Below are 57,671 nucleotides of genomic sequence, written 5' to 3'. Positions count from 1 at the left end.
GCAGGACATCGAAGAATTAGGACCAGGGGAAGTGGGTTTTTTATGTGCAGGCATAAAGGAGCTTAAAGATGCACGGGTGGGGGATACCATTACCTCCCCTGACCGGCCAACTGATAAGCCTTTTCCTGGATTTAAAAAAGTCAAACCCATGGTCTTTTGCGGTCTATACCCGGTTGAGTCATCCGAATATGAAATACTGAAAAGTGCTCTGGAAAGACTGCAATTAAATGATGCTGCGCTACAGTTTGAACCGGAGACATCACAGGCCCTGGGTTTTGGCTTTAGATGCGGCTTTTTAGGCCTTCTGCATATGGAAATCATCCAGGAAAGATTAGAGCGCGAATTCAAGGCCAATCTTATCGCTACCGCACCTTCTGTTGTCTATAAGGTCGAAGAGGTAGATGGCCGGGTTTTCGAAATTGATAATCCGTCCAAACTGCCCCCGCCCGAAAAAATTGCATCCATTTATGAACCCTTTGTCCGCCTGGAAATCCACGTACCAAACGAGTTTGTAGGCAATGTGCTGAAGTTGTGTGAGGAAAAAAGGGGTATCCAGAAGGACCTGCGCTATCTCACGTCAACCCGGGTAATTATCACTTATGAGTTGCCTTTTGCCGAGATCGTTTTTGACTTTTTTGACCGTCTGAAATCTGTCACCAGGGGCTTTGCCTCGTTAGATTACGAGGTCATTGACTTTAGACCTTCCAACCTGGTGAAACTGGATATCCTTATAAATGGCGAGCCTGTCGATGCCATGTCCTGTATTGTCCATCGCGACAGCGCTTACCATAAGGGCCGGGCACTGGCCCTGAGGTTAAAAAAAGTTATCCCCAGACAACTGTTTGAGGTGGTTATCCAGGCTGCAATTGGCAATAAAATTATTGCCCGGGAAAGGATAGCGCCCCTGCGCAAAAATGTTACCGCCAAATGTTATGGTGGTGATATAACGCGCAAAAGAAAACTATTAGAAAAGCAAAAAGAAGGAAAAAAACGCATGAAAAAAATGGGTAGTGTGGAAATCCCTCAAGAGGCTTTCCTGGCTGCCCTTAAAGTAGAGGAGTAAAGGATAAGATATGAACCCACGCTGGCAAAAAATACTTAAAGAATATGCTGAAGCCCTGATAGTGGCCTTGATCCTGGCCTTTTTTATTCGCTCATTTGTGGTCCAGGCCTTTAAGATTCCTTCCGGCTCAATGCTCCAAACATTACAGATTGGGGATCATCTCCTGGTAAACAGATTTATCTATGGTTTAAAAATACCATTCACAGACACATATATAGTTAAATTTTCTGATCCTAAATTTCAGGATATCATCGTTTTTGAATTTCCTGAGGATCCATCCAAGGACTTTATTAAAAGGGTCATTGGCGTGCCCGGAGATGTCATTGAGATCAGAAACAAGGAAGTCTGGCGTAATGGACAAAAGCTAAATGAACCCTATGTCCAGCACACTGATCCACGCATCATTCCCCACCGGGACAACTTTGGTCCCATTAAAGTCCCGGAAGGGAAGTATTTTGTCATGGGCGACAACCGGGATGAGTCTTACGATTCCAGGTTCTGGGGTTTTGTGGACCGGGATAAAATCCTGGGCAAAGCCTGGATCATCTACTGGTCCTGGGCCGGATTTAAACACGTCCGCTGGGACCGTATTGGACATTTGATTCACTAGCGCCTTCTAGTATCGAAGACAAAAGAAGTTAATAAAAGGGCGAGATTTCGGTTTACTCGCCCTTCTCCACACATATCCGCCCCCCTTTTTACCCTTTTGCCCCTTTACCTTTTCTTGGATTAATGCATAGAAGAAAAAAATGTTTGCAAAAATCAGCACGGCATCCCTTCTAGGAATTGATGCCTTTAAAGTGGAACTGGAAGTAGATTATTCCCGCTCAGGCATTCCAGCTTTTACCTTGGTCGGTCTGGCTGAAGGAGCAGTAAAAGAAAGCAAGGAACGGGTCTTTTCTGCCTTAAAAAACAGTGGATTTAAACTCCCCCCTGCAAGGATTACAATCAACCTGGCCCCTGCCAACATGCGTAAAGAAGGGAGCAGCTTTGATTTGCCCCTGGCACTAGGGCTTTTAGCTGCTACTGGAGTAATCCCCGCCAAGAGCCTTGAAGGCTTGTTTATGGCTGGAGAATTATCCTTGACTGGTGAACTAAGGCCCATAACCGGCGCCCTGCCTCTTGCCCTTAAGGCCAGGCAGGAACAAGCCAAAGCAGTAATCTTGCCCAAGGACAATGCTAAAGAAGCCGCCGTTGTCAAAGGTCTTGCTGTGTATGGACTGGAGAGTCTGGCCCAGACAATCCAACTGTTGTTAAACGAGCTTTCTCTGAGTCCTACTAAGTTTGATCTGGACAGTCTGTGGCAGCAAAGGCAGAGTTTTTTTATGGACTTCGCCGAAGTCAAAGGCCAGGATCATGCAAAGCGGGCCATTGAAATTGCGGCCGCTGGCGGACATAACATCCTTTTTATGGGTCCTCCGGGCAGTGGCAAAACCATGCTCGCCCAGCGAATCCCCACGGTCCTACCGCCACTGACCTTTGAAGAAGCCCTGGAAGTAACCAAGATTTATAGTGTCTCTGGCCAGCTTCCCAAAGGTCAGGCCATGATCGTTAACCGCTCATTCCGTTCTCCCCATCACACAATATCTGATGCCGGACTTATAGGTGGAGGTCATTATCCCCGGCCAGGGGAGGTCTCTCTGGCCCATCGAGGCGTACTTTTTTTAGATGAACTTCCTGAGTTTAAAAAACATGTTCTTGAGGTTCTACGCCAACCTTTAGAGGATGGACAGGTGACCATTGCCCGAGCAGCAATGTCTCTGGTCTATCCGGCGGATTTTATGCTTGTGGCGGCCATGAATCCCTGTCCCTGCGGCTACTTAGGTGATGACCAGCATCCGTGCACCTGCACTCCAACCCAGATTCAGCGTTACCATTCCCGCCTTTCCGGACCGTTGCTGGACCGTATCGACCTGCACATTGAAGTTCCGGCTGTACCTTACAAGGATCTTAAACAATCCAGGGGTTCAATGGATTCGGCTACCATGCGCAACAATATTCTTGACGCCCGGAAAATTCAGACCGACAGGTTTAAAGATCTGCCTTTTTTAACCAATAGCCAACTTTCTGGAAAGTGGCTAAATGAGTTTTGTCAGTTAACAGAAAAGGAACATAATTTTCTGGAGGTTGCCGTGAATAAATTAGGGCTTTCAGCCCGCTCCTATACCCGGATCTTACGCATCAGCCGATCCATTGCTGATCTGGCCGGGGAAAATAAAATAAATACTGCTCATCTCGCTGAGGCAATCAACTACCGTAGTCTGGACAGACAAGAACAGAGTTATTTTTGACCGTTTAAGAGTCTGTAGCCAAACCCCATTTTAACCGTTGATTGAAAATCTTGGTTTCTGAAATGCATTACAAACGGCTTTTTGTACCAGCATGAAAGAAACCAAGATGAAATAAACCTTGGAAATTAAATTGATTAAAGGTTCGGCCACAGGCTCTTCAATCAGTTCTATCTGCCTCTTTACTCAATCCAATCATCATCCTCTTCTATAGGTGTGAATCCTCGACGCATGGTATTTTCTGTAACACAACGGGGATCAAGAAATTGAATCAAATAATCAGGGCCGCCAGCTTTGGAACCTACACCAGACATCTTAAAGCCGCCAAAAGGCTGCCGCTCAACCAATGCGCCAGTAGTGCCCCGGTTAAGGTAAAGATTTCCCACCCTGAATTCTCGTCTGGCCTTCTCCAGATGTTCTGGACTACGGGAAAACACGCCACCGGTTAGAGCATACCGGGTAGAGTTGGCCCATTCAATGGCCTGATCAAAATTTTTGACCTTCATCACAGCAAGGACAGGTCCAAATATTTCTTCCTGAGCAATGCGATGTTCAGGAGTTATTCCTTCCACAATAGTTAAAGGCACATAGTAACCTTTGTCAGGAATATCATCCCGGCAAACTAATACCTTACCTTCTTTTTTGGCCAACTCAACATATTCCAGGATCTTTTTCTGAGCCGACTCGTCCACAACAGGGCCCATATAATTGGCTGGGTCTTCAGCAGGTCCGATTTTGATGGATTTGGCTGCCTCCACGAGACGATGCACAAATTTATCATAGACTGCTTCCAGAACAATTACCCGTGAGCAGGCAGAGCATTTCTGCCCCTGATAGCCAAAAGCAGAATAGATGATCTCCAAAACAGCCTCGTCCAAGTCAGCATCGTCATCGACAATAATGGCATTTTTACCACCCATTTCCGCAATAACCTTTTTTACCTGCTCCTGTCCCGGCTGTACCACAGAGGCTTTATTAACTATACGTAACCCCACTTCCACGGACCCGGTAAACGCAATCAAGCTGACATCAGGATGTTCAACCAGATAATCTCCAATGACCCTGCCCCGACCAGGCACAAAATTGAATACCCCTTCGGGAATACCAGCCTCCTTATAAATCTCGGCCAGAGTATAACCCACAACAGAAGACAATCCTGCCGGTTTGTATAACACACAATTACCTGTGACTATCGCTGCTGAAGTCATGCCGCAACTGATGGCCAGGGGAAAGTTCCAGGGAGCTATCACTGCAGCAATACCTTTTGGCTGGTAAAAGAGATGATTTATTTCTCCCGGTGCCCGTCCCATTCTCCGAGGGGAACCCAGGCGTATCATCTCCCGAGCATAATATTCCAGGAAATCTATGGCCTCAGCCACATCTGCATGAGCCTGATCCCATTGTTTACCTACCTCCAAGATCTGCCAGGCGGATAAACGAAAAATATTTTTCCGCGCAATATCAGCCGCCTTAAACAGATACTTGGCCCGTTCCTCAGCAGATAAATCTCGCCAGCCAGGCAGGGCCTGCTTGGCGGATGCAATGGCCCTATCAATCTCCTGTCTAGAGGCCTGGCAAACATATCCAATGACCTCATCCGGATTAGCCGGATTTACTGAAGGCAACTTATCTTCGGTAAAAACTTCTTCGTTGTTTATAATCAAGGGGTAAGTTTTTCCCAATTCTTTGCGCACTGAAGCAATGGCCTTGGGAAAGGCCTCACGTTCAGACTCTTTGGTAAAGTCCACAAAGGAGTGATTTTGAAAAGGTGGTACTTCAACGTCTGGCTTTGGCTTTGACTTTTTCCGGAGCTTTTCCTGGGCTGCCAACACTTCTGGATCTTCCAGCAAGCGGTCCATTTCCGCGCCTTCCACAAAACTCTGGCGCAAAAAGGATTCGTTGGCAGTATTTTCTAAGAGACGACGAACCAGATAGGCCATACCAGGCAAAAGCTCTCCATAAGGAGCATAAAGCCTGACTCGTTTAGCCACATTTAAGAGTCCTTTGCGTACTGGCTCAGCCATGCCATATAAGACCTGAAACTCATAGCGTTCTTCAGGGACACCCAAAGCAATGGCCATCTCCATTACAGCAGAAATGGAACGGATATTGTGCGAACCGCAGGCAAAATAACAAACATCGTGGTTTTCCAAAATTTTCAGGGCATGTCGCTCAAAGGCCGCATCAGTCTCTGGTTTTATGGTGTAAACCGGAATGTCCCATCCCCTTTGCTTGGCAATAACTGTCTCATAATCCCAATAGGCCCCTTTAACTAACCTAATAGAAATGGGCAGCCCCTCTGACCTGGCCCATGTCAATAATTCTTCCAAATCCCGGTCCGTATCTTTGAGATAGGATTGCAAGACCACGGCCAGCTGATCAAAGTCACGAAATTCAGGATCACTGCGCAGCCGCTTATATACTTCCAGCGTAATATCTTTAAATTTATACTGCTCCATATCAATGCACAGATGGGCTTGCATTGCCTTGGCCTTGGCTACAATAGGACGCAACCGGTCACAGATAGATTGGACAGAACCCTCAAAATCTGAAGGCCTGGCCTGAGAATAAAGAGCAGATGGTTTTATAGATACATTAATTTTAGGAGCATAACCCCAATCCAAATCACCTCCGCCTAATCCTTTCCACTTTTTACTCTCTTTGGCCAAAATTTCCATCAGCTCCAGATAACTTTGCTGGTACTGGACCCCCTCCTCCTCACTGACAGTAGCCTCTCCTAATATATCAACAGTAAAGGCAAAATTATCTTTCCTAAGTTTTTTTAAGGTCTTGGTTGCCTGTTTGGTATTCTCTCCAATAATGAACTGCTTGGCCATATTTTCGATATTGGCACGAATAGTCTTAGCCAAAACCTTTCCTGCCAAGCCCTTGCTCAAACCTGCCCCTTTGGCCCCCCACTTAAGCACTGGAGGGAGATCATGCTCATCAGCAGCAAAATATTCTTGTATGTGTCGGGTCAAAGATTCGGACCTGTTTAAATAGGGTAGAACATCCACAAAGCGAAACAACTGAACCTTAAAGTTCTCATTGCGCATGGCCCAATCCATGACCTTGCCAGTCCACCACCCCTTGTTAAAAATGGAGGGGGCTTCCCCGCTGATACTCTTGAAGAATTCCTTACCGCGCTCTCTGATTTTGGGATTGAGTGCTTTCTTGTCCATATCTCCCCCTTTTGGTTTTAATGAAGGTATACGGCTAAGTTAAAGAAATTCCATTATCTAGACCTTCTTTCCTGTAGTGCGGCAGGCAGGTTTTCTGTAACTTAGGATATATCTTCACTTTCCTGACTATTACCTTTTCTAGCTCCCTTTTTGCCTCCGGCTCTAGCCACATCAACGCGATCCAGATCCAGGGCCAAGCTTTCTTTAATGTCATTTAAGACCAGAGTCGTCCTGGTATCTTTAACCCCGGGAATAGCACCGAACTTTCTCAAAAGTTCTGTCAAAGCATCTGTATCAGACACCCTGGCCTTTAAGAGATAGTTATATTCCCCAGCAGTAAAATATACTTCCTGAACCTCTGAAATCTTGGCCAGTTCATAACCTATCTCCACCGATCCGACCCGTTCCTCAGTCTTAACCATGATCAACACAGTAAGAACCAATCCCAAGGCCTTGGGATTCAAACGCACTTCATATTTTTGGATAATTCCTTTACGCTCGAGCTTTCGCATCCGCTCCAAGATTCCTGAGGGAGCCATACCTACCCGTCGCGCAATTTCTGCGTTGGAAATCCGGGCATTTTTTTGGAGAATGTTCAATATTTTCTTATCAACTTCATCAATCATTCTGCTACCTCTCTTTTTTAGAAAATAAAATTCAAAAAAGAACAAAGTCAAGAATAATTTTTCTCCAATAACAAAAAAGCCCGCAAAAGCGGGCTACAACTTACAAAAATACAGTAAAACCACGACTTCATAGAGCCGATTATTCTTACAAACATCATAATGGGCCATTTGATTATCTCTAGGCTAGGCAGGACTGAAGACGTCGGGCTGCAGGCTGCATCCCTGGCTAAAAATAAATCTTTCTAACATCTTCAATATATTTCAACTAGTTATGCAGTCACTAAGACTGACTTTATAAGGATACAAAAAATTTGTTTAAAAAATAAACATTAATAAAGATTTTTAGAAAATTACCAACATGCAATTACCAACTTAACTGGACAGTGAATCAGCAGCTTCTAGAAATTGTTTATATCTCCTGTCATAGGGCGGGAAGTTAAAAAAGGCTGACCCGGAAACAAAAACATTGGCACCGAGCGCAACCAACTGCCCAACATTCTCAGGGCTTACCCCTCCATCCACCTGGATAAAGGTATCAGCCTGCGCTTCCCTGATCATTTGGGCCAATCTTTCTATCTTTTTTAGTGTAAAAGGAATAAATTTTTGCCCCCCGAAGCCAGGATTCACACTCATAATCAAAATCATATCCAATTGGGGGATTAAATATTCCACACAGGATAGAGGGGTAGCTGGGTTCAAGGCCACAGCACACTTTACCCCTCTTTTTGCAATTTCAGCCACTGTCCGCTCTAAGTGGATGGTGGCCTCAGCATGGACACAAATAAGGTCCGCCCCAGCAGACACAAACTCATCTACATACCGCTCCGGCCTGTCTATCATCAGGTGTACATCAAAAAAAAGCCTGGACCTCGAGCGTAGTTTTTTTATCACCGGCGGGCCAAAGGTAATATTGGGCACAAAAAGGCCATCCATAATATCCCAATGGACCCACTTTACACCTGCCTGCTCCAGGGCCACAAGCTCCTCTTCCAGTCGACCAAAGTCGGCCGACAAAAGAGAGGGGGAAATAATAATTTCTTTATCCATAACAGCTTATTACTCCTCCATAAAAAATGCATTGACCAAACACTCAATCCCAAAACTTTTCATGAAACAATTTTTGCCAATTATCAACCTTTAACGCCCCCAAACATCCTTTCTCGACTAACCACCCATCCTTATTCAAGAAACTTTATTAGCTTGTTATTATTTTAATTCTGCCTATTACTCTGTGCTTGCCGTTAAGAGTAAAGATACCGCAAAAATCCAATCTCTCCTTGGCAAAAACTATTTGTTATGTTAAAAAAGTTAAAGTCGCTCCAGTAAAAACAGTTTTTAAATAAACCATAAGAGACCTCATCATGAAAGAAGTTAAGGAGCTTATAAATCGGTTTCAGCCAAATACTTATGCGGGCCGTTGCGGGAAGATATACACGGATACTTCCGATTTTATGCGCATTGGCCACGGCGATGTAATCAAAATCGGGGGGAAACATTATTTTGTCCTTCGAGATGAGGTCGAGCGCTCCTTTGGTCTTGAAGATCCAAAATATTGGGTCAAGCGGTGCAAACTCTTGGAAACAGGTGAGCGAAAACTTCTTAAACTCGTCTTTTATGAAAAATTTTTCTTAAACTTCGAGGGGACTCAAATACTTTGCTACAGGAGTCCGCGAAAAGAAGCCCGCATCTTAGACCTTGTCCGGGGTGATAAGCGCTTTATGCAAGGATTCTCTATCGACGATACCGCAGGAAATCGTGTACGGATTATAGATCTTATCAGAGGGAAAAGGCTGGATATAGTAGTATTCGACATCCAGGCTGATCATAAAACCTATTTTCATGAATTTTTGCCTGAAATTTTAGAGAAATTTATTGATGCATGCGAAGCCATAGCTTTTCTGCACAAGCATGGAGAAAAGCACGGCGACATCCGCAGAGATCACCTGTGGGAAGACTCAAAAACCAAGCAATACCGCTGGATAGACTTTGATTACACTTTTGACTTCTATGAAAACCCTTTTGGCCTGGATATCTTTGGGCTAGGCGCACTTTTGCTTTATTTAGTGGGGAAAAATTACTACACCCCCCAAAATCTGTCTGACTTTGACTTTTCAGCCGATATCCTCGCCTCACTGAAACAAGAAGATTACCTTCTTTTGTTCCGCAACAGACTGGCCAACTTGGGCAAGCTCTTTCCTTATATCCCCAAAGAGCTCAACTGGATGTTGCTGCATTTTTCTTGCGGGAGCAATGTGTTTTATGAAACCGTAGATGAATTTTTAAAAGATCTCCGCGCCTGTGTACGATTAATCAAATAAAGACCTGTAAGGAGATGGCTATGGACATGAAAAAAATTCTCATTGCCATTGATGGCTCGGAAAATTCCATGCGTGCTGTATCCTATGTAGGATCGATCGTAGGGAATTGCCCGGGATTTCGGATCAAACTGCTCTATATCGAACGATTGCCATCCCGAGATTTCTTTGCAGACGAAGAAACATGGCTCGAAGAATGCAAAAAGCAGAAAGAAACCATGCAGGAGTTCTTGCATAAAAGCCAAGACCTGCTGATATCCAAAGGCATTCTGGAAGAAAATATATCCAGGGAGTACATCGAGAGTTGCCAATCCCCCACTGCCTCCAGGTTTAAGTGCAGCCAGGGGACGAGCATCGCCCAGGATATCCTTGACACGCAAAAAAGAGAAGGCTGGGAAACGGTGGTTATCGGCAGAAGAGGAGTTTCAAAAACAGATGAATTTTTATTTGGCAGCGTATCCAACAAAATCGTTCACGCTGCCAGAAGCTGCACCGTCTGGGTTGTACAATAAACCGGAGTGCGTGCTTACAAAAAAAGCCAAACCCGAAACACAGACAATGACTGTCTTTGCGGCAGACCCTGATAGTTATTCGTCCTTGTCCATGGGAAAATCCACTTTGATCTTAAACATCTTCCTGGCGGGCAAATTCAAAATTTCTATCCCTGTCTTTTGGGTAATGTCCCTTAAGGCCTGCTGCACAAATTCTTTGGAGGGACCAATATAGGTAAACCAGACGTTCTGCCTGTGGTTGCGCAAGTAGTTATGCGTCACGCCGGGGTGCTTGTTTACTTCTGCTACAAACTCTGCAAGCTTTTCTTCCGGGACAGACGCAGCGCACAGGGTGCTGTGCCAACCTAGTTTACGCGATTGAAAATTGCCTCCGATTCTCCGAATCACTCCCTTTTCCTTTAAAGCCCTGACCCTGGCCAAAGTCTCCGCCTCAGTCAGCCCCACCATCTCGCCTACTTTGGCATATGGCCTGGAAACCAAAGGAAAATCCGTCTGAATGATGGCTAAAATTTTTTTGTCGATTTTATCCATAGATTATATGACGTTGTTTAGTTTATTGAATTTACGGTTGATTAGTTAAAAGGTTGGAAAATGATGTAAACAACCAGGGAAACAAACTTGTCATTAAATCTGTAAACCCTGCTAATCATCGAACCAAACCAACCAATTAACCAAGCCTCCTGGGCTTGTAGGTACATAATGGCTCTTCAGCCAGATAATTGCCATAAATGGTATGGGCCCTGGCCCTGCAACCACCACAAACACGGTGATACTCACAAATTCCGCACTTTCCCTCGTAGCACTCTGGATTGCGTAAGTTTAAAAACTGAGGGCTTTTGGCCCAAATCTCAGGAAATGGAGTCTGTTTCACCTGGCCGCAATCGAGTTCTAAGTAACCACAAGGCTGAACCTGGCCAGTGTGCGAAATAAAGCAAAAACCGATGCCGCCAAGACAACCCCGCGTCATGGCATCAAGGCCGAAGTTTTCTCTGGTTACAGGCACTCCTTCTTCCTTGGCCCTTTGACGCATAATCCGGTAATAATGCGGAGCACAAGTAGCCTTTAGATGCATATCGGTTTTCTTGCGAAAATCATAAAACCAGTTGAGTACTTCTTCATACTCTTGGGCAGTGATAACCTCTTCCGCAAGGCCTGCACCCCGACCCGTTGGTACAAGCAAAAAGATGTGCCATGCTACAGCGCCCAGGTCCTGAGCCAGATGAAAAATTTCTTTGAACTGGCTCAAATTTTTCTTGGTCACGGTAGTGTTGATCTGAAAAGGAATACCGGCTTCCTTTAAGTAGCCGATCCCCCTTAAGGCCTGATCAAAGGCCCCGTTTACGCCACGAAAACTATCATGGCTTAAGCTGTCAGGACCATCAATGGAAATGCTGCATCTTTGTATGCCTGCTTCCTTCATCTTGAGGGCGTTTTCTGCCGTTATCAATGTCCCGTTTGGAGCCAGAACGCAGCGAAGGCCCTTGTCATTGGCGTAGGAAACAAGCTCAAAGATATCCGGTCGAAGCAGTGGTTCTCCGCCAGTAAAAATAATCACCGGATCTCCGGTTTGGGGAAATGTATCAATAAGAGCCTTGGCCTCTTCCGTAGTCAACTCTCCCGGGTAAGGCTCTGGATGAGCCTCAGCCCGGCAATGTTTACAGGCCAAATTGCAAGACCTGGTAACCTCCCAGGCAATCAACCTCAATGGAGGCACTTGATTCTCTTTTTGTGGATACATTTAAATTTCCTTCTTATGGCTTAAACTAGAAACTTTTCTCAGCTGGAATCTTTCCTTGCCAGCAATTTATTATAAAGTCAAAATCAAACACGTTTCTATATTCTGGCCACAAAAACACGCCGTGCTTCCTTATCCTCCAGCATAAGTATTCACACATCCCAAACAGACTTCTCTAATTTTTTATGTACACATCAAATAATTCTTGACAAGAATAAGCAAGATAATTATGAAGTTATTTCTTCGTTTGTGGGGCTGTAGCTCAGTTGGGAGAGCGCTTGAATGGCATTCAAGAGGTCAGGGGTTCGACTCCCCTCAGCTCCACCAAAAGAAATCAAAGGCTTATGGGCTATAATCCATAAGCCTTTTTTGTTTTTTCAGCCCATTCTATCCCAAAATCTTTGCCACCCAAAACCCCTAGCGGTCCAGCCAGGGCTGAATCGCAGGGGTACCCATCAATGTTATCTTAAAGTTAATTTGCTCGCTTCTTAGCGGCAGTCTCCAGGACATGGCGTTTCCTGGCACAAAGGACCGCCTTTCGCAGGCGAATGGATTTTGGAGTAACCTCGACAAGCTCGTCTTCCTTGATAAAATGGATGGCCTTTTCCAAGGTCATGGGCATAACCGGGGTGAGGGTCACTGCTTCGTCCTTTCCGGAGGCACGCAGGTTGGTCAATTTTTTGCTCTTGCAGGGATTTACATTGATATCATTGCTCCTGTTGTGCTCGCCAATAATCATGCCTTCATATACGGGTTCACCAGGGACCACAAACAACCGTCCCCTGGGTTCGAGGTTAAACAGGGCATAGGCCACACATTCACCTTGACGGTCAGCCACGAGCGCGCCAGTAAACCTTCCCTGGATAGGACCGGCATAATCCCCATACCCTGCGAACAGGGTATTCATAATGCCCGTGCCTCTTGTATCAGTTAGAAATTCATTTCGGTACCCAATAAGACCTCTTGCAGGGATCAAAAACTCCATGCGCACCCGGCCATTGCCGTTATTAACCAGGTTGATCATCTTACCCTTGCGCATGGACAGCTTTTCGGTGACCACGCCCATGAAGTCCTCCTCGCAATCTATAAAAACCTTTTCCATGGGCTCTTGCAGTTTCCCTTCTACTTTCTTGAAAATAACCTCTGGCCTACCCACGCATAGCTCGTACCCTTCTCTGCGCATTGTCTCAATAAGTATGGCCATCTGAAACTCCCCCCTGCCTTTGACAATAAAGCTGTCTTTGTCGTCGGTCTCTTCCACCTTAATAGCCACATTAAGCAGGGTCTCCTTGAGCAACCGCTCCCAAATTTTCCTGGATTGGACATACTTGCCTTCTCGACCGGCAAAAGGAGAGGTATTTATGCTAAACCTCATGGACACAATAGGTTCATCCACTGTAATCCTGGGCAGCGCTCTGGGTGATTCTTGAGTACAAATGGTGTCCCCGATCTTGACATCTTCAATCCCGGAAAGAACCACGATATCACCCGGCGCCACCTGATCTACTTCTTTATAATTTAGCCCCTCATAAACCTGCAGTTTTGTTACCTTTAAGGGAATTTGCTCCCCATGCTCATTGATACAAACCAGAGTCTCATTGGAGCGGACACTACCGTGAAAGACCTTGCCGATGGCTAGTCGGCCCAAATAGTCAGAATAGCTCAGGTCAGAAACCAGCATCTGAAATGGCTCTTCAGGAGCATAACTAGGAGCAGGAATTTCTTCCAGGATTGTTTCAAACAATGGTTCAAGATCCTCGCTTGGATCATCCAGGCTCTTCTTGGCAACCCCATCCTTGCCAATGGCGTACAGTAGAGGAAACTCCAATTGTTCTTCAGTAGCATCCAGATCGATGAGCAAATCGTAAACCTCGTCCAAGACCTCTCCAGGCCTGGCATCTTTGCGATCAATTTTATTAATGCAAACAATAATGGCCAGCCCGGCCTCCAAAGCCTTTTTCAGGACAAATCTGGTCTGAGGCAAGGGGCCTTCTGAGGCATCAACCAGTAAAATAGCCCCTTCAGCCATGGACAGGGAACGTTCGACTTCGCCTCCAAAATCAGCATGTCCAGGAGTATCAATGATATTAATCTTCACACCCTTCCAGTTCACAGAACAATTTTTGGCCGCAATTGTAATCCCTCTTTCGCGCTCCAGATCCATAGAGTCCATGACCCTTTCTTCGACTTCCTGGCCTTGGCGAAACAGCCCGCTTTGTTTGAACATGTTATCAACGAGGGTAGTCTTGCCGTGATCTACATGCGCAATGATTGCGATGTTCCTGATATTTTTATTTTGTAATCCTGATTTATGCATGAATATCTTCCTTATACAAGTAACATGATTATTTGGTCCAATGAAAAAGCGGTTCAACCAAGCAGTTGAACCGCTTTTTCTTAGCTGAGCTCAAGTTTACATAATTACGCCACGTTAGGTAAAAAATCAATATAAAGATTTCGGCATATCTCCTGACTTTCCTAGAGCTTAACGCCTCGAAATACCGTGTGATGATTTATGGACATACTCTCCCATCGAGAAATGAGGTGGCCAATTTGACGAAGCCGTGCATCATCGACTACTTTTAGACCATGACACTGGAAATTATTCTTAAAGATGTAGATGTAAATCTTGGCCCCAAAAAAATCTTGCATCGTCTTAACTGGCGCATAGAATCCGGGGAAATCCACTTTGTGCAAGGCCATAACGGATCCGGCAAAACCACTTTCTTACGACTTTTGGCCGGCCATGTCTGGCCAACTCCTGAAACGTACAATGGAAGAAGCTACGTCGTAAACGGAAGAAAGAGCCACAGCCCTGCCTTGGTCAAAGAAAAAATCAAAATGGTCTGTCCGGAAGACTATGCCTTTTACGCCCATAATAACCTGAATTTAAAGGTACTTGACCTGGTCTTGTCGGGAATAAACAATACCATTTACCAGTATACCCGCCCAAAAGAAGAGGATATCGAAAAGGCCATTGAGTTGCTGGAACTGTTTGATCTGAACGGGCTTAAGGAAAAAAGGTTTTTGACCCTGTCTTCCGGACAGGCTCAAAGGGCCTTGATTGCCAGGGCACTGATGGGGAATCCAAAACTCCTGCTTCTGGATGAACTAGGACTAAACCTGGACCACAAGGGTCGGCTAAAATTATTTTCCATCCTGGAGCAAATTGTAACGCAAAGGTCCTGCGCCATTGTCTGTACAACACACCAGGCCGAGGAAAAACCGGCAAATATCCAATATTTCTGGCAAATTAAAAATGGACAGATTTTAGCACAAACGGAGCAACCGCCACCCAAAACTTCTAAACCTAAACACCTATCTCAACCACAAAAACTTTTAAAATCACCTCTCAAAGAGGGCAAAACACCACCAGCTTACGCAGCTATCGCTATTCAACTCCGCAATGTTTCTGTACAACGAAAAGGGGAACCTGTCCTTAAGGATATTCATTTTGAGCTCAAAAAAGGAGAGACCTGGGCTATTCTTGGACCCAACGGCAGCGGCAAGAGTACATTTTTACGCCTGCTACTCGGCGAAATTCACCCACTTCCGGGCGGAGAGATAAAGTGGTGGGGAAAGAGCAAAACAACCTTGTGGGAACTGCGACAAAAAATCGGTTTTGTCTCCCCGGAACTGGGAGCCCAGCTCAGGCCAGAGATGACAGTGTTTGAATTGGTTGCTTCAGGCCTTTTAGGTACCATTGGTATCTGCCCTGAACTCGAGGAAAAAGAAAAGCTTTATGTTTTAGACTTCTTGCATAAATGGGAGGCTGACACTCTAGCCCATATGCCCATCCACACCCTTTCCTTTGGCCAGGCTCGAAAAGCCCTCCTGCTGCGGGCCTTGATAAACAACCCGGAAGTACTCCTTCTGGATGAAGCTTTAACCGGCCTGGACGAGAAAGAAAGGCATCTTTTTCTAAGAACTTTAATAAAGGCCGTAAATAAAGGCACAAACCTTGTTATGACCACCCATTATCCCCAGGAAATACAGCATTTCATTAGTAAAGGTATCGTTTTAAACCAGGGCAGAATTGTCTATCAGGGAACCTTTAAGGAAGCTTTAAATGCGTGGCTAAACCAAGAGTAAAGAGGCCTGTGAGAGATTGAAAGGACTGAAATTAATCATGAAATTTGAATTGGTAAAAGGGTTCGGCCACAGGCTCTAAACAAAAAAAAAGCCCGGGGCAAAGGCTCCGGGCTTTTTTATAGACGTATAGTCAAGACTTCTACAGAAACGGCATGTATTTCTTGATCTCGAACTCGGTCACTTGAGTGCGATAGTCATCCCATTCCATCTTTTTGTTGGCGATAAATTCATTGAAGATATGCTCGCCTAAAGCCTCTTTGATAACCTCGCTCTTTTCCAGTGCTGCAATGGCTTCGCCAAGGCTGCCAGGCAGGCTCTCAATGCCGTATTCGGCCTGTTTTTTCTCATCCATATCAAAGATGTTTTCCTCAACAGGAGAAGCCAACTCATAGTTTTCTTCGATACCTTTCAGACCGGCAGCGAGCATTACGGCAAAAGCCAGATATGGGTTACATGCTGGGTCTGGAGAACGAAGTTCAATACGTGTTGCTGCCTCTTTGCCTGGTTTGTACATAGGTACTCTGACCAGGGCAGACCTGTTTCTCTGAGCCCAGGCTATGTACACAGGAGCTTCATAACCGGGAACCAGACGCTTATAGGAGTTGACCCACTGGTTGCACACTGCGGTGATTTCCTTGGCATGCTTTAAAATACCAGCAATGTATTTCTTACAATCAGCACTTAAGCCGAACTCTTCTTTAGCATCAAAAAAAGCATTCTTGCCGTTCTTGAACAAAGACTGGTGAACATGCATACCACTACCATTTTCACCAAACAAAGGCTTGGGCATAAAGGTAGCATAACAGCCGTGCTTGCGGGCCACTTCCTTGACTACGACTCGATAAGTAACAGCAGTATCAGCCATTTTCAGGGCTTCTTGATAGCGCAAGTCGATTTCATGCTGGCTAGGGGCCACTTCATGGTGGCTGTATTCAACCTGGATACCCATATTATTCAGGGCAAAGACAATATCCCTGCGGATATCATTACCCAAATCTAGCGGAGGAGCATCAAAGTATCCGCCAGTGTCTAAAATCTTAGGACTTTCCGGGCTTTCAAATACAAAGAATTCCAATTCTGGGCCTACATAAAAAGTATAACCCTTTTCAGCAGCCTTGGCGAGCATACGCTTTAAAACATAGCGGCTATCGCCTTCATATGCTGAGCCATCTGGGTTCTTGATGTCGCAAAACATGCGGGCCACTGGTTTTTCTGATGGCCGCCAGGTAACAAACTGAAATGTGGTAGGATCAGGATAAGCGACCATGTCACTTTCATGAATGCGGGTAAAACCTTGAATGGATGAACCATCAAAGCCCATTCCTTCCTCAAAAGCAGCTTCAAGTTCAGCCGGAGTAATCTGGAAGCTCTTCAAGGTTCCGAGTACATCCACAAACCAAAATTGAATAAAACTGACATCATACTCTTTAACAGCCTTGACTACATCGTCTGCATTCTTACAATTGAAGATAGGGGTATCAGCCATTTTTTACCTCCGTTTATTAAAATTCTTTAGCAAATGCATACAATATAAGGGCCAAAAGTTAAAAGACTGTTATCTTTTAACTATTTATAAAAAAACAAACCAAGTGATTTCTTATAAAAATTCACAATTTTGTTATAAAAACCTTGTTAATAAATTTCTTTTTTTACAAATTTGTCACCCAAAAACTCACTTCCATTGCCCCATAAAATCACTACTGCTTCCCCCATCTTCAATGTGTCTGATTAGCGCGCTACCAAAGACTACGGCATCAATATGTTCCGCAATAGACCCAAGCTGATCAGGGGATTTTAAGCCAAAACCCAGGGCGATAGGACAGGAAAAGACCTCTTTTGCCTGTTTTAATTTTTCAATTAACACCTGATTAAGATCTACCTTACTTCCGGTAATACCAAGGACAGAAACCATATATACAAAAGCCGGATCCAGCTCGGCATACTCTTCCATTCTGGACACAGAAGTATTTAGGCCAAGCAAGGGAATATATTCCAATCCTTGCGCTTTAAACTCACTAAGGTATGGCTTAACCTCTTCCAATGGGAGGTCCGGGACAATAAAGCCACTTACCCCTGCCTCCTTAGCCGTAGCCAATAATTTTTTTATACCAAATTGCAGAAAAGGATTAAAATAACCCATAAGCACAATCTCAGCCTTTAGTCTAGGTCTATATTCTTTAAGACCTGCAAATATCCACTCCAGGTTTACTCCCTGCGCAAGGCATTTAATCGAGGCCCCTTCAACAACCGGCCCATCAGCCACAGGATCAGAAAAGGGAACTCCAATCTCAATGATGTCTGCATTATGCTCATCTAACATCAAAATCTCTTCCCAGAACCTCTGCATACTGGGAAAACCAGCTGGCAGAAACGGGATCAGGGCTTTACGCCCCTCAGCTCCCGCTTGATTTATCTTATCTCTAAGTCCTTGTTTACTCATTATTTGCTCCACCAAGTTTATGCGTTCGTTGGCCTTGTTGTGTTTGCAGTGAACTTGCTCAACTATTCTCCAGACCAAAAACTATGCCCAGATCCTTATCCCCCCGACCGGACAGGTTGACCACCACGTGGTCATCACTATTTAATTTCCCCTTTAACTCAAGAGCATAGGCCACGGCATGACTGCTCTCCAGTGCGGGGATAATGCCCTCTTTTTGGGAAAGGGCATAAAAGGCCTCCAGGGCCTGGTGATCATAAACAACTTCATACCTGGCCCGGCCACTATCTTTGAAATAACTATGTTCCGGACCAACTCCCGGATAGTCCAACCCCGGGGCTATGGAATGGGAAGGTAGGATTTGACCTTCACCAGTCTGCAAAAGGTAGGTATGAGTACCGTGCAGTACTCCGGCAGTGCCCTTATTTAACGTAGCGGAATGATAACTTCCCGGCTTCCCGCTCCCTCCGGCCTCAACTCCAACGAGTTCCACTTCCTTGTCGGGATAAAAAGGATAAAATATGCCCATTGCATTGGAGCCTCCGCCGACACAGGCGACTATAATTTTTGGCAACCTGCCTGTTTTCTCCTTGATTTGCTCTTTTGCTTCCTGGCCAATAACCGACTGCAACTCGCGCACCAGAAGTGGGAAGGGGTGTGGTCCAACAACCGAACCAAGACAATAATGGGTCGTTTGCTGGTGAGAAATCCAATACCTTAACGCGGCATTAATGGCGTCTTTCAAGGTCTTGGTCCCGCTTTGAACAGCTTCCACTTTAGCGCCCAAAAGCTCCATCCGTCTGACATTTATTGCCTGACGCTCTACATCCTTGGCGCCCATAAAGACTATGCACTCAAGCCCAAGCATGGCCGCTGCCGTGGCTGTAGCCACACCGTGCTGACCGGCGCCGGTTTCAGCCACAAGGCTTGTCTTGCCCATATATTTAGCCAAAAGGGCCTGGCCAATGGTATTATTGATTTTATGCGCGCCGGTGTGGGCTAGATCCTCTCTTTTCAGCCACAGATGAAAGCCAAGCTCACGAGACAAGTTTTTACAATAATAAAGAGGAGTTGGCCGACCCACATAATCAGCAAGAATGCCTTTTAATTCCTGCAAAAAATCACTGTGCGCCAAGAATTTATCCATGGCCTGTTCCAACTCTTTAAGAGGTGGGATTAAAAGTTCAGGCACAAACTGCCCGCCAAATGAACCAAAGTAACCTTTTCTCATTCTACTATTCTCCTTTTAAAGACTGCACTAACTCCAATATTTTTTGCTTATCTTTGACTCCCGGCCGCATTTCCACCCCGGAATTAAAATCCAAAGCAAACACTTTTTTACCTAAGCTCTCGCCAAGCTCATCAAGTATGCGGATGTCCAGACCTCCAGCCAGAAAAAGAGGCTTTAATGGTTTGATCTGATTTAAAAACGAACAATTCATCCGCCTACCATGTCCCCCGCCATATTTCCCTGCATCCAAGAGAAAGTACGCACAAAAAGGGGCAAAACGCTCCATTTCTTTTTGCAACTCACTGGGTGTAGAGAATCTCTCCGGCCAAAGGACCTTGATCACCCGTGACGGACCTATCTTAAGACAAAAGTCCTCATCCTGATCACCATGTAATTGGGCCAGATCCAGGCCGGCCATGTCCATAATTTCCAGGACCTGGTCCGCATCTTGCCTGACAAACACGCCTACCCGCTTTTCACCTTTTTGTTCCCACGTAGCCACCAAGGATGGAGATACATTACGCGGACTGGGTGGATGAAATATAAACCCCACATAATCTATGTCGAGTTTTTGACAAAATTGCAAATCGTCTCTATTGGTCAAACCGCAAATTTTAATTTTCATACTGCCTCTTCTTATCCCTTTGCCCTTAACTCCTGAAGTGCCTTGCCCGGATCTGGGGCAGACATAAGCCAGGTTCCAATCAAAAAGGCATCAAAGCCCTCGTCTTTCAGCTTTAGGATCTCTTCTCTGTTTTCAATACCACTGGCACAGATCCACAACTCGCCCTCTTCCTTATATCTGATAAGCTCATACGAGTTCATGATGTCCACTTTCAGTGTGTCCAGATCGCGGTTATTGACCTGAATAATCTTGGCCCCTGCTTTGCGGGCAATTTTTAACTCGTCATGGTTAAATATCTCCACCACAGGGTCTAGTCCCAGTTCATACGTCCTGGCTATCAGGTCCTTTAAAACCGAAACTTCTGGGGTCAGGCGAACAATCAGAAGCAGGGCCGAAGCCGGAGTGGCTGCCGTGGCCACAATCTGCAAGGGATGAAAGATAAAGTCCTTGCGCAAGAGAGGGAGCCCGTAGCCAGCCATCTGACTTAAAAATTCAAGCTGGCCCTGAAAGTACTTCTCTTCCGTGAGCACAGAAATGGCTGCCGCGCCATTTTGACTGTAAATTCTGGCTACCTCCTGAGCATCCAAATCCTTATTGATTACTCCTTTGGACGGAGATGCCCGCTTGTATTCAGCAATGATTTTTATACCATGGCCAACTTTTAAACTTTCGGCAAAAGAAAGGCGCCCCCCGGCATAAGCCTTCGGCAATGCTCCCTTTTCTTCCAGGGCCTTAAGCCTGTCTATTTCTTCTTTTTTAGCCTGTTTAAATTTATCCAGCATGTCTTCCTCGCTATTCTATGGCTCGTAGCTCATAGCTGATCAGCTCTCAATCATTTTAATCCCTTTGGCCACAGCATCCCTTGCCATATCCATACATTCTTTTAAATCCTTGTCCGAATGCAAAAGACTTAAAGCCAGTCCAAGATTCAGGGCCACCATATCCTGGATAGCCTTTGGCCCTGCACCGCTTAAAACCTCTTTTTGCATTGCAAGGGCCTCTTCTTTATTCTCACAGGTCAAATCAGCTGGCTCACACCTGGAAAAACCGTAATCTTGAGGGTCAAGAGTTATTTCCTTTACGCTACCCTCCCGGACCAAACTCACCTGGGCTGGACCACAGGGGGTAAGTTCATCAAATCCACCAGCTCCGTGAACCACAGCAGCAACTTGCACATCACCTCTGGCCAAAACCTTGGCCATGAGCGGTCCATACTCTGGCCTGGCCACGCCCAGAATCTGATGTGTAGGCCGGGCTGGATTCAAAAGGGGACCCATAAGATTAAAGATAGTCCGAATACCCAATTCCTGACGAATAGGGGCTATGAGGGCAAAGGCAGGATGAAAATGCGGGGCAAAAATAAAAGCAAAACTTCTTTGTTCAAGCTCTGCTTTTACCTGCTCTGGATCTTTCAATAAAGGAAGGCCAAGGGCCTCTACTACATCGGCACTGCCACAAGTACTGGAAACGGCCTTGTTTCCGTGTTTAACTACTTTATAACCCAAGTCAGCCAGGAAAAAAGCCACTGCTGTAGAACAATTAAAGCTCTGTTTCCCATCCCCACCAGTACCGCAAGTATCTATACGCACGCCTTCAATATCTTTTACAAGCCTTGCCTTGCCAAGTGCAACCTCAACTGCAGCCAGAAGTTCATCGGCACATTCTCCTTTGCTTTTAAGCCCCATGAGTAGTGCCCCGCTCTGAGCGGGTGTAAGGTCTCCTTCAAACAAAGCCGCAAAAACTTCTTTAGCTTCCGTATATTCTAAATCTTTATGCTCACTAACCTTGTTCAAGATGTCTTTAATATTCATTCTCCTCTCCTTTTTGCTTATTGGTTGATTAGTTGATTGGTCAACTATCCCAGCATCACTCCACCAATAAACCATTTAACTCAACTTTCGGAGTTGTCTAACTCACTATAATTTCAACACTTTTGGAGAGCGCATTTTCTGAGATGCATTACAAACGGGTTGGGCAACACATCTTGGCGAAGTTTGCGAAAAAAAATGTGCATAGGGAGACTACCCCACTAAAATTGCGAGAGATATCAAGAATACAGAAAATGCTTTGAATAACATTTAACTAAAAAACCCCTTTATGCACAATGTGTCCAAGTCTTTGTTAGCACCCCCAGAAAATGTGCTCGTAAATTAACTCCAAAAGTTGAACTATTTAACCAATAATCCAGCCAATCATCCAACCCTAGACCATTAGCCCAACATTTCAATAAAATTTTGAACAAGTTTTGGTCCGTCCGGCGTAAGTATGGATTCCGGATGAAATTGGACGCCCATCCATGGCCGATCAAAATAACAAAGCCCCATGACCTTGTTGTCCTCTGTACGGGCTGTCACTGAAAATAGTGAATCTTTTTGCGGGACAACCACAAGAGAGTGATAGCGACAAACCTGCATGGGATTGGGCAAGCCTTTAAATAACCCCTTATGATCGTGATAAACCAGTGAAGTTTTCCCATGCATGATTTCATCTGCCACTTCCACCTTGGCCCCGGCATAGTAGCCCAGAATCTGATGTCCCAGGCATACGCCCAGAACTGGAATCTCTGGTTTAAGCTTACTTAAAAACTCAAGACATAAGCCTGAATTTTCAGGACTGCTTGGTCCTGGGGAGATGATCACTGCTGTAAGCTCTGGATCGTTTACATAACTAAACAAACTCTCGTCATTATTTCTAAGTACAACAGGATCGTGCCCCATTTTTTGCAGTACCTGCACCAGGTTGAAAGTAAAGGAGTCAAAGTTGTCTATGAGCAAAATCATCAGTGCCTCCTGTGCTGGTTATGGCTTTGTTTATGGCGCGGGCCTTGTTCTGGCATTCCTGCCATTCCTTATCCGGATCAGAATCAAATACGACCCCGGCCCCGGCCTGCCAATAAATTTTACCGTCTCTAACCCACAAACTCCTGATGGTAATCCCAGTATCCATATTCACCTTATCCTTATCCAGACCTATCCAGCCAATAGCTCCGGCATAAGGACCGCGAGGCAAATTCTCGAACTGGGAGATAATTTCCATTGCCCTGATCTTTGGCGCGCCAGATACTGTTCCGGCGGGGAAAGTGGCTTGAATTACATCCAGAGCATCCAAACCCGGCTTTAAGTTGGCTGACAGATAAGAAGTAAGGTGCATAACATGAGAAAACCTTTCCACCTGCATAAATTTATCCACTTCCACGCTGCCTGGCTGAGCAATACGCCCCAGGTCATTACGCCCCAAATCCACCAGCATAACGTGTTCGGCCCGCTCTTTTTCATCCTGGAGCAGATCTTCACTTAAACGCTCATCCTCCTCTTTATCTTTGCCTCTGGGCCTGGTGCCAGCTATGGGTCTCAGCTGCAGTTTATTGCCTTCGCATTTAACCATCAGTTCCGGAGAAGAACCAAGGAGGGTTATCTCTCCCAGATGCATATAAAATGTATATGGAGAGGGATTAATTTGACGCAAGTGCCTGTATACCTGAAAGGGATCACCACTAAAATCAGCAGCAAAACGCACTGACAAGACCACCTGAATGGCTTCCCCCTGCCTGATCAACTCTTTGACCTCGGCCACGCTTTGTTTGAATGTCTCCCGGTCAGGATAAGTCTGTATCGGACCAAGGACATTTTCCCTTTCCTTGCTGTGGCTCTTTGGCCTTGGCAAATTCAAATCATCGTCTAAACTCAACAAAAAACAATGGTGATAAAGGTGCTCAAACAATAAGACCTTACCGGGCAAAACAAGCACGGCCTCGGCATCGGACGGTGGAAGCACGGGTCGCAACTTCGGTTCCCACAGACCAACCAGGCCATATCCCAGATAACCACACAAAGAACGCGTCATGGCCGGAAAAGAACTACCTTCCGGAGGAACGATTTCAATAGCCTGTAAAACCCGCCTTAGCCCCTGAACAAAATCCAACCCTTCAAATTCCTTTAAGCTCTGTAGACGAGGATCGCTAACCTCTACTTTCAGCTTACCCTGAACACTCTCAAGTCTAAGCCGAAAATCCCAGGCCAGAAGACTATATTTGCCCAGCCGACCATCCACCTCTGAACTTTCCAGAAGGATACCCTGCTTGCGACCAATCAGGTCCAGATACAAAGACACGGGGGTCTGAGTATCTGCAGGTAAACACCTTCCTTTTTGTTGTAGCTTAATCATTTTCCTCTCCTTTTTTACCAAAACTTATCCCTTGGTTTCCCCTTTTTAAACCCTGTTAGTCCGATAGATTTTAAACCCGCCACAGTTTAAATACTAAAAAGGCCGTATCCTCTGGGAGGACACGGCCTTTTATGTTTAAACTTATACCCGGGCCTTAAGGTCCTCCCTTGTCACTAGACGCACGCCACCACCAGAGGGCCTTTTGGGTCAAAAGTTCCACATCACCTGCAGCGCAAAGACCTAGAAAAGATTTGAACCTGCGCACACTTTTACCGCTAAACGGATTTTGCTCAAATAGTTTGGCAAAAAGGGCATGGTCCTGGGTAAGCATCTTTTTGGCCGCATCCATCCTTCGTTTAAACGAAGGAGTGATAAACTTGTCCATATCCAGATCTTTGGGCAAGCAGGCAAAATAAGATAGGGAAGTAATAAAATTTAAACCCTGAATATAGGCCATGGCCTCATCGTGTTCCTGAGCACTGGTGATAAAGGTATACATACCACCGCGAGAAAAAAGTTCCTGTACCGCTTTTAGAGCTTCCCCATCTTTTCGGCTAGACGGACATAATGCCACTTTAAGGGGATCATCGACCGCAGGTTCAGGCCCAAAAAGAGGATGCGTGCCCACAACAGGTCCAGCATAACTTTCTTCCATCTTAGTCATGGGGATAACCTTAACGGAACAGATATCAGCCAAAATAGTGGGAGGGGACAAAAACATTTTTAAACTCTGCAAAACGTCATCCAGGGCCGTAATAGGCACGGCCAGAAACACAACATCGGCCTCAGGAATACAACTGGCCAGGGAGTCTTCGGACAAAGGTTTATCAAGGGAATTAACCTCTACCCCTACATCTCTGAACTTTCGCGTGAGAAGACGCCCCATTTGGCCATGTCCGCCAATGATGGTTACATTCTTTAGTGGACTACTCATTTACCACCTTTGCCCATTCCTGCCAGAAGCCAGGAAAGGATTTGGCCACGCATGCCGGATTATCCAGGTTCACGTCAATGCCAGCAAGCTGGAACAAGGATAAACTCATGGCCAAACGATGATCGTTGTAGGTTTTAAAGAAAAAACTTTGTCCTTGAGGAATCTTTTGGGGGAAAATCTCTATCCCATCCTCAAGTAGCCTTGTTTTACAGCCTACCCTAGCCAGTTCATTACTTACTGCCTGCAACCTGTCACTTTCCTTGATCCGCAAATGGGCTACATTAGTAATCCTGCTCGGACCATCAGCCAAGGCCATGAGCACAGCCACTGTGGGCACCAGGTCCGGACAACTGCCCATATCAAGCTGGACTCCGTGCAATCTCTGTTTTTCAACCAACACTCTAGCTGGGTCCCCTCCAGCTTCGTCTTGCCAGGTGACCCTTGCACCCATCTTACTCAAGATATTTAAAATCTCTTTATCTCCCTGCAAGGAATCAGGATTCAGATTATGTACGACTACCGGCTCATCCTTTAGAGCTCCGGCAGCCAGGAGATAGGATGCATTGCTGTAATCGCCTTCAACATTAAAAGTCCTGGCCAAAAACCGTCCGGGAGTTACAATGAATCTGATCCTGCCGGGTACAATCTCATCAATCTCATCCAATGGTTTTGTCTGCCAGGTCCCGTTTTCCAGAATTTCTATTTCCGGGCCCAGTCCAAACTCCTGCATAACTTTAATGGTTAGCCCCACATAGGGCCAGGAAACAATTTTGCGGCCCGAGACAGTAATCACTGTTCTCTCTTTGGCCATGCTCGCGCCCAGAAGGAGGCCAGACAAAAACTGGCTGCTTTGCTCCATGCTGATCTCGATTTTTCCCCCTCGAAAGCCACCTGTATGCAGTATGAAAGGCGGGCATCCGGCATTTTGCAGGTAAAAAAAGGTCACGCCTTGTTCTTTCAAAGCCAGTTCCAAAGCATCAATGGGTCGCTCATGCATCCTTCCCTGACCCTGGATCTGAAAACTTCCCTGGCCAGCAGCCACAATAGCCGTGAGTAACCTACAGGTAGTGCCTGACTCTCCTACATTTAGAACAAGCGGTTCAGTAGATGCTTGCGCTGACGCCGCTGAAGCTATTTTGCCGCCCAACCCTTTTACCTTAAGCCCATCCTCTGTATCCTCAAAACCAACTCCCAACTTTTCAAGGCAGGCCCTGGTCCAAGCGATGTCCTCGCTGGCAAGCAAATTGGTGATCAAAGACTCCCCTACCGCGAGTCCTGCCACCATCAAAGCCCGATGGGATATGGATTTGGAACTTGGCGCATTTAAATGAATCACTCTATCCTTCCTTTTACTCATTTCCTAAAAGCTCAAAGTTTCCCTGCTCAGCCCCTGTTAATCAAAGTCGATATACTCTCCCTTGGGATAGCTACCCAAAATGCGCAGGGTATGGCATTTATGCTGTAGTTCCTCAAGCATATCTTTATATGCGTCTGTTGTTAGATCGCATTCCACATCAACAAAAAAGACATACTTCCACTTTTCCATGCGCAAGGGGCGGGACTCCAACTTTTTCATATTAATCCCCTTCCGGGCCAGGACCTGGAGGACGTGAACCAGGGCCCCCGGTCTATCAGGCAGGGTAAATACCAGGGAAGTCTTGTCATGACTTCCTGTCTCCGGAGGGGCAGCGCTAATTATTAAAAATCGGGTCCAGTTATCAGGCAAATCCTCAATGCCATCTGCCAGTACATTCAGATCAAACTTCTGAGCCAATCTTTTGTGCCCGATTGCTGCGCTTTTCGCTTCATCAACAACCCTCTTGGCTGCTCTAGCAGTACTTTCTTCAGGGATAATGGCGACGCCTGGCAGACGGGTATTTAACCACTGCGAACACTGTTGCAGAGCCTGGGGATGAGAATAGACTCGCTCAACATTACTTAAATCCTCTTCCCGGCTAAGCAGTGAGTGGCTGATTTTACAGAAGATTTCAGCATGAATGTACACATCGAAACGCAAAAACAGGTCCAGGCTCTGTCCCACACTGCCCTGCAACGAGTTTTCTAAAGGAATTATACCCAGTTCTGCTTTTTTTTGGGCTACTGCCTTGAATACATCTTCCAGGTTGTTTTTAGGAAGAAAATCGGCACTATGCCCTAAAAACTCAACCCCGGCAAAATAGGAAAATGTGCCCTCCGGCCCCAAATAAACGACCGTCTGTGGTTTTTGCAGACGCCGAGATGAAGATAAAATCTCTCGGTAAATGGCTTTTAAATGATCATCAGGCAAAGGCCCTTTATTTTGAGATAGAAGTCTGGCTAAAACTTCCTTTTCCCTAAATGGCTTAAATACGGCATCATTGGATTTGGATTTCAACCTGCCCACAGCAAGACTCAAGCTTGCTCTTTCATTTAAAAGCCTAAGCAGTTCTATATCCAGGGCACTGATCTTATCTCTTATTTTCTTTAGTTCTTCTATACTCATATTAATTTAGGGGTTAAGGTTATGAGCCGCAAGCTCTGGCGCTCTTACTCATGCTCCTGAATTCTCGACTCTTTACCTTTTAACCTTTTCGCCTTTACTCTTCCCTGATTTCTTCTTGAATACGCAGACCAAAATGCCGACCTGCCTGGTCCACTCGACAAAGGATTTCGTCACCAACATTCAATTCCACTACACTTTTAGGCTGGCCATCTTTGCCCACCAGACGAATAGTCTCGGCATTTTGAATGACAACACTGCCCTGGGCCTGTTCAGTCTTGGCTGCTATAAGCAACATTGGACGCACTTCTGTTTTCGTCCTGCCCACAACTACACTCTGGGCCTGCCCCTGGCTATCCACAACCAGGACTTCCGTACCAGGCTTGAGTTCTTCCAGGTACCTGGTTTTATCTCCTGGTAAATATGTATATGAATGCACGGCTCCGGCATTGATGCGAAAAGGTCTGGGAGCAACGTATGGATTAACTTCTGTTTCCGCATGGACAAGAAAGGTAAAACCACTGGAATTACCCACGAGCATGCCCTGTCCGGTCTTTAAAATCGAAATGGTGTCCACACACACCCGATGTCCAAGTCCAATAGGCTCGATAGCAGTTATTTGAGCCGGTACAAGATCAATACGGCCTAGATCCAGCTTGACCAATTTCACCATCTCCTTGAGCTCGCTTGCTCCCTCAGGCAGAACCACCACGAATTGAACTCCCTTTTCCAGAATACCCAGAGCAGTGCGAGTCTCTTGTGCACTGGCCACTTCCATGCCTACCTCAGGACATTGGGCCAGAATATTTTCCACAGGGATAATCTCCACGCCGCGAGAAAGGACTACTCTCTGACCACCCTTAATCTTCTGGACCACAGTCTCTTCGTCCTTTTTCTCCTTGATAGCTATCCAATCAAGTTCTCCTTCGGACAAAACCGTGGTCCGGCCAAGGGCAGCTATCTTGTCTACGTCCTGATCTTCCGCAATTATCCCATCCACTCCTGATTCCAGGGCGAGGGTGACCAGTTTCTTGTCAAAAGGTATAGCTTTAAAATAAATCTCTTTACGCATTTTAATCTTCCTTTTCTGTCAAAACTTGTAAAGCCTCTTCAACACTGGCGTCTTCGTGGACAATCTTGGCCAAGGCCTTAACTATAAGGGCAGGATTTTTATGCTGGAAAATATTTCGGCCTACAGAAAGACCGGCTCCTCCTGCAGCAACAGAATCATGGACCATTTGCAGGATATCACGGTCATTGCTCATTTTTGGTCCCCCGGCAATAACTACGGGAATGCAACAGGCATCGACCACCCTCTCGAAAGTCTCAGGGCTGCCAGTATAGGGAACTTTAACCACATCAGCACCCAGCTCTTCGCCTACCCGAGCACAATGGGCAACCACTTCGGGATCAAATTCATTTTCTATCTTGGGACCCCGGGCATACACCATAGCAAGTACGGGCATACCCCATTCATTGGCCCGGGAGGTAATCTCTCCAACATCTCTTAGCATATCCCGCTCAGTTTCATCACCAAGATTAAGATGCACAGAAACAGCATCTGCTCCCAGGCGTAATCCGTCTTCCACAGTGCCTACCAAAGTCTTGGCATTAGGAAACGGCGAAAGTGCAGTGCTTGCCGATAGGTGGACAATCAGACCCACGTCACGACCATGTCCACGGTGGGAACAGCGAGGCAAGCCTTTATGCATAAGCACAGCATTAGCTCCGCCTTCAGCCACCTTATCCACAGTTTCTCTCAACTCCACCAAGCCAAATATCGGCCCAACAGTGACCCCATGGTCCAAAGGAACAATAATGGTTCTACCTGTGTTACGGTTAAAAATTCTCTCCAAACGAATAGCTTTACCCAGATGCATACCGTCCTCCTTTATTTGGGGCCGCTAGGCTTGGCGGACCTTAAAAACAAAAAAAGGGCCGCCGGCTTTTGCCTGCGGCCCTTTGGTTTTGGTTTGACTATTAAACTTTAAACCACTCCCTCCAGACCACAGGCCCTGCTAAAATAAAAATACCAAAAATAAAAGCTAAAGCTGCTGTGGTTGGAAGGTATGTTTAACATGGAAATTTCCCTAATGCTTTTTCTGAGTGCCTGTCAACTATTTTTTTCAAAATCAGCAATTTTTCTTTTGGCAATTCACTCATGGGTTCAACCGACTCTATTACGAGCAATCTACAACTCCGCCCCCCTTCTCAAAGCACCTAAACTCTCTCCCTTCCCCCTGATAAAGAACCAAATAAATACTCCCGATTATGTTCAAGATCTCATGTCCTTTTCCTGCGCCATCATTGTTTTACAATTTTGTACAATTTGTCACCTAAAACTCACTCCCTCAAAAAACGAGATAAAACAAACATCGCCACAAAGAGATAACATAATTCCAACGCCATAACCACATCACAAAAACCTCATTAAAAAACCATTAAGCATTTAACAAAATTGTACAATTATCACCCAAAAAAACCTTTTTTGTTGTCTTAAACTAACAAAATTGTAAAAATATCAAGACGCCCCCTTATGTCCAAATAAATCACTCAATGATCTCAACGTATTACGCAATTGGTCCGACCTTTGCTTAAAAACACTGTAAATTATGACTGTTCAGGCGACGGGTGAGGAGCGAGGACTTATTTGTTACAAATAACAAATATACCCCCTCTCCCCTGACACATTGCCCGAAAAAAATATTAATAAGGAGGTTTTATGAACAGGAAAATTTCAAGAATGACTTCGTGGCTCAAGTGTGCGCTCCTAACAACCGGAGCTTTGATTATTCCCCACACTGCCATAGCAGCAGAAGAATCCCTGTCTCAGGCCAATGCCAACATTTTATGGACCTTGATTGCTGCTGTTTTAGTTATGTTCATGCAGGCCGGATTTGCCATGGTTGAATGCGGTTTTACTAGGGCCAAGAATGCAGCCAACATCCTGATGAAAAATGCCCTAGACTTCAGTGTCGGAGCCATTGTCTTTTTTCTCTTCGGCTTTGCCATCATGTTTGGCACTGACATTGGCGGATTTATTGGGAGTTCCGGCTTTGCCCTGTCCGGCTACAATGCCACCACTCCTGATGGCCAGTGGGCCCTGACTTTCTGGTTCTTTCAGAGCGTGTTCGCTGCAACAGCGGCTACTATTGTTTCCGGAGGTATTGCTGAAAGGACTAAATTTCCGGCCTATATCCTGGTCAGCTTGTTTGTCACAGCAATAATCTATCCTATTTCCGGCCACTGGGCATGGGGAAGTTTATGGTTAGGTGATCCTGCTGCTGGATGGCTGGAAGGAATGGGCTTTGCCGATTTTGCCGGCTCCACAGTCGTTCACTCTGTTGGCGGATGGGTTGCTTTGGCCGGTGCGATAGTAGTTGGTGCCCGTAAAGGCAAATATGGGCCTGATGGAGCTTCTCGGGCCATTCCGGGACACAATATCCCCTTGGCAGCTCTGGGTGTATTTATCCTTTGGTTTGGTTGGTTTGGTTTCAACCCGGGTTCCACAACCACTGCTGACGGGACCATCGGCTATATCGCAGTAAATACTAACCTGGCAGCAGCTGCAGGAGTTTTAGGCTCCATGCTCGCTGCTTGGATAAAATTTGGCAAACCTGATGCATCATTTACTTTAAATGGTGCTCTGGCCGGGCTGGTAGCCATTACTGCCGGCTGTTATGAAGTATCTCCTATAGGCTCCATTATTATAGGTTTCCTGGCCGGTATCCTCTGTGTTATATCTGTTGAATTCATTGATAAAGTTTTGAAAGTTGATGACCCCGTGGGTGCTGTATCCGTACACGGTGTATGCGGAGCTTTCGGGACTATCTGTGTCGGCATTTTTGCTGCACCTGGTTATGGTGATATTACCGGTCTCTTGTATGGCGGCGGCTTTGCTCCGCTCTGGGCACAGATTATCGGTGTTGCAGCTGTGTTTATCTGGGCCTTTGGTGCGGGCTTTATCCTGTTTAAGGTAGTCGATCTCATCATGGGTGTTCGGGCCAGTGAGGAAGAAGAACTTAAGGGTCTGGATATTACAGAACATGGCATGGAAGCTTACAATGGATTCCAGATCTTTACTACTGAATAAAAGCAAAAACCAAAAGGAGTAAGGAGAGATGAAACTAATCATTGCCTATATAAGACCAGAAAAGCTAAACAGTGTAAAACAGGAATTATATGCAGCTAAAATCTTTAATATGTCCGTAACCAATGTCCTGGGTAGCGGACGCCAAAAAGGCTTTACAGAAACCTACAGAGGTGTGGTGGTAGAGGTTAATTTATTGAAAAAAATCCGCCTGGAAATCGGTGTAAATGATGACTTTGTCCAGCCGGCAATAGAAGCTATCAAAAAAGGCGCCCAGACCGGCAAAGAAGGTGATGGAGTCATTTTTGTCCTGGAAATAGCAGATGCTATGCGCATTAGGACCGAGGAAAAGGGCCCAGCAGCGATGGGTTAAAATCAGGCATATATCCCTCCTCCTAAAACAATATAAAAGGGCAGGCCATACACCTGCCCTTTTACTTTTTTCACTATTCAGACAAATGATCCCTAGCTGATGTCCCTGGAAAAACTCCTTTCAATCGTCCTAGGGGTTATTCCGAGAGTAGGCAAATATTATAATTTCAATGGGTTAGAATACAATTCCTCAGAGCCTGTGGCCAACCCTTTTAATCAACTTAATTTCCATGGTTTATTCTAGTCCTGGTTTCTTTCATGCTGGAACAAAGCCTTGGACCAGTTCTCAAAACTTGCTTGCGGACAGAGCATAATGGAATATTTTGATCAAACAGATATTCTTTTTATTATCGATAGTTAAGGTCTATCTCAAAACACTCAGCCCATTCACCCCGATGCTCTATCTTTCCGCAAGCTTCGGTAAAAATGGGCTGGCCAAGTCGTTTGTAATGCATTTCAGGAACCAAGAACTATACACTAAAATCTAAATGGCCTAACGTACCATGAGTTTTAAATAAATTTTGCCATTAGTTAAGGGTAGTTCTATATTGGTCGCCTGTGAAGAAGTAATAACTTTATATCCTGTAGCTGTCTTCTCTATCTTGATTGCCTTATCTGGCAAGATAAACTTTCTCTTACCTTTTGGTGTCAAAAATACTATCTTATTTCTAAAATACCAAAAAAACATATTTACCTTCTGTCCATATTTTAAAATTCCTTTTTTCTTCTCAAAAACAAGGTTTAATTGATAGATATGGCCCTGTATATATTTAATTTTATAACGCTTTAGTTTATACTTACCATCTGCAAAGCCGCCAATAAAGTTAAATTTTGCATAAGAAGAATTGAGTATTTCTAAATTACATATATTTCTAGCCGACTCTATTTCTTCTTTAAACATGGATAAAATTTGAGGAGAAATCTCGCCAAAAGCAGGAACTGATAGACAAATGAGCAAATAAAAATATATCCCCAAAAGCAAAAATATCCTTTTCATTACTACCTACTCCCCTATCACCATTTATGCTGCCTACTCTCATGAAGGCAAGCCTCTCAGTTGACCCGAATACTCCATTATATACCTAGCCAACCCTAAAAATTTATTTCAGACAAGATATATATAATACTCACAATTTATAAAATCCAGGATTCAACAATACCTGCCTAACACCTTCAACTTTTAATACTTCATCTATGAGTCTGTGGCCAAGCCCCATTTTGACTACCAGATTAAAAATCCTGATTTCTTGAAAGCATTGCAAAGGGCTGGGTAAACCATCTTGGCGAAGCTTCCGGATAAGCATAGCATCGGGGTGACAAAACTAAACATCTAGTGCTATCTGCCATAATAACTATCTATAGTTTAAATTGAACGATTTTTTTGCAGTTCAAACTTTGAGATTGCTTCGTCGCCTCGCTCACGCTCGCTCCTCGCAATGACAGGAGCGAGTTCGTCATTGCGAGGGCAGCGAAGCTGTCCGTGGCAATCTCACCCATCGGGTGAAAATCGCAAAACGTAGGTATAATTAAAAGACTATTTTGTTTACTCAAAATATCCCATTATGCTCTGCCCGCAAGCAAGCTATAGTTGGGTCCAGGCATTTGCACCAGCATGAAAGAAATCAGGATTGAAAAAAATTATGAAAAAATGTCCTCTTAAGTAGGGGTTGGTCACAGACTCCTATGAAAATTCCTCCTAATCAGCAAGGGGCTTTTGTTTTTCAGATGCAAAACCATCAATGCCCGATGCACGGGAGATTTCTCGTGTATGACTAAAAAATTTCCGGCTTACGGGCGCATCCACTATTTACACAGATTTTTCAGAAACATTAATTTTAGCATTCCATCTGCTGATTGTTTTCTCTTTTTTTTGCTTATAGTTAGCAAAATTTCTCATAATTTAGGAATCAAACCTGAGCACATACTCTGTCCAGTGATAATAATCAGGAATCTGGCGGCAATCAGGAAAAATTCTACTACGAAGTCCCATATCTACTCTACTCCGTCTGGATTGGCCAAGCTTCTAAACTCTCAAAAGTCATTTTCATATCATCCATCCCCACCTTACTCTCCCCACTCAACCACTCACCTACTCACCTACTCAACTACTCAACTACTCAACTACTTAACTACTCAACCCAAGAGCAGCCATCGGATGCAACCCCAGCTTTCGCCAGCTTAAGAAAAAGAAAACAGATTTCTTTTAAATAACAGTCTTTCCAGACTTGCAACCAGGAAACAATAGGTTTAAGTTAACACTAATTTAACTAAAAAATTCTGAAGGGGAAGAATCTTGACGTATTCCATTGAGTTGACTCCCAAACAAAAAGAAATCTTAAAAATCATCCAGGCTGACCTGCCAGATTCAGCCACGCCTTTTGCCGAGATTGCCAAGCAAACAGGCTCTTCAGAAGAAGAGGTACTCAACCTGCTTACTAAATTAAAAAATGAAGGGTATATCCGACGCTTTGGAGCTACACTGCGTCATCAGCAGGCTGGCTATGAACACAACGCCATGGTTGCCTGGTATGTAGAAGAGGACCACGATATTGACCAGGTTGGACGAATTATGGCCTCTAAACCTGAAATCACCCACTGTTATGAACGTATAAATTGTCTGGATTGGCCATATAATTTGTATACCATGATTCATGGTCAAAGCGAGGAAGATTGTCTACGGGTTATCTCCGAACTGGTTAAAGAAACCGGAGTGACCCAGTACGAAATATTATTTAGTTATAAAGAATTAAAAAAGACCTCAATGGAGTATTTTTAATGTTTATGAGTAGTCAGAGGAATGAGTAGGTGGGTGAAAGAGTGTAAAAGGCTACCGCTATTTTCCTCCATAAAGTTTCATCCCGCTATTCACCCGTAAACCCAGTATAAGGAGCAATTTATGACTAACTCCAAGGAACTTTTTGCGTTAGCCCAGGAGATTATTCCCGGCGGAGTGAACAGTCCGGTTAGAGCTTGTAAGAGCGTAAAGACCGATCCTTTATTTATTGCCAAGGCAGACGGGGCATACGTTTACACAGAAGATGGGCAGAAATATATAGATTATGTAATGTCCTGGGGCCCCATGCTTTTGGGACATAATCATCCTGCGGTAAACAAGGCTTTACACGAAGCCGTAGACAAAGGCACGAGTTATGGTGCGCCGTGTAAAGCTGAAATTGACCTGGCCAGGGCTATAGTTGATGCCCTGCCCGGCGTGGAAATGGTTCGCATGGTCAATTCAGGGACAGAAGCGACCATGAGTGCTTTGCGCCTGGCCCGGGGATATACCGGTCGAAACAAGGTGGTTAAATTTCATGGGTGCTATCATGGTCATGCCGATGCCTTTTTAGCCAGTGCCGGTTCTGGCGTAGCTACATTGTCCATTCCTGGCACGCCGGGAGTACCAGAAGAAACAGTTAAACACACTCTTCTTGCTGAATACAATAATCTGGACGAGGTAAAAGAATTATTTGCCCGTTATGGAGAAGATATTGCTGCGGTTTTCGTTGAACCAGTTGCCGGGAATATGGGCGTAGTCCTGCCGGAAGAAGGCTTTTTGCAGGGTTTGAGACAGATAACCTCAGAATACGGGGCTCTACTGGTTTTTGATGAGGTGATCACCGGATTCAGGGTATCTTTTAACGGAGCCCAGGGGCTCTATGGGGTTATTCCGGATCTGACCTGTCTGGGCAAAATTATCGGTGGAGGGCTTCCTGTCGGCGCCTATGGAGGAAAAAAGGAAATCATGTCCCGGATTGCACCGTGCGGAGATGTATATCAGGCCGGAACCCTGTCTGGAAATCCTCTGGCCATGGCTGCAGGTCTGGCCACGATTAACACTTTGAAGTCAATGGACTACGAACTTCTGGCCCAAAAAACCAAGGAACTTGCCCTGGGGCTCAAAGATATCTTGTCGGAAAAAGGAGTCCCTGTTCAGGTAAACCTCACTGCATCTATGTTTACACTGTTTTTTACTTCTGAACCAGTAAAAGATTTTACCAGTGCCCAGAAATCTGACCAGGAACTTTTTATCAAATTTTACAACCAAATGCGTGAACAAGGGATTTATCTGGCTCCCTCAGGGTTTGAGTGTGCTTTTAATTCCTTTGCCCATACAGAGGAAGACTTGGAAAAAACTTTGGATGCAGCGAACAGAATTAAATTTTAATCATGTGTTGATCTTTTTTAGTTAAGGAGTAAACTTCATAAGTTAATAAGGGCTGCCGCAAACTCCACAATCGTGCTTGAACCTGTATAATGACCGAAGCTTGATATCCTTCGGCTGTTAAAAGTATAACTGGATCAACAAGTTGAACTCTTGATAAGCTGGATACAACACACCTCCATTAACTCAATAATCATTAAATTTGCGTGTTCAGTAAACTTCAAAAAATTGAATAAGCTACTTGACAGGGCAAATTGACCTTCCCTAAACAGTGTATTAATTTTGTGCTTTTTTTTTACAAATCAAAAACTTTTTAAAGGAGGTGAGTGCAGATGAAAAAGTCATTGTTTGTGGCCCTGGTTTGTGCAGCCCTAGTGGGTGCATTTGTTCTTCCAAATCTCTATGCTGTAGATGTACCTGATGACATGCTGCTTAAGGCCCCTGCTGGGGTAAAGATGAAAAAAGCCCCGGTACCTTTCTCCCACAAAGGAGCGCATAAGGGAATTGAGTGTACTAAGTGTCATCATAAATGGGACGGCAAATCACCCATCAAGAAGTGTACTGATGCCGGCTGTCATGACATTGCCAAAGCAAAGGGCAAAGAAAAGAAGAGCATCAAGTACTATTATACTGCCTATCATAAACTATGCATGAAGGGTTGCCATAAAGATCTGAAGAAGGCCGGAAAAAAGACCGGTCCAACTTCTTGTAATGGCTGCCACCCCAAAAAAAAGTAGTTTGGAAAAGAAAAAAGGGGGAGTCATAGCTCCCCCTTTTTTATTAAGTGAGAGGGTTAAATATGACCGCCAATAATGAGCAGCAAAGTTTAAATGAAATAATAGAGTTAACCGAAGTGGTTGAAGAGGGAACCTCCCTAAAGAAAACGGATAAAAAAGAATCTGAAAACGTGGAAGCCTTTCCCAAAGAAAAGGCGGTTGAAGGCAAAGATTTTGATGAAGAGTTAAGTGATATTTTTGAGAGCGTCATAGATGAATCAAAGCCGGGAGAAAAGACAAAGGAAGATGAAATTGATGATTTAGGTTTTGACGACTTATTTGAAGAAGAAGCCCTAATTGAAGCAAAGGAGTCTCCCGAAGAACGAGCAATAGATAAAAGAGAAGAACCGAGCCAGGACGACTCCACCATTCAATCTTCCGTAACCACAGAAGAATTTGGAGATGAGTTTGCGGAATTAGATAATATAATTGCCGATCTGGATGAAAGTAGCCCAGATAAAGTGCAAAAAGATGTTTCTGCCGAAGAAAAGAGCTTATCGTATATTGAAAAAAGTGTTCAGAAAAATCAGTCTGAACATAAAGAAAAAAAACTTGACGAGGATGCTTTAAATACGGAGACATCCCCAGATAATCCAGAGAATCAAGACATAGAAAAAATAGCTGCTCTTGAAGACAAATTCATGGTCCTGGAGCAAAAAATAGATACGATAGAGACAGAATTTGAAAATAAGCTCACGGGAATAAAAAACGAGCTGATAAACGAGATTAACAGCCAGGTAGCTGAACAAGTTAAGCTCCAGTTAGCGAAAATGCTGCCAGCTGAACTTGACCCGTTGAAACAAAAGATTGAACAGGTCGAAGAGAAACTGAATAATTTATCCATTCCTGGAAACGATGAGATAAAAGAGATCGTTGTTCAAGAACTGAACAGAATTCAGGTTGAAAATAAAGACGTGGATGATGACAAACTCAAAGAAGAATTACAAAACTACATGATAGAACTGGTAGGTCAAAGGTTAGAGAAAGAGACTTCAACCTGGCACCGGGAAAAAAAGGCTTTGGCTCAAGAAATTGAAAACGCTTTAAAATACTGGGGAAAATTACAAGACAGGCTTGAAAATATGTCCTCTGAACTGGCAAAAGTCAAAGACATACCTTCTTCGGAAGATTTTTCAAAGCAAATAGAAGATATCTCTCACAACTTTGTAACCCGGGATGATTTGAAGCTTTTAGCCAACCAGTTAAAAATAGAAATGGAAGAATTTGTGAGCAAAAAGGTGCCAGCTGCCGCAGCCCAGGTGATTCGAGAAGAGATCAGTGCGCTTTTGGCTCAAAAAAGTAATAAAAAATAGCTAAAAAATATATGAATCACTAGCCGTAGTTATAACCGTAAGTAGGTTAGACTCAAAGTGCTGGCTAAGGCTAGGCACAAATTATTCAACAGAAGAAACTCTCGACTAGCTTGCAAGTTGGTGCTATATTTTTGAAAAAAGGGGAGGGCCTAACGGGTTTTTTCCTTTTTTGCCGCCCGGATAAAAAAATTGTCTGGTCAAAGCCATTTCCCACCGGGCGGATTTTTTATTTTGAGGGAAAAGGTAAAGGGTTCCCGTGGTAAATGACATGCCCTACGCCTTGAGCCTTAGACACTAAACTTTAGAGGACGTTGACTATGGACCAACTACAGAAGCAGGCACTGCAGGTAACCAAAGAAATAGTAGTCAAGTTTATTGAAATTGGCCGGATTTCTCCGAACAACTTTCCGGAATTCTTTTCGCTCATCTATGAAGAAGTTTTAAAAAATATTTCCAGGCCCCTGTCAGAACAAACCGAGGATAAAAACTAATTTCAGACAATGACTATCTCTGAACACAGCCAGAAAGTGGCGGGACTTTTTGGCCGTATTGCCCGCTGGTATGATTTTTTAAACCATTTTTTAAGTCTGGGCCTGGATATTTATTGGCGGTATAGGCTAGTCAGGACTATGGCCGTACCAGCGGAGGGGCTCGTCCTAGACTTGGCTGCAGGGACACTGGACGTGAGCAAAGAAGTTTTGCGACAGAATCCTTCCGCCAAAGTGCTAGCGCTTGATTTTACCCTGCCTATGCTTCTCACCGGACAAAAAAAAATGAATACCTGGGAAAAAAAACGCATATTTCCTCTCCAGGCTGATGCAAGAAAAATTCCGTTGCCAGACGAAAGTGTGGACTGCGCAAGCATTGCCTTTGGTATCCGCAACATCTTACCCAGAAATCAAGCCTATGCTGAAATCCTGCGCGTTTTAAAGCCTGGCGGGACATTATGTATTCTGGAATTCGGGACCGGGAAAAGAAAAGTCTGGAAAGGTATATACAATTTTTATTTGTCCAGGGTATTGCCACTAGTAGGTAAGATGGTATCAAAAGATGCTTTCGCCTATAGATATCTAGCCGAAACTATTTGCAATTTTCCAGGCCCCAATGAGCTGGCCCGAGAAATCATTCAAACAGGTTTTTCCCGGGCATTTTTTTATCCTTTAAGTTCAGGGATTGTGTATATTCATGTGGCACAAAAATAGACCCTAGCTCTCTAGCCGTTAAACGAGGATTTCTAAAAAATACAATAAAAAAATCAAAATCTCCGGCCCACAAAAACGATAACCAGGCCGAGAATAATGGCAGTAAAACCCATTCGGCGGAGAGCGGAAGGCGGCTTTTGCGACAAGAGGCTTAAAATTTGAGGCATTTTTTCCGCCCATAGAAAATAGGGTAGCCCTTCTATGACAAAAGCTAGTCCCAAGGCTGAGAGAAAGAGGGAAAAATCAAACTTCATGAGCAATATTTATCCTCAAAGATAATGAAAGTCCAGTTTTAGAAGATAGCTCATATTTGATAGCTGTGGAAAGAAAATATTAATGCCTCAAAGTACGAGTTAAATCAGGGAGGAAAAATGATCCGCTTTGATGAACTGATTAGTAAACAGGAGTCCATTGCTGTTGTCGGTTTAGGCTATGTAGGGCTTCCCCTGGCGGTGGCTTTTAGTAAATATTTTAAGGTCATCGGCTTTGATATTAGTGAGGAAAGAATCGCGGCTCTAAAAAAGGGTGTGGACAACACCAAAGAAGTTGAACCAGATGAATTGAAAAAAGCTTCCATAAACTTCAGCACTGACCCCAAAATCCTTGGGGCGGCCAAGTTGATTATAGTGGCTGTGCCTACCCCCATAGATACATATCGTCGCCCCAATCTCAGGCCGGTTATAAATGCGTCAATTAGTGTGGGGCAAAACTTACAACCAGGCTCTGTAGTTGTTTATGAATCCACAGTTTATCCCGGGGTAACAGAAGACGAGTGCGTACCAATCTTAGAACGGGAATCAGGGCTCAAATGCGGCCGGGACTTTTGGGTTGGCTACTCTCCTGAACGTATAAATCCCGGAGATAAAGTCCATACCTTAGAAACCATCGTCAAGGTTGTTGCAGGCCAGGACAAAGAGACTACAGAACTGTTGGCCCAAGTTTACGGACAGGTGGTGAAAGCCGGCATTCATAAGGCCTCTAGCATTAAAGTAGCCGAGGCAGCTAAGGTTATTGAAAATACCCAAAGAGATTTAAATATTGCCTTGATGAATGAGTTGGCCATGATTTTTGATCTCATGGACATTGACACCTTAGAAGTTCTCGAAGCTGCTGGGACCAAATGGAATTTTCTGCCCTTTAGGCCAGGCTTGGTGGGTGGTCATTGTATCGGAGTGGATCCGTATTATTTGACTTTCAAGGCTGAGGCTCTAGGCTATCATCCCCAGGTGATTTTGGCTGGCCGGCGGATCAATGATTCCGTAGGCAAATATGTGGCTGAAAAGACAGTAAAAGAGCTAATTAAACGTAATTGCCTCATAGGCCACGCCCGAGTTGGCGTCCTTGGCCTAACTTTCAAAGAAAACGTACCTGATTTAAGAAATAGTAAAGTAATCGATATAATTACAGAACTCTCTGAATACTGCCTTCAGGTTCTTGTCCATGATCCTCTAGCTGACCCAAAAGAGGCCGAAAAAGAATATGGAGTTAATTTACTTGCTTTTGACCAACTGACAGACTTAGATGCTCTGGTTTTGGCCGTGCCGCATCAAAGCTATAAAAATTTGAGTGCTGCAGATTTGGCCAAGTTGTTTAAAAATCCTCGAAATGGAGTGCTGGTAGATGTCAAAGGCATGTTCAAGCCAGACGAGTTCAATGCTCATGGGCTATCATATTGGCGGCTGTAGATTAGTTTGGTTTGTAAAATGATTGAACAGACAACTTAACACAGCACCATGACCATCCATTTGTGGCAAGATTGTTGAAGTGGATTTATGCAGGTGAGGTACCACCTGGACTCTTTAAAATCAGGAGACACTGTCTTTGTTGAGTGTACTCAGGAACAGATTGATAAGTTGCAAAAAATTTTAGCGAAGAAAAAAGCCTCTATTAAAAACATTACTGATCTTAAAAATAATCATAAATACCTGGCGATCCAAAAGAATTGATGCTTGTTTTTGCTGCGGCCACAATAAAAGAACTAGGCTCATTTATTCACGGCCACCTTCCCCTGCCCAAATTTGATTCAGGGCTGGTTGTCACTACTTATAAAAACAAAGAGGTGGCTTTCTTAGTTACAGGCATTGGCCCCCTGAACGCCAGCCATAAATTAACTGCGTGTGTAACCGAGTACAATGTAAGCGGAGTAGTTAATATCGGCATTGCTGGGAGTTTCGACCTGAACTCTCTCGGATTAGGAGATATTTGTGTGGCTAAACGGGAAATCTGGCCTGAGTTTGGTTTGGTCACTGATGATGGCATCCAGGCTCGCGGCCTAGGGTTTGCCCAGGCCGCTATAAACGGAGAAAAGATTTGGGATGTTATTGAACTCTCACCTGAACTGGCCAGCAAAGACCTGGGAGTTTTCCTTCCCATGTCCTGGTCCAGGGTAATTAGCTTAACTGTGGCCGGAGTTACAGGGGCACAAGCAAGGGCCCGGTTGCTTAGACAAAAGTACGGCGCACACATTGAGAATATGGAAGGCTTTGCTCTTGCTTATGTTTGTATTTTGAGACAGATTCCTTTTATAGAAGTACGAACTATTTCAAATCTGGTCGGCTCTAGAGACAAAAAAGACTGGAATATAAGTCTAGCTCTAAAAAAGTTGAATTCAATTTGGCCGACTTTTTTTTAAGGTTCGACGTTCGAGTTTTTTGTGTTCGAGGTAATCGTAGCCTTTTCACAAATCCAGGCTTAACTTTGAGCCTTTTAAAATAATTCAACATCCAACATTATCCAATGTCTGATCTTAAATCATTAAGCATAGCTATTTCTCCCTGCCCCAATGACAGTTATATTTTTGGAGCTTGGGTGCTGGGGTTGCTCGGAGACGTAGAAGGCTATAGGAGCAGGTTTTTTTGGAATGATGTGGAGGCCCTGAACGAACAGGCTGAAAAACAACAATTTGATGTAATCAAGGTTTCAGCAGTCCAGGCTCTGAAGGTTGATGCAGAGTATCATATTTTAAGTTGTGGCGGAGCATTTGGACTGGAACACGGACCAAAACTCGTGGCTCTGGCGGGGAAAAAGGGGGTGTTTAAGCGTATTGCCGTGCCAGGGTTAAAGACAACGGCCTTTTGGCTGCTTAAAGGGGCACTTGAATATGAGTTTGAGCCTGTTCCCATGGTTTTTGATCAAATCGTTGAGGCAGTGCAGAGACAAAAGGTTGACGCCGGGCTGGTTATTCATGAAACTGCCCTTGTTTATGAACATTATGGTTTGGATCTTGTTTTGGATCTAGGCCAGTGGTGGAAAGCCAGGACGGATAATCTTCCCCTTCCCCTGGGAGTGATTATTGCCAAGAAATCACTCGGGCAGCAACTGATCTCTGCAGTGCAGGAAAAAATACAGGCATCTATTAAGCTTGCTCATGAGGAAAAAGAGGCTGTCTGGCCTTTTATAAAGTCCCTGGCCCAGGAAATGGATGACCCTGTCATTGAAGAGCATATAAATGCCTATGTTAATTCTTTTAGTCTTGAAACTGGCCCATTGGGAAAAAAAGCTTTGGAAATCCTAAAGGATATTGGTTAAATAGTTAAACAGTTGATTCGTGAGCCAGTTAACCAATAAATCACTTATGATAATGGAAACAGCTTGGACTTAAATAAAAATAAAATGAACGTAAAAGAATATTTGCAAAAAGAATTACCCCTGATAAACTTGGTTCTGGAAGAAGAGTTAAAGGGGTTACACCCTTCAGTGCGCCAGGTTGCCGAATATACTTTAAGCGCTGGAGGCAAACGATTACGTCCACTCCTGACCATTTTAATGGGCCGTGCTTTAGGTTATACGGATAAAAATCTATATCCACTAGCCTGCGCCCTGGAGTTTCTACATTCAGCTACGCTAATGCATGATGATATTTTAGACAATGCGCATTTGCGCAGGGGAAAGAAATCAGCCCATCTGGTTTTTGGATTGACTCAGACAGTTCTGGCCGGGGATGGGCTCCTGGCGCTAGCCAATATGATCGTGGCCCGATACAATTTGCCACCTTTGACTCATTGTGTGGCTGAAGCTATCTTAAAAACAGCCAGCGGAGAGATTGAAGAAATTCATTGGTTAAGAAATCCAAACCTAACTGAAGACACTTATTTGCAAATTATTGAAGGCAAAACAGCTTTTCTTATACAGGCCGCCTGCTTGTGTGGTGCTATTATTGCAAATAGTGATGAATATATGCAGGATAAGGCTCGCGTTTATGGTTTAAATCTAGGCATTGCTTTTCAACTTGTAGATGATGCCCTGGACTATACTTCAGTAAGCGCAATCTCTGGCAAACCTCTGGGTGGGGATCTGAGAGAAGGAAAACTTACCTTGCCTCTTATTTTATATCTTAAAAAATTGGATGAAGATAAAAGAAAGAATCTACTATCTAAAATAGCGGAAAACAATTTGAGTGAAGAAGAAATAGAAGAGGTTATAACATCTATACAAGAGATGGGGTTGGCCGAAAAAGTACGTCAGGAAGCTCAAGTTTTTTTGCAAAAGTCCGAAAAAGCTTTGGTCAATTTCCCAGACACACTGGAAAAAGAAATACTAAAAAAAATTCTAGGGTTGGTTTTGTCCAGAGACAAGTAGCATAAATATAGAGTTTAGAGCTCAGGACGGCAAGGACATCAGAAGCATCACTTGACTAGAAGCATTAATTAGTTTTGCTATAAATATGTATTATTTTGTAAAATTATTATGTTATTAAGCCAAGTCCCGCCCCCAAACCAAAAAAATGGATGACAAAAAAAAATTAGCCCATAAGCTGAAAAACTCACTCAAAGATACTCTCTACATAGTTTTTCCGCCGGTCATGTCTAAATTAGCGCTTGAGGCATCCAAGACCAAACCAGATTTGGACGAATTAGTCCAAATTATTAGCCTTGACCCTGCTCTTAGCGCGGCCATTCTCTCCTTGGCCAATTCTCCCTTTTACAGCTTGAGTCAAAAAGTTACGGACATAAAAAGAGCAGCCGTAGTTTTAGGGACAAAAGAGATCTTAAAAATAGCCATCTCTATTACATTTCAACGAAATCTTTCAGCCAAGCTCGAAAAATGTTATGATTTAAAATATAATATTTGGAGTCAGATTGTCTGGGGGGCCTCTGCCAGTGAACTTTTGGCCCGGAAAGTATGCCCGGAAAAAGCAGAGATGGTTTATCTCTGCTCATTGCTAAAGGACATGTCCCTTCTTTTAATTTGTTGCCTGAAAGATGAACGCGCGGATATTTTTAAAAAATTACAACCAGAAAACAAACTAAATATAATTTCTTTGCATGATAACCAACTGAAACTGGAAGAAAATGAATGGGGCATAACTCATCCGGAACTTACTCTCGCATTGCTCGATGCATGGGGATTCCCTGCAGAAAATTGCCAGGGAATAGGCAAACATCATGACATTGAAAACCTGCACAATTACTCACCTTGTGACCAGGCTATAATTTTAGGAACTTATTGGGCAGAAGCAGAGTTCGCTCATAGAGACTTTCGAGCTTTATTTCAACTCAAGCAATGGGCCAAAAAGCTTTTCCACATTGACGCACAAGAATTTGAAGCGTTACGCGCTCAAAATACAGACCGGTTTAAGGCTCTGTGCCAGAGTTTAGGCATAAGAGAAACCGAAAATGGAATCAAATTATACGAATTACCGGTACAACGCATTCAAGATTTTTACTTTATGGCCCAAGAGATTGGTCAGTCAAACGGATCCTTAGAAAAAGTCGTCAAAACAGTAGCCAAACATCTTTATTGGACTTGGAACTTAAGCAACTTTTATCTGGCCTTACGTTCTCCTTTGACGAGATATTATCACCTAAACCGCTATCAGAGAAAAGAAGGTGTGCAAACCTTAGGCGAATATGCTAGTTTTGAACAGATACCCATATCGGGCAAACTGTTGCCCCTTTCATCTGGTTCCTTGCACATTGGCGGGCTCTGGATTGATAAGAAGGAGCTATCGCATGATCGGTTAGAAGAACTCAACTTATACTCTGACTTCCTGGCCAGACACTATAAAGTTTATTATTATCGACAATTAGGTATTGAAAGTAAAGCCAAAGCTATAGACCTTCTTCCTGTTGGTATAGCCCAGTTGAATCTTAATGGAGAAATTTTACAGTTAAACCGTAAATTAAAAGAGATATTAGGAATAAACGCAAATATTCAGGGTACGTTTTTCTGGAATTTAATGTCACAGACGCACAAGTTACCCCCTGATCCTCTATGGCTTGACTTCTTGGAAGGCAAATCAAAATATTATAGCAAACTTTTTTGTTCCTTTGAACCCACATCCAAACAAAAAGAGCCATGCTGGCATATCGCTGCCCACAAAGTTAAAATTGAAAAGGTAGAGCAAATCATGGTTGTTGTACAGGATATCTCCGATATTACCTCTTTGGAGGCAGATATTGTCCGACAACGCGAATTCTTGCATGGTGTGATTGAGTCCATGCAAGATCTTGTTCTAACTGTGGATAAACAAGGCCAAATTCTCTTTGCTACCCCAAAGTATGCTGCTCCCCACCTCAAAGGAAAAAATTTATTTACCATTGCTACTCCAGCACCTGTCATTGCTCCTATTTGGGGACCAAGCATTCTTGATCAACAGGATATGCCAATCGAGGCCACTATTCCTTTGGGAAATACCTTGAAAACCCTGGAGTTAATCATAACTAAACTAAGTGGTCCAACTCCTCAATATCTTATTGTTGGCCGTGACCTGACTACCATTAGACGATTAGAACAAAAAATCAAAATGCAAGCGACATTTGACTATCTGACTAAGATATTTAACCGCCATCAACTCAAACTATTTTTGAAGCGAGAAGTCAGTCGGGCCAAACGAACCGGAAAAGGGTTAGGCCTTATTTTTTTTGATTTAGATAAATTTAAAACATATAATGATTGTTTTGGACATCAAGAGGGCGACCGGGCTCTGGCAAAATTGGGCCGGATTTTACGTCAAAATTCACGACAAGGAATGGACTTTCCCTGTCGTTATGGGGGCGATGAATTTGTCCTTCTGGCCAGCGAGGTGGATAAAGACAACCTGGAAGCCCTAGCCGAAAGAATTAAAGAAAGTTTTGACCAAATATTTAATGGTCAATTAACGTTAAGTATTGGTTTGGCCATGTTAAAAGAAGATGAGGATGCAAATAATTTGCTCTTCAGGGCAGACCAGGCAAGTTACAGGGCCAAAAGCTCAGGGGGCAATAGAATTGCTTGGGCAGAAGATGTTTAAGCACAGAGGGATTGAAAAAGCACAAACCGCTGTTTTTTTTACTATAGTAGTCTTATGCATAATTGCCTTTTGCCTGGTAAAATCAATAAACCCGCTTAATAAATATGCAAATCAGATTCATCCCACAGGATAATAAAAACAAAAAAATTTCCAACCCACAACTTTTGAATCTTAGAAGCTACAAACCCACGACCTCGTTATTTTACAAGTAAACTTTAATTTAAGGAGTACGAACTATGCTTTTTAAGATAGAGGTTGCCCTGCGCCCCGACGTCAAAGATGTACGCGGAGAAAAAGTAGCCCGAAAGATCAGGGAGGAATTGGGCATACAGGTGGAAAAGGTGCGCATCATCAAAGGCTATACCATCGCCGGACTAACTGAAAAAGAAGTGGACCAGGTTCTGGCTAAGGAAGCCCTCTTTGATCCTGTTCTGCACAGAGCTTCTTTAACTCCCCTGGCCCAGGATTTTGACTGGGTTATTGAGGTAGGATTCAGGCCGGGTGTTACCGACAATGAGGGGAAAACTGCTACTGAAGCCCTAAAAATGGTTCTGGGTTCCGCCTCAGGTAGTGAACAAGCAGATTTTAGAGTATACACCAGTGAACAATTCCTGCTTACAGGAGATTTAACCCAAGATCAGGTTGAGCATATTGCCCGGGACCTTTTGGCCAACGAACTTATTCAGCGCTTTGCAGTAAAAAGCAGAGATGAGTGGTCAAAACAACCTGGCTTCCCTGTTGTTGAACCCAAAGTTACTGGTCAGGCCAGCGATGAGGTGGAGATCGTTCCGCTACAAGGTTTAAGTGATGAAGAACTTTTGCGCCTGAGCCGTGAGAGGGTTCTCGCTCTAAGTCTTCAAGAATTATACGCCATAAAAAATTATTATAGCCGAGAAGAGGTACGAAAAGCACGCCAGGTTCTTGGGTTGTCCTCTGAGCCTACAGATGCTGAACTGGAGTGTCTTGCTCAAACCTGGTCTGAACACTGCAAACACAAGATATTTAACGCCCGGATAGCGTATGAAGACAGGGAAACTAATAAAAAAGAGCTGATTGATAGCCTATTCAAGACCTATATAGCCGGAAGCACCAAAACCATCCGCCAGCAAAAAGGGGATAAAGATTTTTGTCGTTCTGTTTTTAAAGACAATGCTGGTGTCATTGAGTTTGACGAGGAACTCCTGGTCTGCATCAAGGTAGAAACACACAATAGTCCTTCTGCTCTGGATCCTTATGGAGGGGCGTTGACCGGTATTGTTGGCGTGAACAGGGATCCAATGGGTACAGGCCTGGGCGCCAACTTGCTGTGTAATACAGACGTTTTTTGTTTTGCATCGCCTTTTTACGATAAAGAGCTCCCCCCAAGACTGCTTCATCCCCGCCGGGTCATGGAAGGCGTACGCGAAGGAGTAGAGCATGGCGGAAATAAATCCGGTATTCCCACTGTCAATGGAGGGGTAATTTTTGATGAGCGCTACCTGGGTAAACCCCTGGTCTTTTGCGGGACCGTCGGTACTATTCCGGCCAAAATCAACGGCCAGCCCGGATATGAGAAAAAGGCCCGGCCAGGAGACTTGATTGTCATGACTGGTGGGCGCATAGGCAAAGACGGTATTCACGGAGCCACCTTCTCCTCCGAGGAACTTCATGAAGGCTCTCCTGCAACAGCCGTACAAATCGGCGACCCGATTACCCAGCGCAAAATGTATGATTTTTTGATGAGGGCTAGGGACATGGGCCTGTATAATGCCATCACCGACAATGGCGCGGGCGGACTCTCTTCCTCTGTAGGCGAGATGGCCGAGGACTGCGGCGGATGTGACCTGGACTTAAGCAAGGCACCACTCAAATACGATGGTCTGCGGCCCTGGGAGATACTCTTGTCTGAAGCCCAGGAAAGAATGACCCTGGCTGTTCCGAAAGACAAGATTGATACTTTTCTGTCTCTGGCCCAGGAAATGGATGTTGAAGCCTCGGTTCTGGGCGAATTCAATGATTCCGGCAAATTTTTGGTCCGGTATAAAGACAAAATAGTTGCCTATCTGGACATGAACTTTCTGCATCACGGCCTGCCCCAAATGGAACTTAAAGCCATCTGGGAAAAGCCTTCGTTTCCTGAGCGGGTTGAAATTCCTAAAGACAAAATCGGGGATCAGGGAAAATTTTTAGAAAAGATGCTCTCCAGGTTAAATATTTGTTCTCGGGAGTATATAATCCGCCAATATGACCATGAAGTGCAGGGTGGAAGTGTAATTAAACCCCTGGTGGGTCTTGTAAACGATGGCCCGGCCGATGCCGCCGTGATCAGACCCGTTCTGAGCAAAGACCGGGGCTTGGTTGTTAGCAATGGCATTTGCCCAAAATTCAGCGATTTCGATACCTATTGGATGATGGCCAATGCCATTGACGAAGCCATACGCAATGCCGTGGCCGTGGGCGGAGATTTACGCCATATGGCCGGGGTAGACAATTTTTGCTGGTGCGATCCTGTCCAGTCGGAAAAGACACCAGATGGACATTATAAACTCGCACAACTGGTGCGGGCCAATAAAGCTTTGGCCCATTATTGCCAAGTCTTTGGTGTGCCCTGCATCTCGGGCAAAGATTCCATGAAAAATGACTACACCGGTGGAGGAGTAAAGATTTCTATACCTCCTACGGTCTTATTTTCGGTCATAAGCGTGATCGAAGACATACACATCTGTGTCACTTCTGATTTCAAACAACCTGAAGAGTTGATATACATTCTGGGGCTGACCAGAAAAGAGTTAGGCGGCAGTGAGTTCTTCTCTGAACTGGGGCTAAAGGCCGGCCAGGTTCCACTGGTGGATGCCTTAAGTGCCAGGAAGAGATATTTAACATTGAATCAAGCTATACAGCAAAAACTGATCACATCTTGCCATGATCTCTCTGACGGAGGTCTTGCTGTGGCACTGGCAGAAATGGCAATTGGAGGTCGCCTGGGCGCACGCGTGGATCTGGCCCATGTTCCTACTTCGCCACGAGATCTATCTCTGGAAGAGATGCTGTACAGTGAGTCTGCAAGTAGATTTCTGGTCACAGTCAAAAAAGAGAATAAACAAAAATTTGAAGACCTGTTCCAGGGCCAGACATTGGGCTTTATAGGACAAACTCTGGCAGAACCAAAGCTCACATTTGAGTTTAAAGATAAAGCACTGTTTACCTGTGAGGTAGAAAAACTAACCGCTGCCTGGAAGAAGACACTCGATTGGTAATCCAACCTGCCACGCCTAAAGTAAGGGGCACAGCACGCTGTGCCCCTTACTTTAGAGCCTGTGGCCGAACCTCTTTATCAACTTAATTTCCATGGTTTATTCTAGTCTTGGTTTCTTTCATGCTGGTACAAAGACTTGGACCCAACTAAAACTTGCTTGCGGACAGAGCATAATGGGATATTCTAGGTAAACAAATCTTCTTTTTATTATCGAAAGTTATGGTCATTGTCGCAAAATGTTTAGCCCATTTCTCCCGATGCTCTGTTTTTCCGCAAGCTTCGCAAGATGGGCTACCCAAGCCATTTGTAATGCATTTCAGAAACCAAGACTTTCAATCAGCGGTTAAAATAGGGTGGCCACAGGCTTTTTAGCTATTATTTGCTACACTATTTGCTCACTTTGTCTCCTAAAGCCAATCCAACCAAGAGATCCGTCCTGAAAATTTTCAGTTGACTAGCCAGACAACCATTTTATTTATTAGTTTGTTCAACTTTCCAAGCTACACAATCCGGAAAGTTGAGTTAGTTTATTTTTTGGCAAGAAAATTTAGTTTGAAGATAGGAGGTAAAGATGGTTTCACGCAAGGTCTTTTCCAGCAAAGTATTTGAGATTGGGAGTGATATTTTACATTTTATAATCGGAATCCTGCTTATTCTCTTGGGTAGTGTCTTTGTATTTCACGTGGTTACTAACTTGAACAAGCTTCTTATAGGTCAAGACCTGGCCGTAACTGTTGGCACAATATTGAATAAGATCTTTTTTGTTCTCATGATCTTGGAAATGGCCCATACAGTAATGATTTCTTACCAGGAACATATCATAAAACCTGAACCCTTTTTATTGATTGGGCTGATTGCTTCTGTACGTCGAATTCTGGCCCTGACCTTAAATCTGGTGGAAACACACCCAGGTATCGAAGAATTTAAAATGGCCATGATTGAAACAGCTATTTTAGGTGCGTTGATTCTGATTTTAGTGGTAGCTATCGTACTTTTGCGACGATGTGATCAGAGAAAAAAAGAAGAAAAATCCATAGTAGAAATAGAAAGCTCTGGCCCTTAAAATCAATTTAAGGAAAAGATATATAGACTAAAAAACCAGTCTCTCAGACTGGTTTTTTATTTTTTACACAAGCATCTTGTCAAAAAGCTTAAACCAATGCTATGTCCAAACCCAAAAAGGCAGGAGAAAAAAAATCTTTCAACTTTTTTAGGCAAAGGAGCACTTTATGGGCCAAGTCAGAATTGATCCTCACTCAAAATGTGTATGCATCCCTAGGTGGTTAATATTTAGTAAAAAAATTCCGTTGAATCAAATTAAGCAAAAATCGGAATGTATAGAAAATGATGGGGCCAATAAGATTTTTAAACTAACTCTGGCTGGCGACTTTGGTAAACAAGAAATCAAATTTTTAGACTATGACAGCTACGCTACTTTTATTTACGAATATCAAAAGGCTACCTTAACCTCTTGATTATTCAAATACTATTCTCCCAATTCTCCTAACTTTCAGGGCGAAAAGTATCCTTTTCGCCCTGAAAGTTATCTCCGGCTATAAATCTCTATCCTGGCCAATGCCTCTAATTCCTCACTTAAGGCCAAGGCTTCCTCTATCCTTTCTCCCCAACAAATAAGGCCATGCCTCTGTAAGAAAATACACTTTTTTGCTTTTGCCTTCTGGCCCACAGCCAAGGCCAAGTCTTTGCTGCCAGGTTTTAGTGCAGGAACCGTGGCCATTTGAGCCTTAAACATCTCGGCCTCAAAAAGAGGTAAATCTAGCATATCATGTTTGAGCAAAGACAGCGCCAACAAATGCGGGGGGTGAGTATGCACAATAGCCTGGGCATTTTTTTGCTGGCGATAGATTTCCAAATGCATGGGGGTTTCTGACGAGGGAAAGCCTTTGTTTAAGAGGCGACCTGACTCGACATCTAAGACAGATAAGTCAGAAACTCTTAGGTGGCCCTTGGCCGCTCCGGAATTGGTGATGAGCATGCGATTGTTCTCGCGCAGGCTTAAATTGCCGTTAAAACCATTCAAAAGGCCTTTATCCCAGGCAGTCCTAGCACCTCGGATCAAATCCTGAACCAGATGCATTGGAAAGTAGACTCCAATGCCAGCATCATCTTTTTTAGGTTGAAGAACCGGCTTGATATCTATAATTGGAGTTTGGTCCACAACTTCTAAGGGATGCACCAAAAGTCTGTTCCCATCAGTATCAATGATACGCACCTGATGAAGGCCGATGGGATTTGGCCGATCCGGAGATCTGGTGGCAAAAACTCCATGCAGGGGAATATTAGGATTGTCTCTCGGATGGCAGCGCAAGACATCCCGCCTGGCCATGTGCAGCCAGGTAAGGACAATTATTTCCTGATCAGGGGATAGACAATCGAGAGCTTCAGCATATTGCGGGAAAATCTCGATCCATACTTTGGGGCATTTTGCATCGCCCTGCTTGGGACACTGCCCTGGGTCTTTGACGGGTGAACGAACAAGGCCTATGGTGCGTAATTCGTGATTCATAATTCGCGACTCTTTTATCATAATATTTAATTTTTTGTTTTTCATTCCACGAAAAGCCTGATGCTTCTGTCTGATAGAATAAAAAAAACTTGAGCCTAGCCGAAAATAAATTATTAATACAATTATTCACAATCCGGCAAGAAAAAAACCGCAAGCGCTTAGAGTCTGTGGCCAAACCCCATTTTAACCGCTGGTTGAAAGTCTTGGTTTCTGAAATGCATTATAAACGGCTTGGGTAACCCACTCTTGAACTTTGCTTGCGGAAAGACAGAGCATCGGGATGAATGGGCTAAATATGTTGCGAGACTTACCGCAACTATCTAAAATTTATGAGCGATTTTTTTGCAGTTCAAACTTTGAGATTGCTTCGCTACACTTTGTTCCAGTCGCAATGACAGGGGCGAGATTGTCATTGCGAGGGCAGCGAAGCTGTCCGTGGCAATCTCACCCATTGAGTGAAAATCGCTCAACTTAGGTATAATTAAAAGTCTATTCGTTTATCCAAAGTACACCATTATGCTCTGTCCGCAAGCAAAATATAGATGGGTCCAAGTCTTTGTACCAGCATGAAAGAAACCAGGACTGAAATAAATTATGAAAAGTTGGCCTCTTAAGTAAGGTTTGACCACAGAAATACCTCAAGATAATCCTCTTGCTTCCGGCTAGACTAATAGTTTATGCCAAAAACCATCTTGCTAATCGCCCAACTATTGACAATTGCTAAGCTGACATGACCACCCAGAAGACGGACCACACCCCTACTATCAACATTGTTAGGCCATATTTGCCAGTAAGTGTTTATTAATAAACTAACATAACACGGAGGTTTAAAATGAGAATGTTGGCTGAATTTTTTCCGGAATTCTCTGAATTGCTGGATAAAATGGATAACCTCTACCAAGAGAAACGGATGATCGATGAAAAGACCTACCAATTCATCTGTTTTGCACTTTCGATTAAGGCCCGATCCAAGCCTTGCGTTCTAAAACATTTCAAGGGAGCCTTGGAAGCTGGAGCTACTGTCAAGGAATTAGCATATATCCTTGCTCTAGTTATGAGAGAGGCGGCCGGAGCAGACGATTGTTGGACTCATGATGTGATCGGAGACTGGAAAGAAATAATTGCAGGAAACATAAAATGTGATTGTCAAAAATAAACCATAAATAAATTTTTAATTTTGCTGGGTTTCGAAGAAGATCTAATAACAAAGCTGGAGTCCTAGCCTGCCTGTCACGTTAGCCTTTGGCTTTCTAGAGTCTGTGGCCAAACCCCATTTTGACTACCAGATTAGAAATCCTGGTTTCTTGAAAGCATTGCAAAGGGCTGGGTAAGCCATCTTGGCTAAGCTTGCGGATAAGCAGAGCATCGGGATGACAAAGCTAAGTATCTGGAACTATTTGCCATAACTATCGACAACAAAAAGAATATTCATTTATCCTAAATGCCCCATTATGCTCTGCCCGCAAGCAAGCTATAGATGGGTCCAGGCATTTGCACCAGCATGAAAGAAATCAGGATTGAAAAAAATTATGTAAAATTGTCCTCTGAGTAGAGTTTGGCCTAAAACTTTCTAAGGAGTAAAGAAGGATATGATAGAAAATAAAAAAATAAAAAACGGCACAAGTTGTTGAGCGCAACCAGCTAACAAATCCGGTCGGGTTTATACTGGCTCTTCTGTCCAAACTGATTCTGGGGACAACATAAAAAACTGTATGGTATGTGGGTCTCAATTAGAATACCTCAATCATGCCGTAGAGCTGCAATGCTCCAGTTGTGGCAGACTTGAAACAGGTCATATTCGTTGCCCAAACAACCATTATGTTTGCGATATATGCCACAATCAACAAGCTATAAAAACAATCAAAGAAATTTGTTTGTCGGCCAAATCTAAAAATCCTTTTGAGATTGCAGAGCAAATAATGGCTCTCTCTCAATTTCCTATGCTTGGATGTCACCATGCCTTTGTTGCAGCAGGAGCTTTAATGACTGCTATTCGGAATGAAGGGACTATAAGAGTCGCTGACGAACAAATTGAAGAAGCATTCAACCGCACAGAACGGCAAGCTATAGGTGGTTATTGTGGGTTAACAGGGGTTTGCGGCATTGTACCTGCCATTGGTGCTTGTTTTTCTATCCTGCTTGGTTCTAAATGTGGAACGGATAAAGAACAGAGATTGACTATGGAAGTGGTTTCAAAAATTGTTCATGCTATTACAGAGTTAACAGGACCGAGTTGTTGCAAAGCTTATGTTCGAACAGCTCTGGAAAACGCTGTGCATTTTTTGAAAGATAACTTTAAAATCTGTCTTATGCTGCCTTCGACCCCTATTCAATGTAACTCTATCAACCAGCATCCACATGGATGTCGAGGCATGAAATGCCCTTACTTTAGTGAGCCAAACATCTAGCAAATCGCCCGGCCCCAGTTTCAAAGTATTTCAAAAAAAAACACAATAAAGTGTTATCTTCAGTCGTTTGAGGCCTGAAGCAAATCAAAACGATTCAGCCAACAAAGTGATCGAACCCCTTTATTCCTATTCTTGCCCCACGCACAAAAAGACCGGGGTTGGGCACCACTTTGCCTAAAATCCAGGCATGTGGAATAATCTTTTCTATTTTCGAAAATGATTTTGGCGAAGTTGCCCCGATTAGTGCATAATCTTCACCACCCTGCAGGCTAAACATAAGGGGGTCCTGATCTGTTAGCCGGCAGTAGGTAAGCACTTCCTGGTGCAGAGCAAAATTTTGTTCATCAATCTCTAAGCCCAAACCAGGACCCAAAAAACGCGGTATGTCCTGCGCCAGTCCATCTGAAACATCCATCAGCCCCTTGACGCAGTCTATCTTGGCCAGAAGCATTCCTTCACGCACCAAAGGCTCTGGAGAAAGATGCCTGGAAATGGAAATGGGGAAGTCTTCCTGGGGGGGGGTTTTCTGTTCCAGTATATGTAGACCCGCCCTGGCCAGGCCAACATGACCAACCACAAAAACCAAGTCATCTGGGGAGACATTTTGACGACAAAGAATCTTTTCCGGACACTCACCCCAAATGGTAATGCACAGACTTAAACGCTCACCCAGGCTTAAATCGCCCCCGGCCAAAGCCAGATCAAACTGCTTGGCTAAATTGGACATACCCTTGAATAAACGGTGCGCAAAATTTTTGTCCAGATTCCCGGGCCAGGTAAGACCCAGCTCAAACCCCAATGGTTTGGCTCCCATGGCAGCCAAGTCGCTCAAATTAACAGCCAGGCCCTTGTGTCCGATGTGCTCTGGCCTAAAATACTCGGTACGGAAATGGATGTCCTGGACAAAAAGATCAGTGCTTATGCTTATGCGGGCAGGGGTATTTAAGACAGCACAGTCATGGCCCCGGCCCAAGAGAAGATGAGGGTGCTCCTGGGGAAAATAGGTATCAATCAGGGCCAAAAAATCATCTTCGCTTTTAAACATACGGCTCTCGAGTTTTAAGTTTTAATTTTTGAGTTGAGTGAGAACGAGATTACCCCGCTCAAGCTGCTAACCCTTTAACCTTTGACCCCTAGCCTTTAGTCTTATCTAAACTAAACTATTGAACTCAGGACAGGCCAACCAAATTTCTATTCCTCAAACTCCAGGTAGTCCCCAATTACTGTTTTTAGACCAAACCCCGGGAAGTTGACCTTGAACTTGTTGGGCGGAATTTCAGCAATGACCTTACCTCGTCCAAATATCTTGTGCGAGCAATAACGACAATCAGGCCTCTGGCCGAGCCCTTGGCCGTACGACTTTTGCCCTAAGGTTTTGGTCCTGGGTTTCTTGTTTTGAGTAGGTACCAGGCTGCCCAGATAATTTTCGCGCCATTCTTCAAATAATGAATTGTCCAGTTCCTGGATAAAAGGACAGGGCAGCACTGACTCATGCAGGTCCTGATAACGGTTGTATATGGAATCAGGCACGAACAGAGCAAGATAATCTTTGGCCCGAGTACAAGCTACATACAGAAGCCTGCGTTCCTCTTCCAGTTCATCATAGTCCATCAAGGCATGTTTGGATGGAAAGCGCTCTTCCACCAGGTCAATAATAAGCACTGCAGACCATTCCAGCCCCTTGGCAGAGTGTACCGTGGATAAAACCAGTGTGTCTTCCTTGACCTTGTTGCCCTCCGGGTCCGGATTTTCCAAACTCATATCAGCCAAAAAGATATCCAGATTGTCATAAGCAGATGCTATTTGGGCCAGCTGTTCCAGGCCAGTTGCTCGTTTGGGATAATCATCAGCAAACTTCTCTTGCATTATCGGCTGGTAAAACCTGACTATCTCATCTAATATTTGGGCCGGGCTGTCTTGCTTGGACCGCAACTCATCCAAAAGATTCAGGATATGTTCTAATTGCTTGCTCTTTTTACATTGTTTTTCAATGTACTGGCTGTTGCCCTGCATAAAAGCACTGTAGAGCCGTTCGCAAGTTTTGGGTCCGATACCCTTTAGATTGGACAGCCCCCTGGTCCAGGCCAAAAGGTCTGCCGGATTGGCCACCAAACGCATAAACGCTAAAACATCTTTTATATGGGCTGCTTCAGAAAATTTGATCCCACCAAACTTTTGAAAAGGAATGGAAGCTCTGTTTAGTTCGACCTCCAGCGGATATGATTGATATCCAGCGCGAAAAAGCACTGCGATTTCGTGAAGAGAATATTTTTGGGTAAGTTCAATAACTTTTTGGACCACAACCCTGGCTTGACTGAGGTCACTCAAGGGGCGGATCAATTGAGGTTTGAGAGATGACTTACGTTTGGTAAACAGGTTCTTGGGGTATTTTTCCGTGGCCTGAGCCAAAATTTGGTTGGTCAAATTTAAAATTGGCTGAGTAGAACGATAGTTTTGTTCCAGCTTGATAATTTTGGCATTTTTAAAAATTTTAGGGAAATTAAGGATATTGTTTACATTAGCACCCCGGAAAGCATATATAGACTGGGCATCATCCCCTACGGCCATGACATTGCCCTCGCTCCCGACTATAAGCTTAACCAACCTTCCCTGCACCAGGTTTGTATCCTGAAATTCGTCCACCATAATGTATTGAAATGCTTGGCGCAAAA

The 57,671-nt window shown here is 44.2% G+C and carries 49 protein-coding genes and 1 tRNA gene (2 of these 50 cut by a window edge); 26 read left to right on the top strand and 24 right to left on the bottom strand.

Going from position 1 to position 57,671, the window contains the following annotated elements; translation table 11 throughout:
* From lepA to KFV02_RS01640, 3 genes are all read left to right on the top strand, one after another.
* Positions 1 to 1,063, top strand: partial view of a translation elongation factor 4 gene (lepA, locus tag KFV02_RS01650; RefSeq protein WP_252379794.1) — the 3' portion only. It extends 740 nt beyond the left edge of the window; 1,063 of the gene's 1,803 nt are visible here — the last part of the coding sequence; the start codon falls outside the window, past its left edge; it ends in the stop codon at positions 1,061 to 1,063.
* A 10-nt stretch (positions 1,064 to 1,073) separates the two neighbouring features.
* A complete protein-coding gene (lepB, locus tag KFV02_RS01645) occupies positions 1,074 to 1,673 on the top strand; it encodes a signal peptidase I (RefSeq protein WP_252379793.1) in 600 nt (199 codons plus the stop codon).
* Positions 1,674 to 1,812: 139 nt separating this feature from the next.
* Positions 1,813 to 3,354 (top strand): YifB family Mg chelatase-like AAA ATPase, encoded by a 1,542-nt coding sequence (locus KFV02_RS01640; RefSeq protein WP_252379792.1) that lies wholly within the window; start codon positions 1,813 to 1,815, stop codon positions 3,352 to 3,354.
* Positions 3,355 to 3,533: 179 nt separating this feature from the next.
* Here KFV02_RS01640 and pruA read toward each other — a convergent pair whose 3' ends face one another.
* The 3 genes from pruA to rpe all read right to left on the bottom strand — a co-directional run bounded on the left by pruA (position 3,534) and on the right by rpe (position 8,206).
* Positions 3,534 to 6,533, bottom strand: coding sequence for an L-glutamate gamma-semialdehyde dehydrogenase (pruA, locus tag KFV02_RS01635; RefSeq protein ID WP_252379791.1), 3,000 nt, complete (start codon positions 6,531 to 6,533; stop codon positions 3,534 to 3,536).
* 101 nt (positions 6,534 to 6,634) lie between these two features.
* Positions 6,635 to 7,159, bottom strand: coding sequence for an Lrp/AsnC family transcriptional regulator (locus KFV02_RS01630; protein WP_252379790.1), 525 nt, complete (start codon positions 7,157 to 7,159; stop codon positions 6,635 to 6,637).
* Between the two features lie 372 nt (positions 7,160 to 7,531).
* Entirely contained in the window at positions 7,532 to 8,206 is a 675-nt protein-coding gene (rpe, locus tag KFV02_RS01625) for a ribulose-phosphate 3-epimerase (protein ID WP_252379789.1), read from the bottom strand.
* A gap of 314 nt (positions 8,207 to 8,520) precedes the next feature.
* Here rpe and KFV02_RS01620 point away from each other — a divergent pair, with 314 nt between their 5' ends.
* Both KFV02_RS01620 and KFV02_RS01615 read left to right on the top strand, forming a co-directional pair.
* On the top strand, positions 8,521 to 9,477 hold the full coding sequence (locus tag KFV02_RS01620) for a serine/threonine protein kinase (protein ID WP_252379788.1): 957 nt from the start codon (positions 8,521 to 8,523) through the stop codon (positions 9,475 to 9,477).
* 20 nt (positions 9,478 to 9,497) lie between these two features.
* Positions 9,498 to 9,986 carry a universal stress protein gene (locus KFV02_RS01615; protein WP_252379787.1) on the top strand — a complete coding sequence of 163 codons (489 nt, stop codon included), beginning with the start codon at positions 9,498 to 9,500 and terminating at the stop codon, positions 9,984 to 9,986.
* Between the two features lie 75 nt (positions 9,987 to 10,061).
* Here the strand turns inward: KFV02_RS01615 and ahbA are convergent, their stop codons facing one another.
* Together ahbA and ahbD are read right to left on the bottom strand one after the other, a co-directional pair.
* Positions 10,062 to 10,517, bottom strand: coding sequence for a siroheme decarboxylase subunit alpha (gene ahbA / locus KFV02_RS01610; protein ID WP_252379786.1), 456 nt, complete (start codon positions 10,515 to 10,517; stop codon positions 10,062 to 10,064).
* Positions 10,518 to 10,653: 136 nt separating this feature from the next.
* Positions 10,654 to 11,724 (bottom strand): heme b synthase, encoded by a 1,071-nt coding sequence (gene ahbD, locus KFV02_RS01605; RefSeq protein ID WP_252379785.1) that lies wholly within the window; start codon positions 11,722 to 11,724, stop codon positions 10,654 to 10,656.
* Positions 11,725 to 11,972: 248 nt separating this feature from the next.
* Here ahbD and KFV02_RS01600 point away from each other — a divergent pair.
* Positions 11,973 to 12,048 (top strand) — tRNA-Ala (locus KFV02_RS01600).
* 145 nt (positions 12,049 to 12,193) lie between these two features.
* Here KFV02_RS01600 and typA read toward each other — a convergent pair.
* Positions 12,194 to 14,038 carry a translational GTPase TypA gene (typA, locus tag KFV02_RS01595; protein ID WP_252379784.1) on the bottom strand — a complete coding sequence of 615 codons (1,845 nt, stop codon included), beginning with the start codon at positions 14,036 to 14,038 and terminating at the stop codon, positions 12,194 to 12,196.
* Between the two features lie 272 nt (positions 14,039 to 14,310).
* Between typA and KFV02_RS01590 the strand changes: the two genes are divergently transcribed.
* A complete protein-coding gene (locus tag KFV02_RS01590; protein WP_252379783.1) occupies positions 14,311 to 15,813 on the top strand; it encodes an ATP-binding cassette domain-containing protein in 1,503 nt (500 codons plus the stop codon).
* A 139-nt stretch (positions 15,814 to 15,952) separates the two neighbouring features.
* On the opposite strand, the gene glnA is transcribed toward KFV02_RS01590, so the two are convergent.
* From glnA to KFV02_RS01525, 13 genes are all read right to left on the bottom strand, one after another.
* The gene (gene glnA / locus KFV02_RS01585; RefSeq protein ID WP_252379782.1) at positions 15,953 to 17,299 is read right to left on the bottom strand and encodes a type I glutamate--ammonia ligase; all 1,347 of its coding nucleotides are present in this window, start codon (positions 17,297 to 17,299) and stop codon (positions 15,953 to 15,955) included.
* Between the two features lie 186 nt (positions 17,300 to 17,485).
* On the bottom strand, positions 17,486 to 18,253 hold the full coding sequence (gene trpA / locus KFV02_RS01580; RefSeq protein WP_252379781.1) for a tryptophan synthase subunit alpha: 768 nt from the start codon (positions 18,251 to 18,253) through the stop codon (positions 17,486 to 17,488).
* Positions 18,254 to 18,311: 58 nt separating this feature from the next.
* Entirely contained in the window at positions 18,312 to 19,481 is a 1,170-nt protein-coding gene (trpB, locus tag KFV02_RS01575) for a tryptophan synthase subunit beta (RefSeq protein WP_252379780.1), read from the bottom strand.
* A 4-nt stretch (positions 19,482 to 19,485) separates the two neighbouring features.
* On the bottom strand, positions 19,486 to 20,106 hold the full coding sequence (locus tag KFV02_RS01570) for a phosphoribosylanthranilate isomerase (protein WP_252379779.1): 621 nt from the start codon (positions 20,104 to 20,106) through the stop codon (positions 19,486 to 19,488).
* Between the two features lie 11 nt (positions 20,107 to 20,117).
* The gene (locus KFV02_RS01565) at positions 20,118 to 20,888 is read right to left on the bottom strand and encodes an indole-3-glycerol phosphate synthase TrpC (RefSeq protein ID WP_252379778.1); all 771 of its coding nucleotides are present in this window, start codon (positions 20,886 to 20,888) and stop codon (positions 20,118 to 20,120) included.
* Between the two features lie 39 nt (positions 20,889 to 20,927).
* A complete protein-coding gene (gene trpD / locus KFV02_RS01560) occupies positions 20,928 to 21,917 on the bottom strand; it encodes an anthranilate phosphoribosyltransferase (RefSeq protein WP_252379777.1) in 990 nt (329 codons plus the stop codon).
* 399 nt (positions 21,918 to 22,316) lie between these two features.
* On the bottom strand, positions 22,317 to 22,886 hold the full coding sequence (locus KFV02_RS01555) for an anthranilate synthase component II (protein ID WP_252379776.1): 570 nt from the start codon (positions 22,884 to 22,886) through the stop codon (positions 22,317 to 22,319).
* Positions 22,861 to 24,270 carry an anthranilate synthase component I family protein gene (locus KFV02_RS01550; protein WP_252379775.1) on the bottom strand — a complete coding sequence of 470 codons (1,410 nt, stop codon included), beginning with the start codon at positions 24,268 to 24,270 and terminating at the stop codon, positions 22,861 to 22,863. Before KFV02_RS01550 ends, KFV02_RS01555 begins: the two co-directional genes overlap by 26 nt.
* A gap of 154 nt (positions 24,271 to 24,424) precedes the next feature.
* Entirely contained in the window at positions 24,425 to 25,204 is a 780-nt protein-coding gene (locus tag KFV02_RS01545) for a prephenate dehydrogenase (protein WP_252379774.1), read from the bottom strand.
* Positions 25,197 to 26,561 (bottom strand): 3-phosphoshikimate 1-carboxyvinyltransferase, encoded by a 1,365-nt coding sequence (gene aroA / locus KFV02_RS01540; RefSeq protein WP_252379773.1) that lies wholly within the window; start codon positions 26,559 to 26,561, stop codon positions 25,197 to 25,199. Before aroA ends, KFV02_RS01545 begins: the two co-directional genes overlap by 8 nt.
* 36 nt (positions 26,562 to 26,597) lie before the next feature.
* Complete coding sequence (pheA, locus tag KFV02_RS01535; RefSeq protein WP_252379772.1) at positions 26,598 to 27,686, bottom strand: prephenate dehydratase; 1,089 nt, start codon at positions 27,684 to 27,686, stop codon at positions 26,598 to 26,600.
* A gap of 94 nt (positions 27,687 to 27,780) precedes the next feature.
* Entirely contained in the window at positions 27,781 to 28,755 is a 975-nt protein-coding gene (locus tag KFV02_RS01530; protein ID WP_252379771.1) for a 3-dehydroquinate synthase II domain-containing protein, read from the bottom strand.
* 1 nt (position 28,756) lies between these two features.
* On the bottom strand, positions 28,757 to 29,563 hold the full coding sequence (locus KFV02_RS01525) for a 2-amino-3,7-dideoxy-D-threo-hept-6-ulosonate synthase (protein ID WP_252379770.1): 807 nt from the start codon (positions 29,561 to 29,563) through the stop codon (positions 28,757 to 28,759).
* An 842-nt stretch (positions 29,564 to 30,405) separates the two neighbouring features.
* On the opposite strand from KFV02_RS01525, the gene KFV02_RS01520 reads away from it, so the two are divergent.
* Positions 30,406 to 31,776, top strand: coding sequence for an ammonium transporter (locus KFV02_RS01520; RefSeq protein WP_252379769.1), 1,371 nt, complete (start codon positions 30,406 to 30,408; stop codon positions 31,774 to 31,776).
* Positions 31,777 to 31,804: 28 nt separating this feature from the next.
* On the top strand, positions 31,805 to 32,146 hold the full coding sequence (locus KFV02_RS01515; RefSeq protein WP_252379768.1) for a P-II family nitrogen regulator: 342 nt from the start codon (positions 31,805 to 31,807) through the stop codon (positions 32,144 to 32,146).
* A 492-nt stretch (positions 32,147 to 32,638) separates the two neighbouring features.
* Here KFV02_RS01515 and KFV02_RS01510 read toward each other — a convergent pair whose 3' ends face one another.
* Positions 32,639 to 33,142, bottom strand: a complete 504-nt coding sequence (locus KFV02_RS01510) for a hypothetical protein (protein ID WP_252379767.1) — start codon at positions 33,140 to 33,142, stop codon at positions 32,639 to 32,641.
* 1,296 nt (positions 33,143 to 34,438) lie between these two features.
* Here KFV02_RS01510 and ahbB point away from each other — a divergent pair.
* The 6 genes from ahbB (at position 34,439) to KFV02_RS01480 (ending at position 39,598) form a co-directional block, all read left to right on the top strand.
* Entirely contained in the window at positions 34,439 to 34,921 is a 483-nt protein-coding gene (gene ahbB, locus KFV02_RS01505) for a siroheme decarboxylase subunit beta (RefSeq protein ID WP_252379766.1), read from the top strand.
* Between the two features lie 120 nt (positions 34,922 to 35,041).
* The gene (gene hemL / locus KFV02_RS01500) at positions 35,042 to 36,310 is read left to right on the top strand and encodes a glutamate-1-semialdehyde 2,1-aminomutase (RefSeq protein WP_252379765.1); all 1,269 of its coding nucleotides are present in this window, start codon (positions 35,042 to 35,044) and stop codon (positions 36,308 to 36,310) included.
* A gap of 329 nt (positions 36,311 to 36,639) precedes the next feature.
* Positions 36,640 to 37,044, top strand: a complete 405-nt coding sequence (locus tag KFV02_RS01495) for a cytochrome c3 family protein (protein WP_252379764.1) — start codon at positions 36,640 to 36,642, stop codon at positions 37,042 to 37,044.
* Positions 37,045 to 37,106: 62 nt separating this feature from the next.
* Positions 37,107 to 38,396: a V-type ATP synthase subunit I domain-containing protein gene (locus KFV02_RS01490; RefSeq protein ID WP_252379763.1), complete on the top strand. Its 1,290-nt coding sequence runs from the start codon at positions 37,107 to 37,109 to the stop codon at positions 38,394 to 38,396.
* A 317-nt stretch (positions 38,397 to 38,713) separates the two neighbouring features.
* Positions 38,714 to 38,887, top strand: a complete 174-nt coding sequence (locus tag KFV02_RS01485) for a hypothetical protein (protein WP_252379762.1) — start codon at positions 38,714 to 38,716, stop codon at positions 38,885 to 38,887.
* A gap of 9 nt (positions 38,888 to 38,896) precedes the next feature.
* Positions 38,897 to 39,598: a ubiquinone/menaquinone biosynthesis methyltransferase gene (locus KFV02_RS01480; RefSeq protein WP_252379761.1), complete on the top strand. Its 702-nt coding sequence runs from the start codon at positions 38,897 to 38,899 to the stop codon at positions 39,596 to 39,598.
* A gap of 53 nt (positions 39,599 to 39,651) precedes the next feature.
* On the opposite strand, the gene KFV02_RS01475 is transcribed toward KFV02_RS01480, so the two are convergent.
* Positions 39,652 to 39,852, bottom strand: a complete 201-nt coding sequence (locus KFV02_RS01475; protein ID WP_252379760.1) for a DUF2065 domain-containing protein — start codon at positions 39,850 to 39,852, stop codon at positions 39,652 to 39,654.
* A 117-nt stretch (positions 39,853 to 39,969) separates the two neighbouring features.
* On the opposite strand from KFV02_RS01475, the gene KFV02_RS01470 reads away from it, so the two are divergent.
* The 9 genes from KFV02_RS01470 to KFV02_RS01430 all read left to right on the top strand — a co-directional run bounded on the left by KFV02_RS01470 (position 39,970) and on the right by KFV02_RS01430 (position 51,539).
* Positions 39,970 to 41,283 (top strand): nucleotide sugar dehydrogenase, encoded by a 1,314-nt coding sequence (locus tag KFV02_RS01470; RefSeq protein WP_252379759.1) that lies wholly within the window; start codon positions 39,970 to 39,972, stop codon positions 41,281 to 41,283.
* A gap of 87 nt (positions 41,284 to 41,370) precedes the next feature.
* The gene (locus tag KFV02_RS01465; RefSeq protein WP_252379758.1) at positions 41,371 to 41,544 is read left to right on the top strand and encodes a hypothetical protein; all 174 of its coding nucleotides are present in this window, start codon (positions 41,371 to 41,373) and stop codon (positions 41,542 to 41,544) included.
* A complete protein-coding gene (mqnB, locus tag KFV02_RS01460) occupies positions 41,544 to 42,230 on the top strand; it encodes a futalosine hydrolase (RefSeq protein WP_252379757.1) in 687 nt (228 codons plus the stop codon). Before KFV02_RS01465 ends, mqnB begins: the two co-directional genes overlap by 1 nt.
* Before the next feature lie 104 nt (positions 42,231 to 42,334).
* Complete coding sequence (locus KFV02_RS01455) at positions 42,335 to 43,126, top strand: 1,4-dihydroxy-6-naphtoate synthase (RefSeq protein WP_252379756.1); 792 nt, start codon at positions 42,335 to 42,337, stop codon at positions 43,124 to 43,126.
* Between the two features lie 84 nt (positions 43,127 to 43,210).
* Positions 43,211 to 44,176 carry a polyprenyl synthetase family protein gene (locus KFV02_RS01450; RefSeq protein ID WP_252379755.1) on the top strand — a complete coding sequence of 322 codons (966 nt, stop codon included), beginning with the start codon at positions 43,211 to 43,213 and terminating at the stop codon, positions 44,174 to 44,176.
* Between the two features lie 145 nt (positions 44,177 to 44,321).
* On the top strand, positions 44,322 to 46,829 hold the full coding sequence (locus tag KFV02_RS01445) for a sensor domain-containing diguanylate cyclase (RefSeq protein ID WP_252379754.1): 2,508 nt from the start codon (positions 44,322 to 44,324) through the stop codon (positions 46,827 to 46,829).
* Positions 46,830 to 47,065: 236 nt separating this feature from the next.
* Positions 47,066 to 50,065 carry a phosphoribosylformylglycinamidine synthase subunit PurS gene (locus tag KFV02_RS01440; RefSeq protein WP_252379753.1) on the top strand — a complete coding sequence of 1,000 codons (3,000 nt, stop codon included), beginning with the start codon at positions 47,066 to 47,068 and terminating at the stop codon, positions 50,063 to 50,065.
* A 570-nt stretch (positions 50,066 to 50,635) separates the two neighbouring features.
* The gene (locus tag KFV02_RS01435) at positions 50,636 to 51,127 is read left to right on the top strand and encodes a phosphate-starvation-inducible PsiE family protein (RefSeq protein ID WP_252379752.1); all 492 of its coding nucleotides are present in this window, start codon (positions 50,636 to 50,638) and stop codon (positions 51,125 to 51,127) included.
* 166 nt (positions 51,128 to 51,293) lie between these two features.
* On the top strand, positions 51,294 to 51,539 hold the full coding sequence (locus tag KFV02_RS01430) for a hypothetical protein (RefSeq protein WP_252379751.1): 246 nt from the start codon (positions 51,294 to 51,296) through the stop codon (positions 51,537 to 51,539).
* Between the two features lie 68 nt (positions 51,540 to 51,607).
* Here KFV02_RS01430 and tsaA read toward each other — a convergent pair whose 3' ends face one another.
* Positions 51,608 to 52,591 carry a tRNA (N6-threonylcarbamoyladenosine(37)-N6)-methyltransferase TrmO gene (gene tsaA, locus KFV02_RS01425; protein WP_252379750.1) on the bottom strand — a complete coding sequence of 328 codons (984 nt, stop codon included), beginning with the start codon at positions 52,589 to 52,591 and terminating at the stop codon, positions 51,608 to 51,610.
* A gap of 832 nt (positions 52,592 to 53,423) precedes the next feature.
* On the opposite strand from tsaA, the gene KFV02_RS01420 reads away from it, so the two are divergent.
* A complete protein-coding gene (locus tag KFV02_RS01420) occupies positions 53,424 to 53,747 on the top strand; it encodes a carboxymuconolactone decarboxylase family protein (protein ID WP_252379749.1) in 324 nt (107 codons plus the stop codon).
* 556 nt (positions 53,748 to 54,303) lie between these two features.
* Positions 54,304 to 54,999 (top strand): DUF5714 domain-containing protein, encoded by a 696-nt coding sequence (locus KFV02_RS01415; protein WP_252379748.1) that lies wholly within the window; start codon positions 54,304 to 54,306, stop codon positions 54,997 to 54,999.
* 94 nt (positions 55,000 to 55,093) lie between these two features.
* On the opposite strand, the gene thiL is transcribed toward KFV02_RS01415, so the two are convergent.
* Both thiL and KFV02_RS01405 read right to left on the bottom strand, forming a co-directional pair.
* The gene (gene thiL / locus KFV02_RS01410; protein WP_252379747.1) at positions 55,094 to 56,044 is read right to left on the bottom strand and encodes a thiamine-phosphate kinase; all 951 of its coding nucleotides are present in this window, start codon (positions 56,042 to 56,044) and stop codon (positions 55,094 to 55,096) included.
* 146 nt (positions 56,045 to 56,190) lie between these two features.
* A protein-coding gene (locus tag KFV02_RS01405; protein ID WP_252379746.1) for an ATP-dependent helicase crosses the window boundary here: on the bottom strand, positions 56,191 to 57,671 show its 3' portion. The gene runs 640 nt beyond the window's last position; the window shows 1,481 of its 2,121 coding nt (coding positions 641–2,121); its start codon lies beyond the right edge, outside the window; it ends in the stop codon at positions 56,191 to 56,193.

Origin of the sequence: Desulfovulcanus ferrireducens (genome assembly GCF_018704065.1) — a bacterium.
Classification (GTDB): Bacteria; Desulfobacterota; Desulfovibrionia; order Desulfovibrionales; family Desulfonatronovibrionaceae; genus Desulfovulcanus; species Desulfovulcanus ferrireducens.
The sequence above is the reverse complement of the archived record's forward strand: the minus strand, read 5'-3'. Positions and strand labels throughout refer to the sequence as shown.

Coding starts and splice junctions, on each gene's coding strand:
- lepB (WP_252379793.1), top strand. CDS start 1,074: ATGAACCCACGCTGGCAAAAAATACTTAAAGAATATGCTGAAGCCCTG.
- KFV02_RS01640 (WP_252379792.1), top strand. CDS start 1,813: ATGTTTGCAAAAATCAGCACGGCATCCCTTCTAGGAATTGATGCCTTT.
- pruA (WP_252379791.1), bottom strand. CDS start 6,533: ATGGACAAGAAAGCACTCAATCCCAAAATCAGAGAGCGCGGTAAGGAA.
- KFV02_RS01630 (WP_252379790.1), bottom strand. CDS start 7,159: ATGATTGATGAAGTTGATAAGAAAATATTGAACATTCTCCAAAAAAAT.
- rpe (WP_252379789.1), bottom strand. CDS start 8,206: ATGGATAAAGAAATTATTATTTCCCCCTCTCTTTTGTCGGCCGACTTT.
- KFV02_RS01620 (WP_252379788.1), top strand. CDS start 8,521: ATGAAAGAAGTTAAGGAGCTTATAAATCGGTTTCAGCCAAATACTTAT.
- KFV02_RS01615 (WP_252379787.1), top strand. CDS start 9,498: ATGGACATGAAAAAAATTCTCATTGCCATTGATGGCTCGGAAAATTCC.
- ahbA (WP_252379786.1), bottom strand. CDS start 10,517: ATGGATAAAATCGACAAAAAAATTTTAGCCATCATTCAGACGGATTTT.
- ahbD (WP_252379785.1), bottom strand. CDS start 11,724: ATGTATCCACAAAAAGAGAATCAAGTGCCTCCATTGAGGTTGATTGCC.
- typA (WP_252379784.1), bottom strand. CDS start 14,038: ATGCATAAATCAGGATTACAAAATAAAAATATCAGGAACATCGCAATC.
- KFV02_RS01590 (WP_252379783.1), top strand. CDS start 14,311: ATGACACTGGAAATTATTCTTAAAGATGTAGATGTAAATCTTGGCCCC.
- glnA (WP_252379782.1), bottom strand. CDS start 17,299: ATGGCTGATACCCCTATCTTCAATTGTAAGAATGCAGACGATGTAGTC.
- trpA (WP_252379781.1), bottom strand. CDS start 18,253: ATGAGTAAACAAGGACTTAGAGATAAGATAAATCAAGCGGGAGCTGAG.
- trpB (WP_252379780.1), bottom strand. CDS start 19,481: ATGAGAAAAGGTTACTTTGGTTCATTTGGCGGGCAGTTTGTGCCTGAA.
- KFV02_RS01570 (WP_252379779.1), bottom strand. CDS start 20,106: ATGAAAATTAAAATTTGCGGTTTGACCAATAGAGACGATTTGCAATTT.
- KFV02_RS01565 (WP_252379778.1), bottom strand. CDS start 20,888: ATGCTGGATAAATTTAAACAGGCTAAAAAAGAAGAAATAGACAGGCTT.
- trpD (WP_252379777.1), bottom strand. CDS start 21,917: ATGAATATTAAAGACATCTTGAACAAGGTTAGTGAGCATAAAGATTTA.
- KFV02_RS01555 (WP_252379776.1), bottom strand. CDS start 22,886: ATGATTTTGCTCATAGACAACTTTGACTCCTTTACTTTCAACCTGGTG.
- KFV02_RS01550 (WP_252379775.1), bottom strand. CDS start 24,270: ATGATTAAGCTACAACAAAAAGGAAGGTGTTTACCTGCAGATACTCAG.
- KFV02_RS01545 (WP_252379774.1), bottom strand. CDS start 25,204: ATGAGTAGTCCACTAAAGAATGTAACCATCATTGGCGGACATGGCCAA.
- aroA (WP_252379773.1), bottom strand. CDS start 26,561: ATGAGTAAAAGGAAGGATAGAGTGATTCATTTAAATGCGCCAAGTTCC.
- pheA (WP_252379772.1), bottom strand. CDS start 27,686: ATGAGTATAGAAGAACTAAAGAAAATAAGAGATAAGATCAGTGCCCTG.
- KFV02_RS01530 (WP_252379771.1), bottom strand. CDS start 28,755: ATGCGTAAAGAGATTTATTTTAAAGCTATACCTTTTGACAAGAAACTG.
- KFV02_RS01525 (WP_252379770.1), bottom strand. CDS start 29,563: ATGCATCTGGGTAAAGCTATTCGTTTGGAGAGAATTTTTAACCGTAAC.
- KFV02_RS01520 (WP_252379769.1), top strand. CDS start 30,406: ATGAACAGGAAAATTTCAAGAATGACTTCGTGGCTCAAGTGTGCGCTC.
- KFV02_RS01515 (WP_252379768.1), top strand. CDS start 31,805: ATGAAACTAATCATTGCCTATATAAGACCAGAAAAGCTAAACAGTGTA.
- KFV02_RS01510 (WP_252379767.1), bottom strand. CDS start 33,142: ATGAAAAGGATATTTTTGCTTTTGGGGATATATTTTTATTTGCTCATT.
- hemL (WP_252379765.1), top strand. CDS start 35,042: ATGACTAACTCCAAGGAACTTTTTGCGTTAGCCCAGGAGATTATTCCC.
- KFV02_RS01495 (WP_252379764.1), top strand. CDS start 36,640: ATGAAAAAGTCATTGTTTGTGGCCCTGGTTTGTGCAGCCCTAGTGGGT.
- KFV02_RS01490 (WP_252379763.1), top strand. CDS start 37,107: ATGACCGCCAATAATGAGCAGCAAAGTTTAAATGAAATAATAGAGTTA.
- KFV02_RS01485 (WP_252379762.1), top strand. CDS start 38,714: ATGGACCAACTACAGAAGCAGGCACTGCAGGTAACCAAAGAAATAGTA.
- KFV02_RS01480 (WP_252379761.1), top strand. CDS start 38,897: ATGACTATCTCTGAACACAGCCAGAAAGTGGCGGGACTTTTTGGCCGT.
- KFV02_RS01475 (WP_252379760.1), bottom strand. CDS start 39,852: ATGAAGTTTGATTTTTCCCTCTTTCTCTCAGCCTTGGGACTAGCTTTT.
- KFV02_RS01470 (WP_252379759.1), top strand. CDS start 39,970: ATGATCCGCTTTGATGAACTGATTAGTAAACAGGAGTCCATTGCTGTT.
- KFV02_RS01465 (WP_252379758.1), top strand. CDS start 41,371: ATGCAGGTGAGGTACCACCTGGACTCTTTAAAATCAGGAGACACTGTC.
- mqnB (WP_252379757.1), top strand. CDS start 41,544: ATGCTTGTTTTTGCTGCGGCCACAATAAAAGAACTAGGCTCATTTATT.
- KFV02_RS01455 (WP_252379756.1), top strand. CDS start 42,335: ATGTCTGATCTTAAATCATTAAGCATAGCTATTTCTCCCTGCCCCAAT.
- KFV02_RS01450 (WP_252379755.1), top strand. CDS start 43,211: ATGAACGTAAAAGAATATTTGCAAAAAGAATTACCCCTGATAAACTTG.
- KFV02_RS01445 (WP_252379754.1), top strand. CDS start 44,322: ATGGATGACAAAAAAAAATTAGCCCATAAGCTGAAAAACTCACTCAAA.
- KFV02_RS01440 (WP_252379753.1), top strand. CDS start 47,066: ATGCTTTTTAAGATAGAGGTTGCCCTGCGCCCCGACGTCAAAGATGTA.
- KFV02_RS01435 (WP_252379752.1), top strand. CDS start 50,636: ATGGTTTCACGCAAGGTCTTTTCCAGCAAAGTATTTGAGATTGGGAGT.
- KFV02_RS01430 (WP_252379751.1), top strand. CDS start 51,294: ATGGGCCAAGTCAGAATTGATCCTCACTCAAAATGTGTATGCATCCCT.
- tsaA (WP_252379750.1), bottom strand. CDS start 52,591: ATGAATCACGAATTACGCACCATAGGCCTTGTTCGTTCACCCGTCAAA.
- KFV02_RS01420 (WP_252379749.1), top strand. CDS start 53,424: ATGAGAATGTTGGCTGAATTTTTTCCGGAATTCTCTGAATTGCTGGAT.
- KFV02_RS01415 (WP_252379748.1), top strand. CDS start 54,304: ATGGTATGTGGGTCTCAATTAGAATACCTCAATCATGCCGTAGAGCTG.
- thiL (WP_252379747.1), bottom strand. CDS start 56,044: ATGTTTAAAAGCGAAGATGATTTTTTGGCCCTGATTGATACCTATTTT.